Genomic DNA, 53989 nt, shown 5'->3' with positions numbered 1-53989 from the left:
AGTTCGCCTGCCGGACCGCGTGGCGGGACCTGGACGGTTTTCTGGACGGGGACCTGACCGACTCGGAAACCGAGGACCTCAAGCGGCACCTGGCCGCCTGCCCCGATTGCCGGAAGGAACTGTCGCACCGCCGCCGCGCCCGGGCCCGGGGCCCGGCCCCGGCGCCGGTTCCGGGAAGCGACTGGATGGCCCGGGTTGAACAGCGACTGGCCCGGAAAGGGCCCATGGAGGAGGTGTTACGAGCCATGTTCTTGCCTTGGGAGAAAAAAATACCGCTCTGGTCGGCCGCCGTGGTTCTGGCGGCGGTGGTCGTTCTGGTTATGACCCAGGTCGGGTGCGACGGCGGCAGCTGCCCCGTGGCCCCGTCCGGATCCGGGGAAGCCGCCGCCGCCCCGACCGCGCCGCCGGCGACCCCGCCCGCCGCCGCCCATCCCCGCCTCCGTTCCGCTCCTTCCGGGGGCGTGCTCATCATCGAGGAGCCGGAAGGCGGCCCTTCTTCGGGTGGGCCTCCTCCGGAGATGGTTTTTCAGGATCATTTCGTCACCCTCACGTCCTCGGACCCGGGAACGGCCCTGGTCGCCGTGGAAAACACCGTGGGAGAATTGGGGGGACAGCTGATCGGTTATCCCATCACCGGTTTCGAGAACGTGGAGGAGAACGAACGGGTGGTGGTCTTCGACCTCGGGGGGTACAAGGACTTTCTCGATCGGCTGAAAACGCTGGGGGAATTGACGTACGAACCGGTTAAAAACTCGGAGTTCGTGACCGCGAAGGTCACGGTCGTGCCCGAACAGCGATAAATCGGGACCAAGGAGGCGGTTATGGTCGGGATCAGAATTCTTGCTTTCGCCCTCGCCCTGCTGTTTCTAGCGACGGCGGCGGCGGCGTTTTTCTACCAGGAACCGACGGTGGGGAAGATGACTTCCTGGCTCTGGCAGAAGCAGGAACTCAAGGATTTCATCAATTCCCGCTCTCCCCGGGACGCGATTTTGAAGGATTACCTTCATTACCTCGGCAACATGGCGGCGGTGGTTCTGGTGGGATGTGCCGTTCTCTTCGCCATCTCCGGGTTCAGCCCCATGAAGATGAGGCCCTTTCTGGTGACGATGATCGTCGTCCTGGCCGGCGGTGTCGCCATGGATATTTATTGCGGGATCACCATCAAGAGCCTTTCCCCGTACTGGTGGGCGATCGACGCCGGCGCCGGATTCGTCGTTCTGGTTCTGCTGATCGTCCTTTTCCCCCGCCGCCGCTACGGCGCCGAACCGGCGCCGCTGGTGTACCCCGAGGACGAAGAAGGCTACCTGGAAGAGTAAGCTCAGGCGGGCCAGTAGCCGCTGGAGCCTTTCCCCGGCCGGCGGTCCGGGAGGGGCGGAGCGCCGGGGTCCGGGTAGCCGGCCGAGATCATGGCCACGGGTCGTTCCCGGGCGCCGACGTTCAGGAGTTTTCCCACCCGCTTCTGGTCGAACCACCCCAGCCAGCAGGTTCCCAGCCCCAGTTCCGCCGCCTGGAGAATGAAGTGCTCCCCGGCGATCCCTACGTCGATCAGGGGGTAGTGCTTGCCCTGAAGCCTCCCCGCTATCCGGGGGAGAAGGGCGGGGGGCTCGGCCAGGATCACGACCAGAACCGGGGCCCGTCGCGCGAAGGAGTTGCTGCGGTAGATTCCGCCGAAGGCCGCCTCCGCCAGCCGGTCCCTGGCCCCGGGTTCGACGACGACGACGAACCTCCAGGGCTGGCGGTCGCAGGCCGAGGGGGCCGCCCCCGCCGCCTCCAGGCACCGCTCGATCTTTTCCCGGCCTACCGGCCGCGGGGAATAGGAGCGGACCGAACGCCGGCCGCGGGCCAGGTCGAGGAACGCCGGGGAAGCGGGGGCGTTCACAGCACCGCCAGCCGCGCTTTCATGGAGGCGGTGTCCAGGAGAGCCACCGTGGATTTCCCGGTGATCCATCCCCCGGCTTCCCCGGGGTTGATCACGAGGGTCGATCCGCGGAGGGAGATCTCGGCCTGGTGGGTGTGGCCGTAGACGATGATGTCGTAAGCCCCTGAAGCGGCCAGGGCGTCGAGCATGTCCGGTTCGTGGATGAGAAGCAGCCGCTTGCCCCCCAGTTTCCCCTCGAATTTGCCGACGTGAATGGTTCCGATGTTCCGGAAACGTTTCCGGAGAAAAAGGCGGTCCCCGTCGTTGTTGCCGAAGACGCCCACGAACCGGCATGCGAGCGCGGAGAACTCCTTGGCCGTAATCGGGGAGATGATGTCCCCCGCGTGGAGGACCGTTTCGACCCCCGAACGGTTGAAGAGGTTGACCGCCTTGCGGATCTTGGGCATGTTTTCGTGGCTGTCCGAAATGATGCCGAGCTTCATGGGAACCTCCATTGCCGGTTGCAATTTTTCGCCGGAGCCGGTACCGTTATATCACGAAGGGGGCGCCTATGCACAAGGTACTGGTCGCGATTCTGGCGGTCGCCAACCTGGGGCTCGTGGCTTATTCCGGGGCGCAGTGGAGTTTCGACGTCAGACCCTGGCTGGCCGGGTTCCCCCTGGCGCTTCCCCTGGTCCTGCTGGCCGTGGGGGTGCTCTTCCACCGGATCTTCATCAGCATCTGCGCCATCCCCTCCATCCTTTTCTTTTCCCACCTCCTGCTCATGGGCAGTCTCCCCTGCCCCTTGGAACTGCATGACTTCGGGCTCCTGATGGCGGCGGTCGATTGCGTCTATATCCTGGGAGCGGTGATCCGCTTCCGCTACTACAAGGACCTTTTTTTCGGTACCCTGGCCGGGATTCTGGTCCTGCTCATCTTCCACCAGTTCGCCCTGGGGGGGCTCCCCATACGGGATTACGCCATCAGGCAGACGAACAAGATGCTGGATTATGCCGACTCCAAATTCTGACGCGGGCGGGGCGGTTCCCGCGACCTCCGGGAATAAACGCCTGACCGTGACCGTGGCCCAGATGAACGTGGTCCCCGCCGACCCGGAAGCCAATCTGGAGAAGGCCGAAGGCTGGGTGGAGGAAGCGGCCCGGAGGGGAAGCGATCTGATCTGTTTCCCGGAGATGTGGACCACGGGTTTCGACTGGGATGCCAACGCCCGCCTCGCGCCCGCGCAGGGGGAGACCGTGGCCCGGGTGGCGGCCCTGGCCCGTCGCCACCGGATCTGGATCAACGGGTCTCTCCTCGCCCTCGACGAACGGGGTCGCCCCGCCAACACCTCCATCCTCTTCAACGACCGCGGCGAACCCGCCGGCGTCTACCGCAAGACTCATCTTTTCAGCCTCCTCCACGAAGAACGCCACATGACTCCCGGGAACGCGCTGACCGTGGCCGAAACCCCCTGGGGCCGGATGGGGCTGTCGGTCTGCTACGACATCAGGTTCCCCGAACTTTTCCGGACCTACGCCCTGCAGGGGGTCCTCTGCGTTCTCTCCCCCATGGCGTTTCCCTACCCCCGGCTCGACCACTGGAAAATCCTGGTGCGGGCCCGGGCCGTCGAGAACCAGATGTTCATGATCGGGGTCAATCGGGTGGGCGGCGAGGAGATCGGGGCCGAGGGCCGGGTCGACTACTTCGGGGATTCCACGATCGTCGACCCCTGGGGGAGGACCGTGGTCGAGGCCTCGGAAACCACCGAGGAACTTCTGACCGCGGCCCTCGACCTGGCCGAGGCCGAGGAGATCCGGGCGCGGATGACGGTCCTGCGCGACCGCCGGCCCGAGCTCTACCGGTTGTAAGCGCTCTCGCGCCCCTCTCCGGCCGGGCCCCCTACATCCGGTCGACGGTCTCGATTCCGAGCAACGCCAAGCCGGTCTTGACGGTCCGGGCGGTAAGGAGGCAGAGTGCCAGCCGGCTGGACCGGTCCGGCTCCCCGGCTTTCAGCACGGGGCACGACTCGTAGAAGGACATGAACTCTCCCGCCAGGTCGTAGAGGTACGAGCAGAGGCTGTTGGGAAAGCCGTCTTTCGCCGCCTGCTCGAGCACGCCGCCGAACCGCTCCAGGGCCAGGGCCAGGGATCGCTCTTTCGGCTCCCGAAGCGAGATCCGGCCCTTCTCCGCCTCTTCTTCCCGGATCCGGCCCCGCCGGAAGATGCTTTTGATCCGGGCATAGGCGTACTGCATGTACGGCGCGGTGTTCCCTTCCAGGGAGAGCATCTTCTCCCAACTGAAGACGTAATCGCTGGTCCGGTTCTGGGAAAGGTCGGCGTACTTGAGCGCCCCGATCCCCACCGCCTCCGCGATCCGCCGCCGGCGTTCCTCGGCGAGATCGGGATTTTTCCCGCTCACCAGCCGGTAGGCCCGCTCCCGGGCTTCGTCGATCAGGGCGGTCAATTTCACCGTCCCCCCTTCGCGGGTTTTGAAGGGCCTCCCGTCTTCGCCCATCATGGTTCCGAAGGCATGGTGTTCGAGGGAGCAGGAGGGGGGGGCGAAGCCGGCGGCGCGGGCGACGGCGAAAACCTGGCTGAGATGCAGGGTCTGGCGCGCGTCGACCACGTAGACGATCCGGTCGGCTCCCAGATCCAGGGCCCGGTGGCGGACCGCGGCCAGATCCGTGGTGGCGTAGAGGTAGCCGCCGTCGGATTTGCGGACGATGGCCGGGACCGGTTTCCCGTCTTTCCCCGCGAATTCGTCGAGAAACACGCACAGGGCCCCCTCGGATTCGGTGACCAGCCCCTTCTCCTCCAGGGCCTCTATGACCGCGGGCAGTTCGGGGTTATAAAAGCTCTCGGGCTTCACGTCCCCGGGGGTGAGCGTCACCCCCAGCGCCCGGTAAACCTCCTCGCAGTGGCGCAGGGACTCGTCGATGAACCTTCGCCAGATCCGGAGGCAGTGCGGGTCTCCGCTTTGCAGTCTGACCACGTAGTCCCGCGCGCTGCGGGCGAAATCCTGGTCGGAGTCGAAAAGGCGTTTGGCCGCCCGGTAGAACTCTTCGAGGTCGGACAGGGCGTGTCCGGCATCCCCGCCGCCCCCGCCGCGGTCCAGGTAGGCGATGAGCATGCCGAACTGGGTCCCCCAGTCGCCGACGTGGTTGTGGCGCACGACCCGGTGGCCGAGGTGCTCCAGTATTCTGACCAGGGAATCGCCGATGATGGTGGAGCGCAGGTGGCCGACGTGCATCTCCTTGGCCAGGTTGGGGTGGGAGTAATCGACGACCACGGTCAGCGGGCGTTCCGGGGGGGGAGGGCCGAGGCGGTCGGAGCCGAGGGCGGCTTCCAGCCGGCGCTCGAGCCGGCCGGAAGAGAGGGTGATGTTGATGAAACCCGGGCCGTCCACGCGGACCGACTCCACCATTTCGGCTTCGCGGATGAGAACGGCCGCCCTCTCCGCCAGCTCCCGGGGCTTCACCCCCGCCGCCGCCGCCGCCGCCATGGCCCCGTTGGCCTGGTAATCCCCCAGTTCCGGCCTCCGCGACGGGCCGATGACCGCCGGGGTCCCGGGGGGAGCACCCGCCGACTCGAGCGCGGCGGCGACCGTCGATTCCAGCTCCGCGGCCAGGCTCATGCTTCGCCGCTTCCTCCGGCCAGCCCGCGGCCCAGGCGGTAGCCCTCGCCGAGGCGTTTCCCCAATCCGTAGTATTCCCGGATTCCGGGGGCGTAGCAGATCGGGTCCACGGCCTCGACCCGGGGGAGGTCTTTCCCGTCCAGGAAGGTTTCTTCGCAGGCCACGTCCAGGATTTCGCCGACGAACTGGGTATGAAGGCCGAGGACGACGCTGTGGAGCACCCGGCAGGAAATGACCAGGGGGAACTCCTCGATGTAGGGGGCGTCGACCCGGCCCGACCGGACGGCGGTCAAACCCGCCTCCGCGATCTTATCCCGGTCGCGGCCGCTGACGAGGCCGAAAAAATCGGCCTGGGCGGCGTGGGCGGCCGAGGGGATGGAGACGGTGAACGCCTGGCGGCGGATGATGTTGCCCCAGGTGACGGTAGCCTTGCGCAGCGAAACCGCCAGGCAGGGAGGCCGGGAACAGCAGATGCCCCCCCAGGCGGCGGTCATGGCGTTGGGACGCCCGTCTTCGTTGTAGGTGCCCACCACCAGCACCGGCGCCGGCAGAATAATGGTCTGAGGTCCCAGTGATTTCTTCATCCGCGTCTCCTCTCAGTGCGCCACGACCGCCAGCGCCCTCCGGATTTCGGGGAAGGATAGCCTATCGGCCCCGATATAGTCAAACCACTCCCGGACCGCTTTCCGCTGCCGGTCGGTCCGGGCGGGATCGGCGAAGGTGATCAGGTTGATGAAAGCCTCTTCCCGGGCCAGGGCCCGGTGGTAGGGGTCGCGGAGCATCCATTGAACCAGGGGATCGTTCTCGTCCGGAAAAGCCTGGACGATGAAGCGGTCGTATTCCCCGGTGCGGCGATTGCGGAGATGGAACATTTCATGAAAAACCCATTGCTCCAGGGAAATGTCGGTGGTGAAAAATTCCGGGTCCCGGGGGGGTAGATAAATGCCGCTCGGGAGCCGCCCGGAAGGGTCGGGGCCCGCGAACCCCTCCGGGGGATCGGGTTCCCCGTAGACGGTGGGGCGATCCACCAGGTCCGTTCGCAGCACGGGGATGTCGGGGAGGAAGTGGCCGGGGAAGAGCTCCCGCAGCAGCGATACGGTCCCTTCCAGGGTTTCTACCACCCGGACGGTGCAGGTCGTCTTGATCGAAATCCTCCCCAGCCGCCCCCCGAACCGGAGAGTATGAGTTCCCGGAGAAAGAGGTTCGAGCATGATCCAGTACCCGGTGCCGGTCCCCTCGTCTCCCTCCCGGCAGCGGGGGGAGGGGAAACAGGACGGGCATTCGGCCCGGAACCGCTCCGGGTTCGGCACCGGGCGCCCGTCGATCGAACAGAAAAGCCCCTCGGCGCTTTCCATGGCCGCCGTTACCGACCTCCGGGCCCGTTCGCACTCGCCCGCGCCGCACCGGAAAAAGGCGATCAGGGGGAAGAAGAGGTATCGCCCGGTCGGAACGGAAAATTCGCGCCACACCGGTTCCCCGCCCCGGGTTCCGGCGACGAACCAGACCGGCCCGCGCTGGCCGACCCCCGCCCAACGGCCGGTCCGGTCCGCCGCCGGGTCCGCCCAGGCCGGGGCGGACTGGGCCCAGTTCCACCAGCGGATGCCCCATTCCCGCCGGTCCAGCCCCGCCACCCGGCATTCCGGAGGCAGGGGCGCGCCCGCGGCCGGGGCGCCGAGCAGGACCAGCCCGGCCGCGGCGGCCGCGGCGCGCCGGAAGCCGTGTTTCATCGTTTCCCCGGTTCGGAAGCGAGGTCGATGAGAAGATCGACCAGGTGCCCGCGGATCAGGTCCCGCGTCGCCCGGAAGCCCGCGATCCCCTCGCCGAACGGATCGGGGATGTCCCAGGCGACGCGCCGGCCGCCCGCGGGCATGGCCGCGGGCAGGTCGACGCCCAGGGTCACGAGCAGGTCCGTTTCCCGGGCCGCTTCCGCCGTCAGGAGCCGGGGACGGTGGCCCGAAATATCGATGCCCTCCTCGGCCATGACCGCCACCGCTTCCGGGCTGACCTCGGTCCCGGGGTTCAACCCCGCGCTGGCGGGGCGGAGCCACCCCCGCCCCAGGGCCCGGGCCAGCCCTTCGGCCATGGGGCTGCGGCAGGTGTTTCCCAGGCAGAGAAAGAGGATTTTCCGCGGGTGTCTCAATAGGCGGTGGTGAGGGTCTTATGGTAAGGCTTTTCGTTGCCGGTCTTGGTCTGCCCCACCAGCCAGAGGAACCGGTCCACGTCCTGGCTGGTGATGGAGGGGATGGTCCGGGCTATTTTCTCCCGCATCATCTCCCCGGCCATGATCGTGGCCGCACGGATCTCGATCTCTTCCCTGGAGTTGGCGGGAATACGGCGGTTTTCGTCGATGCGCTGCGCCAGGGAGGGGACATACTCCAAAATCCCGGTGCGGCGCAGCACCTGCGGGAGCTTGTAATCGGCCGAGACGGTGAGGCGGTCGATGTCCCGGAAAGCGCCGATCCCTTTTCCCCGCCAGCGCTCGTTGATCATGGCCGGGGCCAGTTGGGCGCGCTTATGGAAGATCAAACGCCCTTCCCCCCAGGGGACGGAGTCGTTGAAGGAAGGGAACTGTTCGGTCAGAAGACCGACCAGGGCCACCGCGCTCCCCCCGACTTCCGCCACCATCCTGGAAAAACGCCCCCCCCAGCGCCCGGCCAGTCCGCGGCCGATATCGCGGAGAATGCCGAGGCGCGGTTCCAGGAGGGGGATGGGGACGTTTCCCCTGAGGATGTGGGCCAGGTCGGTTTTGGAGAGCTTGGCCAGATAAGCCCCGTCGTAGATCGGGTGGCCTTCCTCGAGCGCCCTGGTCAGGGCCGCGAACATGCCGAAGGCCCCGTCGTACGAGCGCCCCCGGTATTCGACCGTCCATTTGGGGTCCCCCCAGAAACAGAAATTGATGCTGTTCATGACCAGAAAGTAATCGATGCCGGTTTCGTCCAGGCCGCCGTAGATGACGGGGGCGTTCCAGTCCGGATGGGGAATGTGCTTGGGCCTTATCCGGGAGCAGAATTCATCGAGAACCTTGTCGTTGACGGCGACGAATTTAAAGTCGGAGACGACCGGCCGGAGGGAGCGGATGATCTCCTCCTTGCCCGAAAAATTATTCATGCCATCCCTCCCTGGAATAGGTTATTGATTATCGGGTAATTATAGCACGAAAAGATCATGCCATGACAGGAAGAAAGCGTATCGGAGCCCTGGCCGCGAAGGTGGACGAAAGCGCCCGAGCGGCGGGGCTGTGGGAGGGGAGGGCGCCTCTCCTGGTCGCGGTCTCGGGGGGCGCCGATTCGGTCGCCCTCCTGGAACTGCTCGGCGAAATCCGTACCGGCCCCGAACCGGCACTGACCGTCATTCATCTCGACCATTGCCTCCGTCCCTCCTCGTCCGCCGACGCCCGGTGGGTCGAGCGACTGGCCGGGGAGCGCGGCTACCCCTATTTCGGCGGCCGCCGCGACTGCCGCGCCCTGGCCGCCGCCGCCGGACTTTCCCTGGAGGACGCCTGCCGCCGGGCGCGCCACGAATTCTTCCGCCGGGCGGCCCGGAAGTTTTCCGGGGCGCCGGTGGCGCTCGCCCACCACGCCGACGACCAGGCGGAGACGGTGCTGATGCGGTTCCTTCTCGGCGCTTCCCCTTCGGGCCTGGCGGGGATGCTGCCCCTGCGCCGCTTCCCCGGCTTCACCCTGCTGCGGCCCCTCCTGGACGTTACCCGGCGGGACCTGATCGGCTATCTCCGGCGCCGGGGCCTGTCCTGGCGGGAGGACGAAAGCAACCGGGATCCGGCGTTTTTCCGCAACCGCCTGCGCCACGAACTGCTTCCCCTCCTGGAGCGGGAATATGCCCCCGGACTTTCCCTGCGCCTGGTTCATCTGGCCCGGCTGGAGGCGGACCGGGACGCCTGGATCGGCGCCGAAAGCCGCCGGTTGGGGGAACGGCTCGCCTTCCGGCGCGGCCCGGTGATCGGCCTGCGCCTGGCGGGACTGGCACCGCTCCCTCCCGCGGTGCGCCGGTTTTTCCTCCGGGACGCGGCGGCGGCGGCGGGAGCGGGAAGGATGGACCGCCGGGCCTGGGAGCGGCTTTCCCGGCTGGCGGAAGGACGGACCCGCGCCGCCGCGCAACTCCCGGGCGGCGTGGCGGCCCGGGTGGGGAAGGGGGTGCTCTGGCTGATGCCTCCGCTCCCTCCCGGAGCCGGGCCGGTTCTTCCCCTGGAAGTCCCCGGGCGCGTAGTCGTGCACGGGCTTCGGATCAGCAGCCGGGAGCTGGCGTCGGCGCCCGACCCGGCGACCTTGCCCGCGCCCGACCCGGAAGCTTTCTGGGCCGGTCCCGGCCCCGCTTCCTGCCGGGCCTATTTCCCGGTTTCCCGTCTCGATTTCCCCCTGGCCTGCCGCCCCCGGAGGCGGGGGGAGCGGTACCGGCCCCTGGGCGCGGGCGGCCGCCGCCGGCTCAAGGAGGTCATGGTCGACGCCGGGGTGCCGCTTCCCTTCCGCGAGTTGCCCGTGGTGGTGGCGGATCGGAAGGGCGTCGTCTGGATCCCGGGGGGGCGGGTGGCGGACCGTTTCGCCCTCCCCGCCGCCGGGCCGGTCGTCGAGATCGAGGCCCGTTGGGAATAGGGGATTGTATCCGGGTGCCGGTATGTTACACTTTTTCGAATCGACTGACGGTAACCCGTGATCGCGAGCAGGTTGATTGCCGATGACTGAAACGAGACTTCCCAAGAAAGCTCCGCAGAACCGCTTCCTTATCTTCTGGCTGGCGGTGGGCCTGATCATCCTCTATATCTGGTTCCAGAAATCGCTTTCGGACCAGCCCGTCACCGAACTCACCTACTCCGGGTTCATCGGCATGGTCCGGGAAGGGAAGGTCAAGGAACTGGCGGTGGTCTCCGAGGACGGGGAAGGGCAGTACCTGGCCGACGACGGGAACCTCAAACGCTACAGCGTGGTGCTGCCCGCGATCCTCCCCGAAAAGGATCTGGCCCTGCTCGAGGAGAAAGGGGTCGACCTCTCGTTCGGGAAGCCCAGCCGCTGGTTGGAGATCCTCTACTATATCGGCGGGCCCCTGCTCATGGTGGGGTTGCTCTGGTTTTTCTTTTTCCACCAGGCGCGGGGCGCCGGCCGGGGGGCGATGGCCTTCGGGAAAAGCCGCGCCCGCCTGGCCCGGGACAAGACCCGGGTGACCTTCACCGACGTTGCCGGCGTCGACGAGGCCAAGGAGGAACTGGAGGAGATCATCGCCTTTCTCAAGGACCCCAAGCGGTTCCAGCGGCTGGGGGGGAGGATCCCCAAAGGGGTGATCCTGATCGGACCTCCCGGCTGCGGGAAGACCCTGCTCGCCCGGGCGGTGGCGGGGGAGGCCGGGGTTCCGTTCTTTTCCATCAGCGGGTCGGACTTCGTGGAGATGTTCGTCGGCGTCGGGGCCTCCCGGGTCCGGGACATGTTCGAGCAGGGGCGCCGACACGCGCCCTGTATCATTTTTCTCGACGAGATCGACGCGGTCGGCCGCCACCGGGGAGCGGGGCTGGGGGGCGGGCACGACGAGCGCGAGCAGACCCTCAACCAGCTCCTGGTGGAGATGGACGGGTTCGATACCCAGGAAGGGGTGATCATGATCGCCGCCACCAACCGGCCCGACGTCCTCGACCCCGCCCTCCTGCGCCCGGGGCGTTTCGACCGGCAGATCGTCATCGACCTTCCCGATCTGGAGGGACGCAAGCAGATCATCAGGGTGCATGCGCAGAAGGTCGTCCTGGCCCCCGATCTCGACCTCGACCGGATCGCCCGGGGAACCCCGGGATTCTCCGGGGCCGATCTCGCCAACCTCGTCAACGAGGCCGCGCTCCTCGCCGCCCGCCACGGCCGCGAGGCCGTCGATCTCGAGGATCTGGAGGAAGCCCGGGACAAGGTCAGGTGGGGCCGTGAACGCCGGAGCCGGGTCATGGACGAGGAAGACCGGAAAGTGACCGCCTACCACGAGGCCGGCCACGCCCTGGTGCTCCGCCTGATCCCCGAAACCGAGCCCCTGCACAAGGTCACCATCATCCCTCGGGGGATCGCCTACCTGGGGGCGACGATGCAGCTGCCGGAGAAGGACCGTTACCATGAATTCCGCCGCCGCCTGACCGGCGAACTGGCCGGCCTTTTCGGAGGCAGGGTGGCCGAGGAAGCCATCTTCGGGGACATCACCGCCGGCGCCCGCAGCGACATCAAGTACGCCACCGAGCTCGCCCGGCGGATGGTCTGCGAGTGGGGGATGAGCGAAGCCATGGGCCCGATGACCTTCGGGAGCCGGGAGGAGCATATCTTCCTGGGTCGGGAAGTCTCGCGGTCGGTCGATTACAGCGAGGAGACCGCCGTCAAGATCGACCGCGAGGTTCGCCGGATCATCGACGAGGCCTACCGGCACGCCCGCCGGTTGGTCGAGGAAAACCGGGAGGCGCTGGTGGCGATCGCGGAGGCCCTGCTCAAATACGAAGTGATCGACGGGGATGACGTGGATTCCCTGATCAAGAGCGGCCGGGTGCGCCGCCGTCCCGGCGGTCGCCGCAGCCGCGCCTCCCGGACCGCGCCCGGGCAGCCGCCTCCCCTCCCCGGCGCCGGAGGGGAGAAAGGGAAAAACCGGCAACCCGCCTCCCCCCCCGCTTCCGTTCCCGGCGGAGAGGACGCCGATGGGGTCGTTTCCTGAACCGCCCCGGCGTGACCGGGTCCGCTCGATCTTCTCCGGGCGGCACCCCTGGAAGTTGGAGTTGGGGCGGCGCACCTTGCTGATGGGCGTCTTGAATCTGACCCCGGATTCGTTTTATACTGCCAGCAGGTGCGCGGGAACGGATGAAGCCCTGGAGTCGGCGATCCGCCTCCAGGACGCCGGCGCCGACATCGTGGACGTGGGGGGGGAATCGACCCGGCCGGGTTCGGGGGGCGTCTCCGAGGAAGAGGAAACGGCGCGGGTGATCCCGGTGATCGAACGCCTCTCCCGGGCGCTGTCCGTGCCGATTTCGGTGGATACGTCCAAAGCCGGAGTCGCCCGCCGGGCGCTGGCCGCGGGCGCATGGATGATCAACGACGTTTCGGCGCTGACCGCGGACCCGGAGATGGCGGAGGTCGCGGCCGGGGGAGGAGGGCCGGTGGTGCTCATGCACATGCGGGGAACGCCGGAGACGATGCAGGCCGCCCCCAGCTACGGCGATGTCGTGGCCGAAGTCGGGGAGTTTCTGTCGGCCGCCGCCGCCGGGGCCCGAAAGGCGGGCATAGCCCGGGAGATGATCGTGATCGACCCCGGCATCGGGTTCGGCAAAACGACGGAGCACAATCTGGAGCTGTTGGCCCGGCTCCCCGAGCTGGCGGCTCTGGGCTACCCGGTGCTGGTGGGGCCGTCGCGGAAATCGTTTATCGGAAAAATTCTCGGGGTCGAGCCCCCGGAACGCCTCTGGGGAACGGCCGGCGCCGCCGCCGCCGCGGCCATGCTGGGGGCGGATATCGTTCGGGTCCACGACCCCGCCGAGATCGGCCAGGTTCTGGCGGTAGTGGATAGAATCCGGGAAAAGATGTCGTGATCGAAGTGCTGAAAGTGGTTTTCGAGGTCGCCGTCCTCAGCGTCATCTTCTACTACATCCTGGTGTTCGTGCGTTCGACCGGGGCGGTGCAGGCCCTGCGGGGAATATTCTTTCTGGGGGTGGTGATCCTGCTCTCCCGGATCCTGCGGCTGGACGTGCTCTACGCCCTCTTTTCCCGTTCCGTCCCCTACCTGGCCCTGGCCTTCGTGGTTATCTTTCACGAGGAACTGCGCCGGGCGCTGGCCGAGCTGGGGAAAGGCAAGTTCTTCTCCCACGGCCCGGATGAAACCGCGGTGATCGAGGAAGTGATCAAGGCGGTGAGCAAGCTCTCCTCGGAGCGGATCGGCGCGCTCATCGCCCTGGAGCGGGATATCAGCCTGGAAAACTTCGTCCTGACCGGTATCCGGCTCGATGCGCCGCTTTCCGGGGATCTGCTGGCCTCCATCTTCACTCCTCCCGGCCCGCTCCATGACGGGGCCGTCATCATCGAGGGGAACCGTATCCGCGCCGCCCGCTGCGCCCTTCCCCTGGCCAAGAAATCCCTGGAAGGGCGGGGGGGGATGAGGCACCGGGCGGCCTTGGGCCTGGCCGAAGTATCGGATGCCCTGGTCCTGGTGGTGTCGGAGGAGACCGGCCGGATCTCGGTCGCGTTCCGGGCCAAGCTCTTCCGGGAAGTCGACGAGGAGCGTCTGCGGAAGTTCATGGAAAACCGGCTGCGCACGCCCCGGCGGTCGGGCAGGGCGCCCAAGAGGGAGAAGAAATGATCGCGGCACGGGATTTTTCGGCCTGGGCGCGCCACAACCTCTGGCTCAAGATCTTCGCCCTGGCGGGCGCGCTGGTTCTCTGGTACATGGGCTCCCGGGAAGTCTATGTCCCGGAAACGGTCGAGGTTCCGGTGGAACTGGACCTGCCCGAAGGCTATACGGCGGTTTCCGTTACCCCCCCCGCGGTCCGGGTGGAGGTGGAGTATCCCAAGGACGGAGAGGTCCCCGACGTCAACTCCCTGCGGGTCGTCCATACCATCGGGTCCGGAGTGGAGCCGGGCGTCATCGCCTTCAACCTGACCGCCGCCGACATCCGGACCCCCTCCCGGGTCCGGTTCACTTCCGTCTCTCCTTCCGGGATCCGGGTGCGCGTGGACCGGATGACCGAAAAGGTCCTCCCGGTCAAGATCGTCTATACCGGGAGGCCCCGTTCGGGCTACCGCATCGAGGATACCAGCATCTCTCCATCCGAAATTCTGGTCCCGGGGCCCGAGAGCCTGCTCAACGAAATGAAGGAAATCAAGACCCGTCCCCTTTCGGTTCTGGGTCGGTCGGTTTCTTTCGGCGCTTCGGCGACCCTGGAACCCCTTCCCGGTTATACCGGCAAAGTTCCCCTGGCGGTCAACGTCTACACCACCATCGGCCCGGAGTTGAAGCAGAAGCGGTTTGCCGATATCCCGGTGCGGGTGATGATGGGGGCCGGAAACCCCGAGGGCGTGATTCTCGACCCCGACCGGGTCACCGTCGTTCTCAGCGGCCGGGAGCGCGATATCGACTCGGCGGCTCCCGGCGACATCAGCGCCTACATCGAAGTGATCGGGCTCGCTTCCGGGACCTACGAACTCCCCCTTAAAACCAGGCTGCCGCCGGGTCTCAATCTGGATCGGGCCGAACCCCGGACCATTCGGGTCACCACCGAGCGCTCGGCCCCCGTTCCTCTCTGACGCGCCGCCCGGTTCCGGGGTACGATCGAGGGCGAACGACAGCCCGTCCGCGGGCGAGGGAAAAGGGCCATGAAAGCAGTCACTCCCGGGCAGATGCGAGAGATCGACCGCCGGGCGATCGAGGACTACGGGATTCCCGGGCGGGAACTGATGGAGCGGGCCGGCATCGCCGTCAGCGCCGAAGTCTCCGCCCTCCTGGAATCGACGGGGCTCCACGGCCCGGTGGTGGTCCTGGCCGGTCCCGGCAACAACGGCGGCGACGCCCTGGTCTCCGCCCGGTACCTGCGCGGCGCCGGGATCGAGGTCCGGATCTGGCTCCTGGCTTCCCCGGAGAGGATGGGGGCGGAGACGGCGGCCAACCTCGAGCGGTTGCGCGCGGGCGGGGGCAACTGGAAACTGCTGGACGAGGACGGCTTCCCCGAGTGCATCGAGGACCTCTCCTCCGCCTCCCTGGCCGTGGACGGCATCTTCGGGACCGGTTTCCGGGGCGGGATGGAGGGCATGAGCGCCCGGGCCGTTCTGCTGCTCGATGAACTGGGAACGGCCGCGGTCGCGATCGATATCCCCTCGGGGTTGGACGGGGAGACCGGGTCCGTCTCCGGCCCGGCGGTCCGCGCGCTCAAGACCGTGACCATGGGACTGCCCAAGACCGGCCTTTTCCGGGGAAGCGGGTTGGAATACGCCGGCGCGGTCACGGTGGCCGACATCGGTCTTCCCCCGGAGCTGGTGGAAACCGTCGAAACCCCGGTGGAGATGCTGATCCCCTCCGACGTCGCCCCCTTTCTCCCGCCCCGGTCCCGGATATCCCATAAGGGGGATTACGGAAAGGTTCTGATCGTGGCCGGCTCGCCGGGGATGACCGGGGCCGCGATTCTTGCTTCCCGGGCGGCCCTGCGCTCGGGCGCGGGCCTGGTCACCGTGGCCTGTCCCCGCTCCCTGGTTCCGACCGTCGCCGCCGGCACCGCCGAGGTTATGACCCTTCCCCTGCCCGAAGGGGAAGACGGGGCCGTCTCCCCCGACGCCGGCGGTCCGGTCCTGGAATTTCTCGCCGCCGCGGACGCGGCCGTGGTCGGTCCCGGTCTCTCCCGCGGACCGGGCCCGGCCCGGCTGACGGCGGACCTGATCGCCGCGTCTCCCGTTCCCCTGATCCTGGATGCCGACGCCCTCGCCGTCGTGGCCCGGGACCGCTCGCTGCTCTCCCGCGCCGCCTCCCCTCTGGTGCTTACTCCCCACCCCGGGGAGATGGCCCGGCTCGACGGCACGAGCGCCGCCGAAGTCAACGCCGACCGGGAGGGGATCGCCCGGCGTTTCGCGGCCGAGCACGGGGTCACCCTGGTCCTCAAGGGGGCCGGCACCGTGGTCGCCCCCCCGGCGGGGCCGGTCATGGTCAACCCCACCGGCAATCCGGGGATGGCGACCGCCGGCAGCGGGGACGTCCTGGCCGGGATGGTGGGAGCCTTCATCGGGCAGGGGATGTCGGCGGCGGCCGCGGCGGTGACCGGGGTCTTTCTGCACGGGTTGGCCGGGGATATCGCCGTCTCCGCGGTGGGGGAGCGGGCGATGATCGCCTCCGATATCATCGCCCGCATCCCCGCCGCTTTCGAGTCCCTCGGCGCCGTCTGACCTCCGGGCTCAGGGCGCCGCCGCCATCGCCGGCGGAATTTCGTCGGCGGAGTTGGGCACTTCCCCCGCCAGCCAATTGACGGCGTTGATGCCGAAGAGGGAGTTGCGGTGGTCGGTCCCGTAGGCGCAGTAGGCCATCATGGCGGCGTAGGTGGCGTAGTCGGAGGATCCGCCGTCGTTGAGGACCGCCGAATCGCCCAGGAGCACGATCTTGCCTCCCCCGGCGAGCTCGATCGCGACCGCGAAGGCCTCGATCGGAGCCGATCCCCCGTAGGAATCGAGGCGGTGAGGGTCGCGGGAAATATACGGCCGCTCGCCTTCCAGCAGCTCGGTCACCGCCGCGACCCCGGAAGGGAGGACGGCGTCGATTTCCACGAAGGCCCCCGAGTAGAGGCTCACGCCCGGCTCCCGGTAGAGGAGGGTGTCGTAGAACGTGCAGGACGGGTCGGATGCGGGGTCGCAGGCCGCGGTCTCCAGATCGGTGACGATGTCGTGCCCGACGGCCCCGGCGCAGACGCTCAGGAGCAGGTTTTCGCCGGTGGTGGTGGCTTCGGCCAGGGAGACCCCGGTGAAGTCGTCGAGCTCGAGGCTGTCGTTCCAGACGTTCCAGGAGTCGGTCCCGTCATGGTCGCGGTCGGACCCCAGGTGGTTGGCCAGGAAGAAGAGGGAGCCCCCGTCCTCCAGAAAAGTCTCGATCGTGGTTTTTTCCGAAGCGGAATAGTCGGTCTGGGGTTCCCCCATGACCAGGACGTCGACCCCGCTCAGATCCCCAGCCGTCAGGGTGGAGGCGGTCTGTCCGTCTCCGACCGCGTCCACCGTGTAGCCGAGCTCGAAGAGCTGCCAGGCCCAGTCCGAGTAGTCGCCGTTGTCGTCGATCACCCAGTGCCCGGTGCTGCCCCATTTCTGCTTTTTGGTCTGGTCGAAGAGGACGGTCTTGTTCAGTTCCGGATAGGTGTAGTCGTACGAGGAGGGGGCGACGCCCAGTTCGGTGAAGCTTTCCGGATAGATGGAGGAAAGGGCGCCCTCGCTGGCGGGCTCGATGTTCTCCGCTCCCGGGGAAGGGTCGGAGAAGACGAAGTCGTTGCGGTTGAAGTGGGTGTCGCTCCCCAGGCGGGTGAGGGAGACGGCGGGGCTGGTGTCGCCCAGGGGAGCGAGCCCCTCGCCCTGCCGGTAGACGTTCTCGGTCTCCCCCTCGTCGCTGGGGCCCCAGCGCAGGGAGTCGACGATGATCCGCCGGTCGGAACTGATCCAATACTCCAGGCGCACTCCGAAGTCGTCGTCGTTGTCCATCCAGTTCCAGGTGTATTCGTCGCTCCCCGAGCAGTCCCACGTCGTCGTACTCAGATCGGCGCATTCGATTTCCTGGTCGGGAGCTTCTCCCCCGTAGATCTCGCTCAGGGTTTCGGCGTCGGCCAAGACGAAGTAGGAGTCGGAAGGGATGGCGCCTTCGAGCAGAATATAGTGGGAGCGGTCCCCGTGGCCGCTGCCGTCGTAGAGGGCGTAGATTTCGTAATAGCCGGGGCCGGCATCCCAGTCCAGGCCGGCGGCGCCGTAGATCTCGATGAAGCTGCCTTCGTCGGAGGCCCCGTTGGTGTTGGGCATGACCTCGGAGATGACAGGTTTCCAGTAGGCGTCGATCTCGGTGGCGTCGTCCAGATAGAGCTTTTCGTTCTCGGCTCCGGGGGTGACGGAAGCCACCAGGAAGTCGTCGGAGTTGCAGCCGGTGTCGTGTTCGCCCACTCGGGAGATTCCCCAGACCGCGTCGTATTGCGAATAGTAGGGGAGTCCCGGTGCCGGCTGCAGTTCGCCGACGCCCTCGGCGGTGGGGTCGCCGGTCTCCCACCAGGAGCACAGGCCGTCGTAAGCGCCCTCGGAGTCGTCCGCCTCCAGGAGGGTGCCCGAGGGGTTGTAGCGGACCGAGTCGACCACTTCGGGAACGGCGCTGGCGATGGGGAGGGTGTGGACGATGGTCACCCCCGAGTCGGTCGCGGCGGGGAGCCAGTCCCATCCGTCCGCGCTGCTGAAGGAAGCGTCGACGTAGTCGACGGTAACGGCGACGGTGGGGTCGTTGCCGGAGACGGTGGAGGTGTTGGAGATCAGGTAATACCCGTCGGCCCCGATGGCTTCCCCGGCCGGGAGCGTGAAGGAATGGTACGGGGTCCCCCCTTCGAAGATATTGACGGTCAGGCCCCCGATGTCGTAGCCGGGGTACCCCTTGAGTTCGATGAACGCCCCGCAGTTTTGATCGTCCGAGGTCTCGCCCCGGACGTAGCGGAGTTCGTTGACGATCAAGCCGCCGAACCAGAAACTCCCGTGTTCGCAGTCGCAGCCGTTGAAGCCGAAGAGGACGAGACCGGCCCCGATCAGCCCCCGTTTGATCCAATTGTTCGCTTTCACTGACCCGTTCCTCGCTGACGTTATCGGTTGCGTTGGAAGAAAAGGGCGAGGCGCCCGGCCGCCTCCTTGACCCTGAGGCCGTCGAGGCCGCTCACCACCCGCCGCAGCTTGATCAGTTCTTCCTGCTGCTTCGGGTCTTCGCTCACTTGGAGCAGGGTGCCGATGCAGTCCCGGGCGCGGGCCACCATCCGGTCGGTGATCGTCAGGTTCGGACGGTAGCGGATGTCCTGGATAAGGTTATAGACGCCGACGGCCTGGCGGGCGGCCTGGGGGTCGCTCATCGCCAGTTTCCGGTAGGCATCCAGGGCGGGGTCGCCCGCCCGGGCGCTTCCGGCCGCTGCCGTCCCCGCCAGCAGCACCGCCAGGAAGGCCCCCCGCGCGCGCTTGATCCGATTCGTCTTCATGGACGTTGTCTCCTTTTCCCGATCGGGAACGTATTTTCGCGGCCGCGGCCGTTTCCGTACCCGGTCCGCCGTTGTCGAACGAGCAATTGCCGTGCCAGACGGGAATATCGGTCCTAACTCCCGGCCCCCCAGGGAGCGGCCCCGCCTCGCGCCGCTCTCCTCCGGCGCCGGGTCGCGCCTTAATCTGCGCCTGCGTGTCGCAATCCGCGACTCCCCGGGGAGGGAGCGGGTCCCCTGCGCTTTGGGGAGCGCGTTTCCGGAAGAAGAAATTGACGGCGGCCGCCGCGGCGGATACACTACAAACGCAGGCGCCTGCGCAAGAGCGGATTGGGAGGAAGCCGATGAGTCGGTCAGCGTGGAACCGGAAAGGACCGGTCGTCGTGGTGGCGGCCGTGTTCGTTCTTTGCTTCGCTCCCCGGGGCCGGGCCGCGATCACGGTCGACGGTTACGTTTTCCTGGAAGGGGAAACCGATCACTCCGGGATCGAGGTCGAATTTCAAAGGACGTTTCCCGGTCCGTTGACGTACACCGCCTTCAGCGAATTCAGCGGTTACTACGGCCAGGTGCTGGAGGAAGGGATGTACGACGTCACCTATTCCCGGGAGGGGTACCTGCCGGCCTCGTTTGCCGAGCAGACCCTCTATTTCGGAGACATCACGCTCCCCGAAGTCACCCTGGAGAAGAGAGGATTGAGCGGGCCGCTTTCCGGGACCCTCGCCCCGGGAGCCTACAAGATCGACGCGGACATCTCCGTCGAATTCGGTTCCTCGCTCACGATCGAGCCGGGAACGACCCTGCTGTTCAAGCAGGACTGCGCCTTCATCGTCTACGGGTTCCTCTCGGCGGTGGGGACCGAGGAAGACCGCGTCGTCTTCACCCGGTTTACCGAGGGAGCGAGCTGGGGAGGGATCAAATTCACGCCCTCGGCCGCGGATACGGGCGTGATTTCCCACGCCCTCATCCAGTACAGCGGCGACACCGGCCTGAGGATACAGAACTGCAGCCCGACCGTGTCGTTCACCGAGATCAGCGGCAACAGTTTCTCCACGCCCTTCGTTGAATGCGAAGCCGGAGGGCTCGTCCTCCAGTCCAGCTCCTCGGTCCTGGATCACCTCACCGTCAGCCACAACTCGGCCGGGGGGGGGGAATGGCGGGCGGGCGGGCTCTGCTCGGCCTACGGCTCCCCGACCATCAAAAACTCCCTGATCGCCGACAACACCAGTTCGGGCGAATACGGCGGCGGCGTTCATGTCAACGGGGGCAGCCCCCTCTTCAGCAACTGCGTCATCCGGGACAACACGGCCGTTCGGGGGGGCGGGGTGTTCGTCTACGGCTACTCCGCGGACCCGCGGTTCTACGGCGTGCTGATTTCCGGGAACCGGGCCGGCGGTTCCTCCGGCGGCGGGGTCTATTGTCAGCGCGGCGGCGGTGCATTCGAGAACGTGACCGTCGTCGACAACTTCTCGGCGCAGGCCGGAGGGGGCATCTGCTGCTACCAGAACAACCGGGCCGATTTTCTCAACTGCATCGTCGCGCGCAACGACCGGGACGGCATCTATTGCACGGGGTACGGGGAGGGGGAGGAAGGCCCCACCATCCGTTACTGTGATTTCTACGGCAACGCCGGCTCCAACTTCAACGACGCCGCCGGCGTCCTGGAGGAAGGCGTCGGGGTAACCGTGACCGTCAACGCCAACGGCGATCCCTGCGACGCCTTCTTCAACATTCAGCTGGACCCGTCGTTCGCGGATGTCACGGCCGGCGACTACCGGCTTCGGCCGGGCAGCGTCGGCGTCGAGGCGGGTCGCAACAGCGTCAATTCCAGCCACGACCTGGATCGGAACCGCAGGGTCTGGGACGGCGACGGCGACGGGACCTCCACGATCGACCAGGGGGCGTACGAGTTCGGCGCCCCCTGGCGTTCTCCCCTGGTCCGGCGCCAGAGCGAGGGCTTCGACGGATTCGATCTCGGTGCCCGTCCCGCGGACTGGACGTTTACCGGTTGCGGGGACGACTCGGACGTCTACGGGCCGCCCGGTTATTTCGGGACCGGGTACCCCTCCCTGAAGCTTGACGCCGAGGGGGACGCGGTCATGACCGTGGCCCTGCGGAACCCCGAGGAAGTGTTTTTCTGGAGCCGGGCCGTGGGCTCCGATGCCGCCGGCGCCGTTTTGGTCGAAGAATTCTACGGGTCGGCCTGGCACGGGGTCGCAGCCGTATCTTCCTTCCCCACCGCCGAAGGCGCTGGATTCGGACCGTACCCGCTCTACGGGACGGCCAGCGGAGTCAGGTTCACCTACCAGCGGGACGAAGGCAACCTGGCCTTCGACGACGTGGGGTTCTTCTGCCTGCCCACCATCACCCCCGTCCCCACTCCCTCGGCCGTTCCCACCGCCAGCCCCGTACCCAGCGCCACCCCCGCCCCCACCGGTTCCCCGACTCCGCCGACCCACCTGATCATCGACGAGGGCTTCGACGGGTTCGACCTGGGCCTCCGGCCGGCCGGCTGGACGTTCTGGAATTGCGGCCAGGACAGCGACGCGGCCACGGACGCCCAGGACGCCGGACGCGCCCCCCCCTCGATCCGGCTGACCGGGAGCGGCAAGTACATCGAAACGGGGACGTTCGGCATCGGGCGCAGGGAGTGGCTGACGTTCTGGATCCGCGGGGAGGGGACGGACGTCACCGCCACGCTCCTGGTGGACGAATACTACGAGTCCGGATGGGCCCGGGCCGCCACCGTCAGCGGTTTCGGGGAAATCCCCATGATCATGGGTCCGTACGCGGTGCCCGCGGAAATGATCCGAATCAGATTCACCTTCGTATCGGGGGAGGGGGCCTTGTATTTCGACGACGTCCGGCTGACGGGAGAGGCGACTCCTTCGCCTCGTCCCACCCCTTCGGCCGCGCCATCCCCCCGCCCCACCGCTTCTCCCGTCCCTTCGCCTTCGCCCCCGCCTCCGGCCACGCCGACTCCCGCTCCCGTCCGTCCCGCCGTCGTGGGCGACTATTCCGGCGACGGCACTTCGGACATCGCCGTCTTCGACCCCTCTTCGGGGCTCTGGGTCGTCCGGGGATGTACGCGGGCATACTTCGGCGCCGCCGCCGACCGGATCGTCCCCCGGGACTATACCGGGGACGGAACCTGGGAGTTCGCCGTCTACCGCCCGTTCCTGGGGAAGTGGATGATAAGGGGATACACCTCCCTCTTCTACGGGTGCGCGACCGACCTGGCCGTTCCGTCCGACTATGACGGCGACGGCACCGCCGACATCGCGCTTTTCCGGCCCGGAACGGCGAAATGGCTCGTCAGAGGCAGGGCCCCGATCTATTTCGGAATGTCGAGCGACACGGTCGTGCCCGGCGATTACGACGGTGACGGGACCGCCGACCCCGCGGTCTTCCGGCCCTCGATCGGCAAGTGGATGGCCGGGAGCGGGCTTCAGGTTTACCACGGGACCGCCGCCGATACGGTCGTCCCCGGCGATTACACCGGCGACGGAACCTGGAATTGCGCGGTCTTCCGGCCCTCCTCCGGCCGCTGGTTGGTCAGGGACGGACCCTCGGCGTACTGGGGAGGCGAGGCCGACACGGTTCAGCCGGCGGATTACGACGGTGACGGAACGTGGGATTTGGCGGTCTTCCGATCCTCGGTGGGCAGATGGCTGGTCCGGGGACGGACCGGCGTCTACTTCGGAACCTCCGCCGACCTCCCCGCGACCAATCCCTGAGCGGCGCCGGGGGGAAGAGTTCCGCCCCGGCGCCCCGGTTCCGGTGGAGACGATGAGCGTAACCGGTAAAGACATCGTCCGGCGCCCGGGTCGGTGGGCGGCCCTGTCGGCGGCGGCGCTGGCGCTCTGGTCCTGCGGGAACGGGGAGCCCCCCCCGGAACCGGACTGGGCCGCGGCGCGCTCCGCCATGGCGGACCTGGTCCAGGCCCGGGGAGTCGAGGACCCCCGGGTCCTGGCGGCGATGCGCACGGTCCCCCGCCATCTGTTCGTTCCCCCGGAATACCGCCGGTTTCCCGGAGCGTACGGGGATTTCCCCTCTCCCATCGGCTACGGGCAGACCATATCCCAACCCTATATCGTCGCCTACATGACCGGGCGGATGAACATCCGGCCCCGGGAAAAAGTCCTCGAAATCGGGACCGGCTCCGGCTACCAGGCCGCGATCCTGGCCGAATTGGGAGCCGAGGTCTATTCCGTGGAGATCGTCCCCGAACTGGCCGAGCACGCGCGCCGCGCCCTGGGCTCGGCCGGGTACGGCGACGTCCGGGTCCTGACCGGTGACGGCTACCGCGGTTGGCCCGAGCAGGCCCCTTTCGACGTCGTTATCGTCACCTGCGCCCCCGCCGAAATTCCTCCCGCCCTGGTCGAACAACTGGCGGAAGGCGGCCGGATGATCCTGCCGGTGGGGGAGGGGGTCCAGCGCCTGGTCGTTCTCCGTAAGCGGGGAGGGGAGGTCACGGGGGAGGCCGATATCGGGGTGCGGTTCGTCCCCATGGTCGGCGGGGAAACGCGCTGAGGGAATGCGTCTCTTCGGCGGTGTCCGGGCCGCTCGGAGGCGAAGGGAGTTGACAGGGGGAGGGCTTGCCGTATCATGGTTTCCGATCCGGCCGGCGTAGCTCAACGGTAGAGCAACTGATTTGTAATCAGTGGGTTGTAGGTTCGATTCCTATCGCCGGCTCGCCGCCCATTTTTTCCTTGCGCCCGTCCGGCCGCTTTCGTATAGTTCCCCGCCGTTGTCCCTGCGGGGGCGGCGGGGAGATAGCGAAGCGGTCAAACGCAGCAGACTGTAAATCTGCCGGCTTTAGCCTTCGGAGGTTCGAATCCTCCTCTCCCCACGGGAACGAGCGCGTACGCGGGCGTAGTTCAATGGTAGAACACGAGCCTTCCAAGCTCGTTATGTGGGTTCGATTCCCATCGCCCGCTTCGCCGTGCCGCGACGCCGCGTTCGAGCCGAGACCGAGTACCACACCTTGCCTCGGGCAAGGCGATGTGGGAGGTAAAAATGCCGATATTTAGTGTTGACAGCCGGGAAGGTTCTGATACCATGCCCCGGCTTGTTTTGTATCGGTGGCGTGTTCGTTCCCATCCCGCCCTTGTAGCTCAGTAGGTTAGAGCGCGTCCTTGGTAAGGACGAGGTCAGCGGTTCGAATCCGCTCAAGGGCTTTGAGAACGAACGCCCCGCGAAGCGCGGGAAGGCCGCCGGCAGCATAACGGAGGAAGATCATGGCCAAGGAAAAATTCGAGAGGACAAAGCCGCACGTGAACATCGGGACGATCGGGCACGTCGACCACGGGAAGACGACGCTGACGGCCGCGATCACGAAGGTGCTGGCGACGAAGGGCGGAGCCGAGTTCCGTTCGTTCGATTCGATCGACAACGCGCCGGAGGAGAAGGCGAGGGGGATCACGATCGCGACGGCGCACGTCGAGTACCAGACGCCGGCGCGGCACTACGCGCACGTGGACTGTCCCGGGCACGCGGACTACATCAAGAACATGATCACGGGCGCGGCGCAGATGGACGGGGCGATTCTGGTGGTGTCGGCGGCGGACGGCCCGATGCCGCAGACGCGGGAGCACATTCTGCTGGCGAGGCAGGTTGGGGTTCCGGCGATCGTGGTGTTTCTGAACAAGGTGGACATGCTCGACGACCCGGAGCTGCTGGAGCTGGTGGAGATGGAGGTACGGGAGCTGCTGTCGAAGTACGAGTTTCCGGGGGACGACATTCCGGTGGTGAAGGGATCGGCGCTGAAGGCGCTGGAGACGGACGACCCCGAGTCGGCGGAGGCCAAGTGCATCTGGGAGCTGATGGACGCGGTGGACGGGTACGTGCCGACGCCGGAGCGGGACGTGGACCAGCCGTTTTTGATGCCGGTGGAGGACGTGTTTTCGATCGAAGGGCGGGGCACGGTGGTGACGGGCCGGGTGGAGCGTGGAGTGGTGAAGGTGGGGGAGGAAGTGGAGATCGTGGGGATCCGGGACACGCGCAAGACGACGGTGACGGGGGTGGAGATGTTCCGGAAGCTCCTGGACCAGGGGCAGGCGGGGGACAACATCGGGTGTCTGCTGCGGGGGATCAAGAAGGACGAGGTGGAGCGGGGCCAGGTGTTGGCGAAGCCGGGGACGATCACGCCGCACAAGCATTTCATGGCGGAGGTGTACGTGCTCAGCCGCGAGGAAGGCGGGCGGCACACCGGGTTCATCAGCGGGTACCGGCCGCAGTTTTATTTTCGGACGACGGACGTGACCGGGTCGATCAAGCTCCCCGAGGGGGTGCAGATGGTGATGCCCGGGGACAACGTGCAGATGGAAGTCGATCTGATCATGCCGATCGCGATGGAGAAGGGACTGCGGTTCGCCATCCGCGAGGGCGGCCGCACGGTCGGCGCCGGCACCGTCACCGAGATCTTGGAATAAGGCAACCGAACAACGCGAAGAGGCAACCGTGCAAGGGCAGAAAATCAGAATCAGGCTCAAGGGTTATGACTACCGCCTGCTCGACCAGTCGACGGGAGAGATAGTCGAGACCGCGAGGAGAACCGGGGCGAAGGTGGTGGGGCCGGTCCCTCTGCCGACGCGGAAAGAAAAATATACGGTGCTCAAGTCGCCGCACGTCGACAAGAAATCCCGGGAACAGTTCGAGATCCGGACCTTTAAGCGGCTTCTCGACATCATCGATCCCACCGCCAAGACGGTCGACGAGCTCAAGAAGCTCGAACTGCCGGCCGGGATAGAAATCAAACTCGAGGCCTGAGTCGGCCGGTTCGGGAGCAAAGCGCAGGAAGGTACAACATGGCCGGTTTGTTGGGCAGAAAAATAGGCATGACGCAGGTCTTCGGCGAAAACGGCGAGATGGTCCCGGTAACGGTGATCGAAGCCGGTCCCTGCACGGTCCTGGAAGTCGACGGGGAGAGGAACGAACTCCTGATGGGTTTCGGGGAAGTCAAACCCGGCAAGTTGAAGAAGCCGCGCCGGGGTTATTTCGAGAAGAAAGACCTTCCTCCCCGCCGCCATCTGAAGAAGTTCTCCTTCGCCGGCGCCGGCGAATACCGGCCCGGACAGGAGATCCTGGTCGATATTTTCAAGCCCGGGGACTTTCTCGACGTCACCGGGACCACCAAGGGGCGCGGCTATTCCGGCACCGTCCGGCGCTGGAACGCCAGCCGCTGGCCCATGACTCACGGCCACCCCGAGCACCGGCGCACCGGTTCCATCGGCTCCTCGGCCACTCCGGGACGGGTGGTCAAAGGCAAGAAGATGCCGGGTCATTACGGGTGCGCGCGGCAGACCGTGCAGAACCTGAAGGTGGTCGAGGTGAGGCCGGAAGAGAACCTTCTCCTGGTCAAGGGAGCGGTTCCCGGGTCGGCCGCGGGCCTGCTTGTCATCCGTCGGGCGCTTAAGAAAACGGCGCCGGCGCAATAAAGTTCTTGATTTTAAAAGGAAAGTCGCATAGCCTTCACGGCTTTGCAATGTGAGGAGCCCTGTCAACGGACAGCGAGTCGAAGATGCCGACACTCGAGGTAAAAAACACGAGCGGGGAGACCGTCGATCGGATCGAAATCCCCGAGACTCTGGTGCAGCCGGCGGCCAGCAACGATATGGTCGCCGAGGTGGTGAGAATGCACCAGGCCCGCGCCCGGCGCGGCACCGCTTCCACGCGCACCCGCGGCGACGTCGCCGGCTCGGGACGCAAGCCCTGGCGGCAGAAGGGCACCGGCCGCGCCCGCTCCGGAGATCGGAACAGCCCGATCTGGAGGGGCGGGGGCACGGTCTTCGGCCCGCATCCTCGGGACTACTCCTACTCCGTCCCCAAAAAGGTGAAGCGCAAGGCACTCAAGTCGGTGCTGGCCATGCGCTTCTTTCAGGGCCGGGTCACGGTTCTGGACGGACTGGCCCTGGAGGAGCCGAAGACCTCGGTTCTAGCCGGGATACTGGAAAAGGTCGGGGCGGGGTCCGACGTCCTGGTCGTTACCCCCGTCCGGGACCGCAACGTCCACCTTGCCGCCCGCAATCTCCCCGCGGTCTCGGTTTCGGGGATCAGGGAACTCAACACCCTGGCGGTTCTTTCCCACCGTAATCTGGTGGTGACGCGGGAGGCGCTCGAGCACCTGCAGGAATGGATGGGAAAGATAGCGTGAGAGAAACCGAAGCCAGGAAGATCGTCATCGGCCCGGTCATCACCGAGAAGGGGACCAGGGTGCAGGATAAGCACAACCAGTTCCTGTTCCGGGTGGCGGCCGACGCCAACAAGATCCAGATCCGCCGCGCCGTGGAACTGCTCTTCAAGGTGGGAGTGGTCGACGTCCGCACCATCACCGTGCACGGAAAGCTTCGACGGATCGGCCGGGTGGAAGGCCGCAAACCCAGTTGGAAGAAAGCGATCGTGTCCCTCAAGGAAGGCGACACGATTTCGTTCGTATAAGCAAGAAGTAGGTTGAGAGCGTAAAGAACGAACCAGGCCCGCCCGTTCCCGGTCGATCCGGGGGCGGCGGGTTTCTCGAGGTAAAGGGAATGGGCATCAGAAAGTATAAACCGACGACGCCGAGCCGCAGGTTCATGACGGTCTCGACCTTCGAAGAGGTCACCAAGAAACGGCCCGAGAAGTCGCTGGTGAGCCCCCTGAAGAAGACGGGCGGACGCAACAACCGCGGCCGCCTGACCTCGCGCCACCGCGGGGGGGGGCATAAACGGCTCTACCGCCACGTCGATTTCAAGCGCGAAAAGCTGGGGGTGCCGGCCCGGGTCGAGGCCATCGAGTACGATCCCAACCGTTCTTCCCGAATCGCGCTCGTGGTATACGCCGACGGGGAGAAACGCTACATCATCGCTCCCCAGGGCCTCAACGTGGGAGACAGTCTCATGTCCGGACCCGACGCCGAAATCCGCGTCGGCAACCGCCTCCCCCTCTCCGCCATCCCCATGGGGACCCCGGTCTACAATATCGAAGTCAGGCCGGGGGCGGGAGGAGCCATGGTGCGCAGCGCCGGTACCACCGCCCAGTTCATGGCCAAGGAAGGCCGCTACGCGCATATCAAACTGCCCTCCGGAGAAGTCCGCCGGGTGCTCCAGGGGTGCGCCGCGACCATAGGCCAGGTGGGCAACCCCGAACACAGCTCGCTTTCCGACGGGAAAGCCGGACGGTCCCGTTGGCGGGGACGCCGGCCGAAAGTCCGGGGCGTGGCCATGAATCCGGTCGATCATCCCATGGGCGGCGGCGAAGGGCGCACCTCGGGCGGTCGCCATCCGGTTTCTCCCTGGGGGAAGCCGGCCAAGGGAGGGAAGACCCGGAGCCGGAGCAAATCGACCAAGCACGTGGTCAAGAGCAGGAAGAAGAAATAGCATAGGTGAAAGATGTCTCGTTCGATTAAAAAGGGTCCCTACATCGACCCCAAACTCCTGAAGAAAGTCCAGAAAATCAGGGCCGGGGAAGGCAAACCGATCAAAACCTGGTCCCGACGGTCCACGATCGTCCCCGAGTTCATCGGCCACACCTTCACCGTGCATAACGGGCGCAAGTTCGTTCCCGTGTTCGTCACCGAGAACATGGTCGGCCATAAACTGGGAGAATTTTCCCCCACCCGCAAATTCAGCGGCCATTCCGGGCCCAAGGCCAAAGCCGCCGCCGCGGCGAAGTAATCCGGTGGATTGAGATGCAGGCACAGGCGATAGCGAAATATCTGAAGGTTTCCCCGAGCAAGGTCCGCCCGGTCGTGGACCAGGTCCGGGGTCTGCCCGTGAACCAGGCCCTCGCTCTCCTGGCCGCCTCTCCCCGCCGCGGCGCCCGGCTCATCGAGAAAGTGATCCTCTCCGCCGCCGCCAACCTCAAGAACCAGGGCAAGGTTTCCGACGATGCCATCGTTATTAGGGAGATCATGGCCGACCAGGGGCCGCTCATCCCCCCCTACAAGTACAAAGCCCGGGCGCGGGGAATGGCTTCCCGGATCAGAAACCGCACCTGCCACATCAAGGTGGTCGTCGGCGAGAACGAGACGGCCGCGCCGGTTCAATAGCGGAGAAACAAGCACATGGGACAAAAAGTCAATCCTATCGGTTTCAGAATCGGGTACAACCGCACCTGGGATTCCCAATGGTACGCGGACAAAAAGACATTTCCCGAATTCCTGCTCGAGGACGCCAAGATCCGCCGCTATATCAAGGACAAATATTCCAATACCGGCATTCCCCGGATCGAGATTTCGCGGCGGACTCCGGAAAAAGTGCGCGTTACCGTGCACACCGCCCGTCCGGGTCTGGTGGTGGGACGCCGCGGTTCCGAGATCGACCGGATTCGCGGGGAACTTCGGGACCTGATCAACCGCGAGGTCGTGATCGACGTCAAGGAGGTCAAGGTTCCCGAACTTTCGGCCCAGCTCGTCGCCGAGAACATCGCCCGTCAGCTCGAACGCCGGATCTCCTTCCGCCGGGCCATGAAGCGCACGATCCAGGATTCGCTGGCCCGGGGGGCGGGGGGGATCAAGATTCAGGTTTCGGGGCGCTTGGGCGGCGCCGAGATGAGCCGCACCCAGGTTTACAAGGTGGGAAAAATCCCCCTGCAGACCATGCGGGCCGTCATCGATTACGGTTTCGCCGAAGCTCGGACCACCTACGGCGCCATCGGGGTCAAGGTCTGGATCTACAAGGGAGAGCAACTTTCCGTCGGGGAGGACGTGACCAATGGCCTTGATGCCTAGAAAGATCAAGCACCGTAAAACCCAGCGGAGAAAGATTCCGCGGCGGTCGACGCGGGGCAACACGCTGGAGTTCGGAGAATACGGGCTCCAGGCCCTCGCCGGAGCTTGGCTGACGGCCAATCAGATCGAGTCGGTCCGGGTGTCGGTGACCCGGCATATCAAGAGAAAGGGCAAGGTCTGGATCCGGGTATTCCCCCATAAGCCCGTGACCAAGAAACCCCCCGAGACCCGGCAGGGAAAAGGGAAGGGGAACCCCGAGTTCTGGGTGGCCGTGGTCAGGCCGGGGCATATGCTCTTCGAGATGTCGGGCGTGACCGAATCCCTGGCCCGGGAAGCCATGCGCCTGGGCGCCTTCAAGCTGCCCTTCCCCTGCCGTTTCGTCATCAGAACCTCTCAGAAGTAACGCCGATGAAAGCCAAACAGATCAGACAATTGACCTCCGAAGAACGCGGGCAGAAGCTGCACGAACTGCGCGAGGAACTGTTCAAGTTGCGTTTTCAGGCTGGGAGCGGGCAGCTGGAGAAAACGGCCCGGATCGGAGAGGTCAAACGGGATATCGCCCGTTTCCTGACCATCGAGAAAGAGGAAAAGAAATGAGCAACCAGCCGATCGAGCGCGGGCACAGAAAAGTTCGCCGGGGCGAGGTGGTCAGCGACGCCATGGAGAAGACCGTGGTGGTCAAGGTGACCAGGACCTACCGGCACCCCCTTTATAAGAAGGTCGTCAAACGGGCGAGCCTGCACAAGGTTCACGACGAGAACAACGAGGCGCGCCGCGGGGATTTCGTCCAGATCGTGGAGACGCGCCCGATCTCGAAGACCAAGCGCTGGCGGTTGGAGCGGGTGATCACGTCGTCCGTCGAGCAGGAGTAAGGAGCCCGGGAGCAGGGAGTCAGGCGATGATCCAGATGCGGACAATGTTGAAGGTGGCCGACAACACCGGCGCGCGCCGGGCCAGTTGTATCAAAGTGATATCCGCGGGGGGCAAGCGGTACGCCCAGATCGGGGATCTGCTGGTGGCCTCCATCAAGGAGACGATTCCGGAGAGCCCGGTCAAAAAAGGCGAGGTCGTGCGCGCGGTGGTGGTGAGGACCAAGGACGATATCCGTCGTCCCGACGGTTCGGTTCTGCGCTTCGACGAGAACGCGGTGGTGATCGTGGACAACCAGATGAACCCGCGCGGCACCCGCGTCTTCGGTCCGGTCGCCCGGGAGCTGCGCGACCGCAATTACCTCAAGATCGTTTCCCTGGCCCCGGAGGTTCTCTGACCCGGAGCCGGAAAAGAGAGAGCACTACGCCGATGAAGACCAGGATCAAGAAAGACGACACGGTTATCGTAATCGCGGGGAAGGAACGGTTCTCCGGTAAGACCGGGAAAGTCCTCCGGATCGTTCCGGGGGGGGAACGCATCCTGGTGCAGGGCGTGAACATGATCAAGCGCCACGTGCGTCCTTCGCAGAAGAACCCCCAGGGCGGCTCGGTGGAAAAAGAGGCCCCCCTGGCCGTTTCCAACGTCCAGATCTACTGTTCCCGCTGCAAGCGGGGAACCAGGATCGGAATCAAGGCGCTCAATGACGGAAAGAAAATCAGGATCTGCCGCCGGTGCGGCGAGACCCTGGATTGAGGAATGAAGGGTCATGGCTCGGCTTAAGCAATATTACCAGGAAGAGATCGTTCCCCGGATCAAGGAGAAGTTCGCCTTCACCAACACCATGCGGGTCCCCCGCGTGGAGAAGGTGGTCGTGAACATGGGCATCGGCGCCGGCATCTCCGACGCCAAGGCGGTCCAGGCGGCCGCCGACGACCTGGCCCTGATCGTGGGGCAGAAGCCGGTGGTCACCCGCGCCCGCAAGAGCATCGCCGGGTTCAAGCTCCGGGAGGGGATGCCGGTCGGTTGCCGGGTGACCCTCCGAGGGGAGAGAATGTACGAATTTCTCGACCGCCTGATCAGCGTGGCCCTTCCGCGGATCCGCGACTTCCGGGGGCTGCCGGTCAACTTGGACGGGCACGGCAATTACACCCTGGGGCTGGAGGAGCAGATCGTTTTCCCCGAGGTGGACATCGACAAGGTCTACCGGGTCCAGGGCATGAACATCACGGTGGTGACGTCCACTGAATCGGACGAAGAGGCCAAGGAACTGCTTTCCCTGCTGGGAATGCCCTTCGCCGACCGCCGGACAAACGTATAACCGACAAGGTAAGCGCGCGAGATGGCCAAAAAAGCATTGATCGAGAAAAGCCGGCGGGAGCCGAAATTCGGAGTGCGGCGCTACCACCGCTGCCTCCATTGCGGGCGCCCGCGCGGATATCTGAGAAAATTCGGACTCTGCCGGATCTGTTTCCGCAAGCTGGCCGGAGAAGGGAAAATCCCCGGCGTGACCAAGTCGAGCTGGTAAAGGAGTACGCCACCATGACCATGACCGACCCCATCGCGGACCTGCTGACCCGGCTCCGGAACGCCAACGCCCGGGGGCTGGAGACCGTGGATGTCCCGGCCTCCCGCCTGAAGCGGGAAGTCGTCAGGATTCTCAAGGAAGAGTCCTATGTCAAGGACTATCAGTTGATCGAGGACAACCGCCAGGGGACGATCAGGATCTATATGCAGTACGGCCCCAAGAAAAGCCGGGTTTTCCGCAACCTCAAGCGCATCAGTCGGCCCGGATGCCGGGTGTACGTGAACAAGGACGAGATCCCCATGGTTCTGGGAGGGATGGGCACGGCCGTTCTCACCACCGCCAAGGGAGTCGTCACCGACGCCCAGGCCCGCCACGCCGGGGTCGGGGGCGAGGTTCTCTGTTATATCTGGTAATCGCTAAGCAAGGATACTACGGGTCATGTCACGAGTAGGGAACGCGCCAATCGAAGTGCCGGAGAAGGTCTCCGTGGAGATCGCCGGCAACCGGGTGACGGTCAAGGGCCCCAAGGGGGAAATGAGCGTCTCCCTGCCCCCGGTCATCACCGTCGAACAGGAAGGCCGCAAGCTTGTGGTGAAACGCCATGCCGAGCATAAACAGGCCCGCTCCTACCACGGTCTTTACGCGCGCCTGCTCGCCAATTTCATCATCGGGGTCAGCGCCGGGTTCCAGAAGAAGCTGGAGGTGATCGGGGTCGGGTACCGGGTTCAGCTCGAGGGCCCGAAGCTGGTGATGCAGATCGGGTTCTCCCACCCGGTGGTGATCGATCCGCCGCAGGGGATCAAGTTCGAAGTCGACGGGAATCAGAAGATTATCGTTTCCGGCTGCGACAAGCAGGTGGTGGGGGAGACCGCCGCCCGGATCCGCCGCTGCCGTCCGCCCGAACCCTATAAGGGGAAGGGCATCCGTTACGAGGGCGAGTGGGTCAGAAGGAAGGCCGGGAAAGCCCTGGCGTAGACGAAAGATTAAGGTTTGACAGATGAAATCCATGGAAAAAACCGCGGCTAGGAAAAGACGGGCGGAACGGGTGAGAAAAAAGGCCCGGGGAACCGCCGGCCGTCCCCGGATGAACGTCTACCGCAGTCTCAAGCACACCTATGTTCAATTCGTGGACGACGACCGCGGAGTCACCCTGGGATCCGTGTGCACCCGGTCCAAGGCCTTCGCGGAGAAGCATTCCGGCTCCTCCGGGACGGTGGCGGCGGCTCAGGCGCTGGGGGTCCTGGCCGGGGATCTGGCCTCCTCCCTGGGAATCACCGAGGTGGTGTTCGACCGCGCCGGTTTCCGCTACCACGGCCGGATCAAGGCCGTGGCCGAGGGTGCGCGTTCCCGGAACCTGAAGCTTTAGGGAGTCGACATTCAGTAAGGAGAGGCAATGGGAGCTCTGAAAATAGACGCGAGGACCAACCCCGAGGTCGAGTCCGAGTTTATCGATCGGGTGGTGGACATCCGCCGGTGCGCCAAGGTGGTCAAGGGCGGCCGGCGGTTCAGTTTCAGCGTGTTGGTGGTGGTCGGAGACGAGAACGGCCGGGTCGGGTTCGGCCTGGGAAAGGCCAACGAAGTTTCGGAATCGATCCGCAAGGGGGTGGAGAACGCCCGCAAGGCCATGGTCAGGGTTCCTCGACAGGGGACGAGCATCCCCCACGAGATCACGGGGCGCTACGGTTCTTCCCGCGTGATCATGAAGCCGGCCCCTCCGGGGACGGGCGTGATCGCGGGCGGGGGGGTCCGGTTCCTCCTGGAACTGGCCGGCATCAAGGACGTCTATGCCAAGTCCCTGGGGTCGCGCAATCCCTTGAACGTGGTCCGGGCCGGTCTGGACGGTCTCGATCGGTTGGGCCGGAGGTCGTCCACGGTGCGGTTGCGGAAGAAGATGAAGGAAGGGCAGACCAGTGGAATTGCATGAACTGAAATTCACTCCGGGAGCGAAGAAATCCCGCAAGCGCAAGGGGCGCGGGCCCGGGTCCGGGTGGGGGAAAACCGCCGGCCGCGGAGAGAAAGGCCAGAAGTCCCGTTCCGGAGCCTCGATCCGGCCCGGTTTCGAAGGCGGTCAGATGCCCCTGGCCCGCCGTCTGCCCAAGGTGGGGTTCACTTCCCCGTCCCCCGTTCGTTACGGCATCGTCAACCTCTCCACGCTGAACGGGTTCGAGGACGGGACCGAGGTAACCCCGGAACTGCTTTTGGAAAAGCGCATCGTCAGGAAGCTTTACGACGGAATCAAAGTCCTGGGCCGCGGCAGCCTGGAACGGAAACTCGAGGTTTGGGCTCATTGTTTCAGCGCCCGGGCCCGCGAGGCCATCGAAGCCGCGGGAGGGACGTGTCAGGTTATCGGGAGCCGGAGGAAGTAACGCGGCGGGTCCGCCCCGCCCGATGCTTCTGCCGCCGGAACCGCCCGTTCGGCGGGTCTTTTTTTGGAGGGACCCCGGAGGATTGAACAGACAATGCTGGAAGCGTTCGGAAACATAGTCAAGATACCGGAGCTGCGCAAGCGGATACTCTTCACCGTCGGTCTGCTCGTGGTGTACCGGGTGGGCTGCTATATCCCCACCCCCGGAATCGATCCCGCCGCCCTCAGCCAGATCTTCAAGGAACTGACCGATTCCGCCGGGGGCACCATCTTCGGGCTCATGGACATCTTCTCCGGGGGGGCCATGTCCAAGTGCACGGTCTTCGCCCTGGGGATCATGCCCTACATCAGCGCTTCCATCATCATGCAGCTTCTGACCGCGGTCGTTCCTTTCCTGGAAAAAATGGCCAAGGAAGGAGAAGCGGGCCGCAAGAAGATCAACCAGTACACCCGCTACGGGACCGTGGTCCTCGCCCTCTTTCAGGGCTACATGATCAGTTTGGGGCTCCAGCACCCGGGGCAGATATTCGGGTCCGCCGCCGCCGACGTCCAGATCGCCGACCCCGGCCTCGGCTTCCGTCTGCTGGCCATGCTGACCCTGACCACCGGGACCATCTTCATCATGTGGCTGGGGGAACAGATCACCGAGCGCGGGATCGGCAACGGCATCTCGCTGATCATCACCACCAGCATCATCTCCCGCGCGCCGGCCGCCGTGCGCGAGGCGTGGCTGCTCTTTTCCCCCTTCAACCCCGAAACCAGGACCCGTCCCCTGGGCTTTCTGATCATCATGCTGATTCTCCTGGTGGTGGTGGTCGCCGCCATCATTCTCATCACCCAGGGCCAGCGCAAGATTCCCGTTCAGTACGCCAAGCGCGTGGTCGGGCGCCGGGTCTACGGGGGGCAGGCCACCTACCTACCCCTCCGGGTGAACCAGGCCGGCGTCATCCCCATCATCTTCGCCCAGGCCATTCTCATGTTCCCCGCCACCATCGTGCAGTTCGTTCCCGCCCTGGAGGGGCTGAGCGCGTGGCTTCAGCCCGGCAGCGTAATCTACATGGCTCTGTACATACTCTGCATAGTTTTCTTCGCCTACTTCTACACCGCCATCACCTTCAACCCGGTGGACATGGCCGACAACCTCCGCAAGTACGGAGGTTTCATCCCCGGCATCCGCCCGGGCAAAAACACGGCTCAGTACCTGGATCGGGTCATGAGCCGCATCACCCTTTCCGGCGCCATCTTTCTGGCGATTATCGCCATCCTGCCCACGTTCATCAGCGGGCGCCTGCGGATCAGCTTCACCATCGCCCAGTTCTTCGGCGGGACCAGCCTGCTCATTCTGGTCGGGGTCATGCTCGATACCATGCGCCAGGTGGAATCCCATCTGCTCATGCGCCATTACGACGGCTTCATGAAAAAAGGGAAGCTGCGGGGGCGTTTCTAGGACCGGGCCATGGGTATCCGCTACATATTTTTAGGTCCTCCCGGAGCCGGGAAAGGCACCGCCGCGGTCAGGCTGGCCGGTTTTCTCGAGGTTCCCCATATCTCCACCGGGGATATGTTCCGGGAAGAGATGAAGGAGGGGACCGATCTGGGGAAATTGGCCGAGGAATGTATCGGGAAGGGGAACCTGGTCCCGGACCGGGTCACCATCGAGATCGTCCGCCGCCGCCTCGGCCGGACCGACGCCCGCCGGGGCTTCATTCTCGACGGGTTTCCCCGGACCGTGCCCCAGGCCGAGGCTCTGGGGGGGATACTGGCGGACGAGGGGGAAGAGTTGGACGGGGTCGTGTACTTCGCCGCCGGTCGGGAGATCCTGGTCCGGCGCCTGGCGGCCCGCCGGATCTGCCGCGACTGCGGAACCATCTATAACCTGGAAACCATGCCCCCGAAACGCGCCGGGATCTGCGACCGGTGCGGCGGCGAACTCTATCGCCGCCGCGACGACATGCCCCGGGCGGTGGAGGAGAGGCTGCGGGAATACGAAGAGAAGACGGCCGACCTCGCCGAATACTACCGGCGGCTCGGCCTCTTGATCGAAATCGACGCCGAGGTCGATAAGGACGAGACGTTTGACGAACTGAAGGAGATGATGAGCGCCACTCGATGATCAGCCTCAAGAGCGAAAGAGAACTCGAGCTGATGCGGGCAGCCGGACGGATAACCGCCGAAGTGATGACGGCGGTGAGCCGGCGGATCCGGCCCGGGACGACCACCGAGGATCTGGACCGCGCCGCCGGGGAGCTGATCGAGGAGTTGGGCGTGGTATCGGCTTTTAAGGGATATAACGGTTACCCCGGCATCATCTGCATCTCGGTCAACGAAGAAGTCGTTCACGGCATCGGCGGGAAACGCCGCTTGCGGGAAGGCGACCTGGTAAGTCTGGATATAGGAGTAAAATATCGGGGATATTACGGAGACATGGCCGCGACCTTTCCGGTAGGAGAGGCGCCCCGGGAACAAAAACGCCTGATCGAAGTGACCCGGAGAGCCCTGGCGGCGGGGATTGAAAAAGCTTGCCCCGGCAACCGGCTCTTTGATATATCGGCTGCGGTTCAGGCCGTCGCCGAAGGGGCCGGGTTCACGGTGGTCCGCGATTTTGTCGGCCACGGGATCGGCCTGCGGCTTCATGAAGATCCCCAGATCCCGAATTTCGGGACCGCGGGAACGGGACCGCTGCTCCGGGAAGGCATGGTCCTGGCGATAGAACCGATGGTAAACATGGGAGTAGGCGAAGTCAGAATCCTCGACGACAACTGGACGGTCGTGACCGCGGACGGGAAACCGTCGGCGCATTTCGAGCAGACGGTGGCCGTTACCGCCGCCGGGCCGGAAATCATGACCGTGGCGGGGCGGCGAGGGAAGTAACGATATGTCGAATGAAGCTCCGATAAAACTGGAGGGCGTGGTCAAGGAGTTGCTGCCCAACACCATGTTCCGGGTGGAAGTGGGAAACGGGCATGTTATCCTGGCCCATATTTCCGGGAGGATGCGTTTGCACTTCATCAAGCTCCTTCCCGGGGACAAGGTCCTGATGGAGATGTCGCCCTACGATTTGACCAAAGGCAGAATCATTCGCAGGCTGTGAGACCGCCCGCAATCGAGGTTGAAGATGAAGGTAAAGCCGTCGGTAAAAAGAATTTGTGAGCGTTGCAAGATCGTCAAGCGCAAGGGAGTAGTCCGCGTTCTCTGCTCCAATCCCCGCCATAAACAGAGGCAGGGCTGAAGCTTGACCGCCCCCAGACAGGAGAGATCGTAACATGCCCAGAATAATCGGCGTCGACGTCCCCAAAAACAAACGTATCGATGTGGCCCTGACGTATATCTACGGGATCGGCCCCAAGCTTTCGCGGGATATCCTGGCCCGTTCCGAGGTGCCCCCGGAAACCCGGGCCCATCAGCTGACCCAGGACGAGATCAGCAAGATCACCTCGGAGATCCAGAAGGGGATCAGGGTGGAGGGCGATCTCCGCCGCGAGGTCTCGGGGAACATCAAGAGGTTGATGACCATCGGCGCCTACCGGGGCTTGCGGCATCGCCGCGGTCTTCCCTGTCGCGGTCAGCGCACCCACACCAACGCCCGTACCCGCAAAGGGCCGGGAAAATCGGTGGGGGCCAAGAGGAAGAAAACCTGATTCGGCGCCCGCCGAGGTCCCTGAGGAGATAAGAGATGGCTAAGGTAAAGAAGACGCAGAAGAAAAAGAAGGTCGCCCGCTCGGTGCCGGTCGGGATCGCGCACATCCAATCCACTTTCAACAACACCATCGTCACCATCACCGACCGGAGCGGCGAAGTCATAGCCTGGTGCTCTTCCGGCCGCGCCGGGTTCAAGGGGTCGCGCAAGAGCACGGCCTTCGCCGCCAGCATCGTGGCCGAGAAAGCCGCGGCCGACGCCAAAAACGCCGGCCTGCGCGAAGTCGAAGTCTGGGTCAAGGGGCCCGGTTCGGGCCGGGAGTCGGCCATCCGCTCCCTCCAGGCTCAGGGGTTCAAGATCACCGCGATTAAGGACGTGACCCCGTTGCCCCACAACGGCTGCCGGCCGCCCAAGCGGCGGCGCGTGTAAGCCGCCGCGGGGCCGGGCTTGCAGCAATGAAGCACAGGAGTTGAGATGGGACGTTACATAGGACCAGTATGCCGGATCTGCCGGAGGGAGAAGGAAAAACTGTTTCTCAAGGGGGCTAAGTGCCTGATGAGCAAATGCCCCGTCGAGAAGGGCCGGACCCCTCCCGGCGAGCACGGCCAGCGGCGGAAGAAAAGCTCGGAGTACGGCGAACAGCTCCGCGAAAAACAGAAGCTGCGCAAGAGCTACGGGATGCTGGAAAAGCAGTTCCGCAATTATTTCAAGAAGGCCGAACAGATGCAGGGGCGGCCCGGGGAGAATCTTCTGCGTCTGCTCGAGACCAGACTCGACTCCGTGATCGTGCGCCTGGGGTTCGTCACTTCGCCCCGCGCCGCCCGGCAGTTCGTCCGTCACGGGCATATCCTCATCAACGGCCGCCGGGTCGATTACCCCGGCCGCCAGGTCCGGGTCGGAGACATCATCGAGGTCCGCGACCGGGGCACGAGCCGCCAGCGCGCGGCCGAGGCCGTGGAGGCCCGCCTCCGGGACGTTCCTTCCTGGCTGCAGCTCAATAAAAACGAATTCAAGGCCGAAGTATTGAGGCTTCCCGGGCGCGAGGACATCCCCATCCCCATCGATATCTCCCTGGTTGTCGGGTTGTACTCCAAGGTCTGAGTCCGCGATCGTATACTTCGCACACTTCAGGAGGGTGCATCATGGCAGTTATTATGGGCAAATTGGCTCTTCCCAATAAATTGGTGTGGGACGAAGCCTCCGCCACTCCCACCTTCACCAAGTTTATCGCCGAACCGTTCGAACGCGGGTACGGTTTCACCCTGGGCAACGCCTTGAGACGGGTCCTCCTCTCCTCGCTGGAAGGCGCCGCCATCACCAAGATCAAGATCGAGGGGGTCCAGCACGAATTTTCGACCGTTCCCGGCGTTTACGAGGACGTCACCGACATCGTCCTCAACCTCAAGCAGGTGGTGTTGAAGATGGACGGCCGCGAGCCCCGGAAGATCACGCTCGACGTCTCCGGGGAGAAAGAAGTCACCGCCGGCGATATCGAGACCGGCGGCACGGTCGAGGTCATCAACCCCGAACAGTATCTGGCCCGGATCGAGGCGGGCGGCCGTCTGCGCATGGAGATCTGGGTCGGTCTCGGCCGCGGTTACCGTCCGGCCGAGCAGAACAAGAGTTCGGCGGACGTGCTCGGAGTGATCCCCATCGACGCCATCTTCACCCCGGTGCGCAAAGTCAAATACTACGTCGAGGACACCCGGGTGGGGCAGCGGACCGACTTCAATCGTCTCATCATCGAGATCTGGACCGACGGGAGGGTCTCCCCCCGCGAGGCCCTGATCCAGTCCTCGGCCATTCTCAAGAAACACCTCGATCTTTTCACCGAGGACGACCGCTACACGGTCGAGTTCGAGGACGAGGTCGGATCCGATCTGGACGAAGAGAACAAGTTCCAGAAGCTCTTGAAGATGCCCATCACCGAGATCGAACTCTCGGTTCGCTCCAAGAACTGCATCGAGGCGGCCAACATTCAGACGATCGGGGATCTGGTCTCCCGGAGCGAGGCGGAGATGCTCAAATACCGCAATTTCGGCAAGAAGTCCCTGGAAGAGATCAAGAACATCCTTGGCCGTCTGGGATTGCATCTGGGCATGGATCTCTCGGCCCCCGTCGGGGAACTTCCGGCGGAATTCGAGTCCGAGGAGGCGGTTTTCAACACCATCCCGGAGGAATAGCCACGTGCGACACCGTAAAGATACTTTTAAACTCAACCGGACTTCCGCGCACCGGCGGGCCCTGTTGGCCAATCTGGTCGCCGCGCTGATCGTGGAGGAGAAGATCGAGACCACCCTTCCCAAGGCCCGGGCGGCGGCCCGGTGGGCCGACCGCATGGTCACCCTGGCCAAGAAGAACGATCTCGCCTCGCGCCGGCGCGCCGTGGCTTTTCTCGGGCGCAAGGACGCGGTCAAGAAACTCTTCGACGAGATCGGGCCGCGCTTCGGCGAACGCCGGGGTGGGTACACTCGGGTTCTGAAGATGTCGGCGGCCCGCCGCGGCGACGGCGGTCCCACCGCCGTGATTCTTTTCAGCGAGAAGTTGGAGGCGTCGGCTCCCGCCCCGGAAGGTTCCAAGGCCAAGAAGGAGCCGGCCAAGAAAACGCCGAGGAAGGCTCCGGCCCGAAAAACCGCGGCCAAGTCCGGAAAGAAGCCCGCGGCCGGGAAGAAGAAGAGCGCAGAAGCTCCGGCCGAAACTGAGACCCCCGAGGCCGAGCAGTAGGGCCGACCGCGGTTTCCCGTTCCCTCTCCCCGGGGCCCCCCGTCCGCGCGTAACGCCGGGCGTCCCTTAGCCGGTGACTTGCCCGGAAGGTTCCGCCGGGGCCGTTTCCTCTCCTCCCGCCGGGATGGAGACCGCCGTGGGCTGAGCCGAGGCGGTAGGGGCCGGAGTGGCCGAGGGAGCGGGGGTGGCGGTCGGTCGCGGCGTGGCGGTCGCGACCGGCGTCGGGGAAGCCGGGACCGGCAGCTCGATCACGACCTCGCCGCAGCTCCCGGAGACGAGATAGACGCAGACGCGGCTGACCGGTCCGGTATCTCCCACCCAACAGGAGATGAAAGTCATGGCGTCGGGGGAATCGAACTCGAAAACCGTCGTGCCGGCCGGGCCCGTGGTTCGGACCAGTTCCTCCAGGTTCCCGTTGACGAGACTGACCGCGGCCCCCTCGATCGGCTGCGGCGATCCTTGCGCCCGGTCGCGCCAGGCGACGGGAGGAGGATCGATTCTCACGACTTTGACGGTGGTCCGGGTGGGGGCGCACGCCGCCAGCGCGCACAGGATAAGACCGGCGGAGAGTGTCCTTTTCATCCTTCCTCCCTGACTCGCTGAGACCGGCCCGGGCGGGCGGGCGCCATTTCTTTCCCATGCCCGGCCGGCCGATACGATATACTACCCGAACGGCCGGACACCGAGGCTTACTGTATAATATAACTCGAACCGGTCTCCGGGGCAAACCCCAGCTGCAGTGAAGACGTTCGAGGAAAGATTCGGAATTCCCGCCCGGGACCTGGGGCGCCGTTGCGTTCTGCTTCCCTTCGTCCGCCGTTCCCTGCTTTCGGGTCTGGGGGTGAAGAAGCTCTTCCGGGGGGGGCCTTATTCCGCCGCCGCCGTCCCGGGCTTCGCCGTCGTCTCCTCCGGCATGGGAAGCGCCTACGCCGGCGACGCCGCCCTGGAGCTGGCCCGGGAGGGTTGCCGGGAACTGATCCTGCTGGGAACCTGCCGCTTTCTCGGCCTTCCCCGGGCGAAGGTGGGCGATATCGTCGTCCCCCGCGCCAGCCTGGCGGCGGAAGGGTTCGGCCCCTGGCTGGGCGAAGAACTCCCGGCCTGGGCCGAGGTCCCGGCCGACCCCGCGCTGGTCCGGCTGCTGGCGCCCCTCTCGGGGGTGCCCCCGGTCCTGAACGCCACCGTCGGTTCGCCGTTCCTGGCTTCCCGGAAGAGCCCGCTTCTGCGCGCCCGGGGCGTGGAGTCGATGGAGATGGAGTGTTCGGCGGTGTTCTCCGCCGCCGCCTCGGTTTCGGCGGCGGCCGCCGCCGTCCTGGTCGTCTCCGACGTCGCCGGCGGAGAAAACGGCCCTTCCCCCGAAAACTCGGTTTTTGCCGCCCTGGAGCGCGCGGGGGCGGCCGTCCGCGCCCTGTGGGGAGAGGAAGGGTAAGCCGATGTCCCGGGGGATGAAGAAAACGTTGGCGGTGCTGGGGGTTCTGGCCGCGGCGGTGTTCGTCTCCCTGCTCCTCCTGGCGCCGGGTCCCGCTCCCGCTCCGGGGCGTGGGAACCTCGATGAACTGGTCTCGCTCCCTTACCTGGCCTGGTCGGAACAGACCGTATCCGCCCGCGTCGCCGGTGTGGTCGCCTGGGACCGGGACCGGGCCTGCCCCGGCTACACGCTCTACGCCGACGGGTCCGATTATGCCTGGCTCCTGGACCTGGAGGGGCGCCCCGTTCATCGCTGGCGGTTCCCCGACCCGGGGAAAGGCTGGGATTTCGCCCGGCTTCTCGACGGCGGCGGGATCGTGGCCTTTCATGAAGGCGAAAGCCTGGTCCGCCTCGACCGCGAGTCCCGGGTGGTCTGGGAACTGCCGATCGGCATCCACCACGAGATCTCTCCTCTCGACGGCGGAGATTTCCTGGTGGCCGTCTCCAACCCGCACCGTCTCTACCGCTCCCGCCTGGTCGAGTTCGACTCCGTCCGCCGGATTTCGTCGCAGGGCGAGCCGGGAGAAGAATGGGCGACGTTTACCCATTTCAGCGAATTGAGAAACATCCACGGCCCCACCGCCCTCGACGCCGAAACCGGGGCCGGCGGCTTTGCCCGCGCTCTGCAGCGCTTTTACGCCTCCCATCTGCGTTGGGGGATTTACGAGCTCGACAACCTCTTCCGCCGGTGCCTGGGCCTGGAGAAGTACAGCTACTACCACCTCAACTCCGCCCAGGCCCTCCCTCGAACCGAACTGGGGCGCCGCGACGAACGTTTCCGGGCCGGCAACTGGCTCATCTGCCTGCGCAACGTCAATCTGGTCCTGGCCGTCGACCCCCGGACCGGGAAAATCGTCTGGGAGTGGGGAGCGGACGTCCTCGACTGGCCCCACATGCCCCGGATGCTCGAGAACGGCCGGATCCTGGTCTTCGACAACGGGTACCACCGCGGATTTTCCCGCATTCTGGAGATCGACCCCGTTTCCGGCCGGACGGTCTGGTCCTACCTGGCCGATCCGCCCCAGGCCTTTTCTTCTCCCACCCGGGGGTCCTGCCAGCGGCTTCCCAACGGCAACACCCTTATCTGCGAATCGGACCGGGGTCGGATCTTCGAAGTCGATCCGGCCGGCGCTACGGTCTGGGAGTTCTACAACCCTAAGATCGAAGACGGCCGCCGCGGTCTCATCTACCGGGCGCTGCGCCTGCCTCCGGAACGGGTCGAAGGGTGGCTTTCCCCGCCGCCGCCCGCTCCATGAAGGGTTCTCCGGAACTTTCCGGCCGGGAGCGGGAAGCCGCGGCCGTGATCGAGAGCCGTTTCCCCCGGTTCGGAGTGAACAAGCGCCGCGAACTGCTGCGGCTCCTCTCCGAAATATCCCGCCGGGAAGGAATCTCCCCGGAACGGGTGCTGGAGGGGACGCACCCCCGGCGTTTTCCCGAACTCAGGGCCGCGCTGGTTCGGCGGCGCTACCCGGGCGCCGCCGCCGCCGGCCCCGTCCCCGACCCCCTGCTCCTGCCCCTGGAGCGGTTCCCCGGCGCCGCCGTCTTCGCTCCGGGCGTTTCCCCCTCTCCGCGGCTGATCGTCTGGGAAGGGGAAGTTTCCGGGGCCCCGCTCCTCTCCCGCTTCCGCCGCGCCTTCCCCGGCGCCAGGGGCATGGAAGTGCCCTCCCTGCGCGAATGGCGCCGCTCGCTCCCCCGCCGCCGCCCCGGTCCCGCCGATTACAACCGGCGCCGGGAGACGGTCCTGATCGGCTCCGTCGGCCCCGGCGCCCTGCAGCCGTGCCCCTGCGCCGCCGGCGCCCTGGGCTGCGGCTACCGCGTCTACGAGCTGGCGGCGGGATGCCCCTACGACTGCAGCTATTGTTTTCTCCAGGAGTACATGACCGTTCCCGGTCTTTTCTTCCCCGTTTCCGCGCTTCCGCCCCCGGGAGCGCTGGGATCCTTCCGGCGCCGGGAAGAAGAAATCCGGATCGGCACCGGGGAATTTTCCGACTCCCTGGCCTGGGACTCCCTGACCGGGTATGCCCGCGACCTGGTCGGTTACTTCCGGGGCCGGAAGGGAATCGAATTCGAATTCAAAACCAAAAGCGACGAGGTGGAGGGGCTGCTGGGGACGGACCCGGGAGGGAATATCGTCGTCGGATTTTCCCTTTCCCCCCCGTCCGCCGCCCGGCGTTTCGACCATGGGGCGGCCCCGGTCTCCGGGCGCCTGGCCGCCGCCGCTCGTTGCGCGGAAGCGGGGTACCGTCTCGCTTTCCACTTCGACCCGGTGGTTCTGCTCCCCGGCTGGGAGGACGGATATCGGGAACTGATCGGAGAAATCCTGGAGCGGTTTCACCCCGACCTGATCGCCTGGATCAGCCTCGGAACCGTCCGGTTCCGGCCGCGGCTGCTCCAGATCCTGGAACGGCGGTTCCCCGGCGATCCCATCGCCGACCAGGAGCTGTTCCCCGGTTTCGACGGCAAGCTCCGCTACCTCCCTGCCGTCCGCGCCGCGGCTTACCGCCGTCTCCTCGAGTTCTTCGGCCCTTCCGGCCGGCGCCTCCCCATCTATCTCTGCATGGAGGACCCCGATACCTGGAAAGCCGTCGGCCTCGACGATCCTTTCGCCGCCCGCCGCCGCCGGTCAGGCTGAAGGGGAAAGGGAAATAACCACACAGGGCACAGAGGGGGAAAGAGAGGGTTCAGGGGGGGCAGGCATGGAGCATGGGGCATAGAGCATAGAGAGGGTTCAGGAAGGAGGCCCCCCCCCCTCGGCCCTTGGGGGGAGCAGAGGGCATAAAGTAAAACATTCCCTCCTTCATATATCCCCATACCTTCCCGATCTGTGTCATCTGTGGACGTATTGAGGGGGCGCGGTTGAGGGCTACTGAATTCTGTATACTGTATTCTGAATTCTGTCTTTATGCCCTATGCCCTATGCCTCCTCCCGTGCCTGCATATCCACCCGAGCCTGCAGCGCCTGGAGTGAGGCGGCGCACGGTAAGGTTGTATTCAGCCGCCGGTCCGTGTAGAAAAAAGGGCAGGGAGGATCTAGGTCATGATCGGTATCGGCGCGATCCCGGAGGAAAATGACCGGTGAGGCGCCCCCGCTCGAGCGCGGCTCCCTCGGCGCCCCGGGGAATAGTCTGCATGGTCGCGGCCTTCTTGTTCGTGGCCGTGACCGGATCCCTGGTCAAACAGGCGGTCGCCTCCGGACTGCCCACCGCCGTGGTGGTCTTCTTCGAAAGCCTGATTCCTCTCCTGGCCGTCACCGCCTGGCATCTGCGCCGGGGTTTGAAGAAGTTTTCCCTGCCCAGCGGCCGCTACGGCCTGCAGTTTCTCCAGGGGAGCCTGGCTTTCTTCACCTCGTATCTGATGTACCTGGCGATCAGGACCGTCCCGGTCTCCAGCGGAGTGCTTCTCAACAGCTCGGCCCCCCTCTTCATCCCGGTCATCTCGTATTTCTGGTTCCGCCGCCGCCTCTCCCCCGGCTTGATCGCCGCTGTTGCGGTCGGTTTCGTCGGCATCGTTCTCATTCTCGACCCCGCCGCCGGGACGTTCGCCCGCCCCGGCATCCTTCTCGCGCTGGCTTCCGGGGTCGCCGTGGCCTTCGATGACATCGTCGTCGGCCTCCTCGATGACGCCGGGACCGAGCGCGAAGATGTGACCCTCTTCTTCGTTTTTCTGATGACGGCCCTTCTTTCCGGACTGTTCGCCGCGCCCGTCTGGAAGACCCCCCGGGGCGCGCAGTGGATCTACCTGTTCGCCGCCGCCGCCGGGTTCCTGTTCATCGAGCTCTTCCTGGTCCGTTCCTTCTCTTTCGCCCCCGTCGCCGTCGTCTCCCCCTTCATGTATTTCGGGGTCGTTTTCGCCGGGGTGATCGACTGGCTGGCCTGGGGGGAGGTTCCGGGGTTGAGGATGCTCGCCGGGGTGGCTCTGGTGGTGGGAGGAGCGGTGTTCTCGATCCTGGGGGGTGCCGGGCCGCCGTCGCGGCCGGGGCTTGACGGGAATACCCCGCCGGGTATCATCGGCCCAGAGAGATGAGAAAGATGACGGACATCGGGGAACGGCTCTTGGATTTTCAGCGCGGTGAAATCACCGAGCACCGGATCTACCTGAGCTTGGCCGAGCGGCTGAAATCGGAAGAGAACCGGCGGGTTCTGCGCCGGATCGCCGACGAGGAGCTGCGCCACTACGGCGTCTGGAAGCGGCACACGGGACGCGATGTCGCTCCCGACCGCTGGAAGATCCGCTGGTACGGGTTCCTCGCCCGCGTGGCCGGTTTCACCTTCGCGGTCAAGCTGATGGAGCGGGGCGAGGAGGGCGCGGAAGAAAACTACGAGCGCCTCCGGGATGAGGTCCCCGAAGCCGAGAAGATCGCCGAAGACGAAAACCGCCACGAACGCGAACTCCTCGCCCTGCTCGACGAGGAGCGCCTCCGCTATACCGGTTCGGTCGTCCTCGGCCTCAACGACGCCCTGGTCGAGTTGACCGGCGCCCTGGCCGGCTTCACCCTGGCTCTGCGCGATACCCGGCTGATCGCCCTGACCGGCTTGATCACCGGGGTGGCGGCGGCCCTCTCCATGGCTTCTTCGGAATATCTGTCCCGGAAAGCCGAAGGTTCCGAGGTCAGCCCCGGGAAAGCCGCCCTCTATACGGGGGCCGCTTACATCGTCACGGTCGGCCTTCTTATCCTCCCGTACCTGGTGCTCGCCGATTACTTCGCCTGCCTGGGGCTGACGCTGGGCGCCGCCGTTTTCATCATCTTCTGCTTCAACTACTACCTCTCGGTGGCCCGGGACCTGCCCTTCCTCCGCCGTTTTCTGGAGATGGCCGGGATCAGCCTGGGGGTGGCCGCGGCCAGTTTCGGAGTCGGTTACCTGGTCCGGGCCCTGCTGGGCGTGGACGCTTAGGCCCGTTGCCCGCCGGGTGAGGCGGTCTCCGCTTTCCCGAAGAAGTATCGGTGGGTCCAGAGGGCGCTGAAGACGCCGATGAAGGCCCCCAGGACGATATCCGCCGGGTAGTGGGCGGTGACCGCCACCCGGCTGACCGCGACGAGAACGGCCAGCGCGACGAACCCGGCCCGGTACCTGCGGAAGAGGAGGGCGAGCGAGGTCAGGATCGAGAAGGCGCGGAGGGTATGCCCGGAAGGCGTGGAGTTCAGTTCCCATTTCGAGGCGAAGAAAGTGAAACCGTAGCGGCCTTCGTCGAAGAGCAGCACCGGGCGGCAGCGGCCCAACAGGTACTTCAAGCCTTCTCCGACGACGGTGGCGACCGCGAAGGCGAGACAGACGCAGAGGAGGTTCCGGGCCCAGGAGCGTTTCAGGCCGGGGTCGAAAACCGCCACCGCTATGAAGCCGGCCGCCGCCCCCAGCCGGAGATATTCCCCGGTGGCCAGTTCGGAGACCAGGGTTCCCGCCGAAAAAACCCAGGTACCGGCCCAATGGGCGCGGACCCAGAGGTCGACGGGGCGGTCGCAGAACCAAAACAGGAGAAGATATAAGACCGCGGCGCCGGCCGCCGCCAGGACGGTGGCCCCGGTTAACGCTTTTGCGCCGACGGCGCCCGGGCCCCGGTCCGTTTGCCTCCTTGCGATCATACTCGGTACCTTAGGGCAGCCGTCCGTCTTCGGCAACGGCTTTGTTGCCGTTCCCGCCTCGTATCCGCGCCGCCGCCGCCGCCAGGGAGTCGATGACGATTTGCGGAAAGTAGAGTATTACGGCGGCGGCCGTGGCGGCGTCGAAGATCGGTTTTCCGGAGTCTTCCGCCGCTCCCAGCATGAGCAGGATCGAAACCGTGACCGGGAGGCTCTTCTGGGAGCCGGCGAACCAGAGGGCTCGGGCTTCACGGGGGTCCAGCCGCAGGGCTCGGGCCGCCGCCGCGGCCAGCGCCAGGAGGCAGAAGTGGAAACCGGCGGCCAGGGCGGCGGCTCCGGCCGCCGCCCCCGGCGTGAAGGCGCCCAGGCGGGCCCGGGCGCCGGAAACCGAGAGCCAGACGATGAAGACGACCAGCGCCGGCGGCATGTGCGCCCAGGCTTTTCCCCTCGGGCGCCGCAGCGTTTTCTGAAGAGCGAACCCGAACCCGGTCGGGAGCATGACCAGGAAGAAGACGTTGCGGAGAATCGCCCAGCGGTCGACGGAGATTCCTCCCCGGGCAAGCGTCTGGGCCAGGGAGAAGGGCAGGACCACGATCCCGACCAGGCTGAGGAGGATGATGAAGGACAAAGCCCAGGTGACGTTCCCCCCCGCGGTTCGGGTGATGACGGCTGACGAACTCAGGGTGGTGGGGGCGCAGGAAAAAACCAGGAACGCGGCCAGCACCGCCTCCTCTGGCCTGAAAGCGCGCCCCAGCAAGCCGCCCAGCAGAGGGCCGCAGAAAAGATTCACCGCCACCGCCGCCACGGCCGCCGCCGCGAACCTTTTCCCTTTGGTCAGCCCGGCGGGTTCGAGCAGAAGCCCGGTAACCAGGAAGATGCCGATGACGGCCAGAAGGCGGGGCGGAGCCCCCAGGAAGCGCAGGCCGCTCGTTCCGAGGCCGGCCTCGGGGAAGAGAAGACCCGCGGCGATGGCCCCCGCCAGACCCAGGGGAAAGGCCAGCGAACCGAGAAAGTGTTTCATCGGGTCAGAAGGGGAGACCGGAAACGCCGTCCCCGGCCTGCCGGCTCGCGCGTCGTCGCCGGCGCGTTCCGCTCATGGCCGCCCCTCGTCGCCGGCCGCCGTGCGCAGAATGGCCTGCCAGCGCCGGATCGCGGCCGCGGGGTTCGAGGTCCCGCAGACGGGGCGTACGCAGGCGACGGTGCGGACCCCCAGGGAAAGAAGGAGAGGGAGGTTCTCTTCCGTGATCCCCCCGATGGCGACCGCGGGTACGGGCGATTCCCGGGCGATCTTCGCGGCCAGATCCGCCCCCAGCGCCGGGTCGGGCCCGGGTTTGGTCGGAGTGGGGAAAACCGGTCCTACCCCGATATAATCCGCTCCCGCGGCCGCGGCGGCTTCGGCTTCGCCGATACTGTGAGTGGAAAGTCCGAAAATCTTGCCCGGACTCCGCCAGAGTTCCCGGGCCCGGGAGAGAGCCATGTCTTCCCGACCCAGGTGCACCCCGTCGGCATCGGCATCCCGGGCCGTCTCCAGGGAGTCGTTGACGATGAATCGGGTCTTCGATCCGCGGGTGATCTTCCGGAGTTTTAGGGCCATGTCCAGAACTTCACGTTCCGGCCGATCCTTCATCCGCAATTGCAGGAAAGCCGCTTCCTCCTCCGTAGCCGCCGCCGCCGCCCGTTCGTATCCCGCCTCCGGTTCGGTGAGGATGACGTAGAGTCCGAAACCGCCGGTCATAGGCGCTTACACCGCTCCTCCGCCCGGCCGTCGCTCGGGGACGTGGCTATGGGGGATCTCCCCCCGGTTCCAGGCTTCCGAGACGTAGAGGCCGCAGTAGCAGGAGCCGTATTCCCGCACGTCCGGTTCGCGGTAGACGCAGGGGCAGAATATATCCCGGTCCCGTTCGCGGTCCCCGCTGGCCAATCGGCAGGGGCAGGCCATGTAGCCGTAGCGCTCCCGGTTTTTCAGGAGGCCCTCCAGCAGTTCCAGGGTCATCTCCCGGTCGCGGTTGAAAAAATAACCGAGCTTTTCCTGGAGGGGACGGAGCTGTTCCCGAAGTTCTTCGGGAGTCATCGGGACGCGTCCCGGTTCACGGCTTCGCGGATCCGCTCCGGGATATTGCCGACGATGACTTCTTCGCCGATCAACAGGGTGGGGAAGGAACGTTCGGGGTTGTGGCGGGACATTTCCTCCAGCGCCCGTGCGCGTTCCTCCCCCGAAAGGAGGTCGACTTCGACTTTCCGGTAGGGAACTTCCAGCTGGTCGAGCAGCCGTGCCGCCCGGCGGCAATGGATGCAGGTGCTTAAAGCCCATATCGTTATGCGGGGATTTTCCATGATGTTCTCCGGGCTGGGGGGCGGAGGGCCTCGCGCCCCGGTTTGCGCAATAGTTAATTCTATCATGGGGTCGATGGAGAAGGTATATTCTTTATAAGGAACGGGAAATCCTCCGGCCGGGTTCGATGGTTCGCGGCGGGGGTTTTGCCCTCGCCGGAAAGATGACGGACCAGGTTATGATCGTTGCCAAGGACAGAGAAAACCAGCCGGTCGTTCTCATCGAATCGGATTCGGGGGTGGCGGATGCCTGCGCGGCGTTACGCGACTCTCCCCGCCTGGGGGTGGATACCGAGAGCAATTCCATGCACGCTTTCCGGGAACGGGTCTGTACCATCCAGGTGACCGGGAGCGACGGCCACTATATCTTCGACACCATCGCCGTCTCCGAGCCCGCTCTCGGGGAGATGTTCGCCGACCCCTCCGTGGAAAAAATTTTTCACGGGGGGGTGTACGACCTGGGTCTGCTGAAACGCGATTTCGGATATTCCTTCGCCGGACTTTTCGACACCGCCATCGCCGCGGAGCTTCTCGGTTTCGATAAGATCGGCCTGGCCGCCCTGGTGGAGAAGTACTGCGGAGTGGTCCTGGCCAAGAAATACACCACCTGCGACTGGGCCCGGCGCCCGTTCTCCGAGGGGCAGATCGAGTATCTTTATCAGGACACCCGTTTTCTCTTCGAGCTGGCCGACGCCCTGAGCCGGGAATTGGCGGAGCGGGATTTGACCGATGAGGCCCGGTTCGAGTTCGAGCGTTTAGCGGATATTCCGCCCCTGGCTCCCTCTTTCGCCCGGGCGGTCGTCTGGAATGTGAAGGGGATCGATGCCGTCGAAACCGAGGCCGGGTTGAGAGTGCTCAACCGGCTTTTCCTCTGGCGCCAGGATAAGGCCCGGGAACTGGACCGTCCCCCCTTCAAGGTCCTGGGGAACCAGGCTATGCTGGAGATAGCTTCCCGTCTCCCGCGTGCGCGCGACGAGTTCCTCGCCGTCAAGGGGGTGACCCGGCGGGTCTGGGACCGGTTCGGACGGGATCTTGTCGCCGCCGTCTCCCTGGGTTTGGCCGGGGAAGGGGAGGGCCCGCCTCCCCGTCCCGCTCCCAAGCCGTTTCCCCCCGGCTGGGAGCGGCGGTTGACGGGGAGGCTCAAGGATTGGAGAAACCGGACTGCGGAACGGCTCGGGGTCGGCCGTTCGGCCGTTCTCCCCACCCGTTCCCTGAAAGAGATCGTGCGCCTGCGCCCGCGCACCCCGGAAGCCTTGGCTGCGGTCGAGGGTCTCGGTGCCGCCCGGTTCCGCAAATACGGCGGGGAAATTCTACGGATCCTGGGGACGTGACGATGGCGGGGCGGCACCTAACGGGACAACGGGGCAGGGCGGTGGCCGCGGCGGCGGCTTTAATCGTCCTGGTCCGGCTCTTTCTGCCGCCGTCGGCTCCGGCCTTCGACCCCAACACCGGAGACCTCTCCAAGGAAGAATCCACCGATATCCGGGTCATGACCTACAACACCATGCGCAATTTTATCTGGGACTCGGGGACCGACGGGGAATACGAGCGGCTGCTGCAGGCTCTCGATCCGGACATCATCGTTTTCGAGGAGATTTATTGGCAGGTGACCATCGACCAGATCGAGGGGCGCCTCGATTCCCTGTTGGGAGGGACCTGGACGGCCTGGACCGGAAAATATTCCAGCTTCTACGTCGGTGGGGATTGGGTTCTCGACGTCTGCAACGCCGTGGCTTCCCGCTGGCCGTTGTCCATGGAGCGCTGGGACACCAGCCCCAACGCTTCCACGCGGGGAGTGACCATGGCCCTGATCGATCTCCCCGACGCGACCTACCGCCGCGATTTCTACATTATGGGCAACCATTTCAAGTCCGGGTCCGACTCCGGCGACGAGGATCAGAGGCAGGAGAGCGCCGATGCCAATGCCGCTTGGCTCGGGGACGCCCGGGACGCGCCCGAAGCCGAACACGACTATATCAGCCTGGAAACGGATACGCCGGTGGTGATTCTGGGCGATTTCAATCTTATCGACGATATCCAGCCCGACATCACCATCCGGACGGGGGACATCCAGGATACGGGGACGTTCGGCCCCGCGGTCAAGGGCGATTGGGACGGGAGCGATCTCGCCGACGCCTATCCCGACGATCCCTGGAGCGACGACCACGACACCTGGCCTTCCGACGTTTCCAACCCTTATCGGCGCTTCGACCGCCAATACTATACCGATTCCGTGGTCATGGTGGCCAACTCCTTCATCCTCAATACCCGTAACATGACCGCTTCCCAGCGTTCGGCGGCCGGGGTCAATCAGTACGACACCGAAGACGCCTCCGACCACCTCCCGGTGATCGTCGATTACCGGATGGCGGTCAGGGTCACGCCCACTCCCGTCCCCCTCCCGGTTACGCCCACGCCCGTCAATCTTCTGAGCAACGGCGGTTTCGAGGACTGGACCGGCGGCTCGCCCGACGATTGGGACCTGGAGAGCCCCGCTTCGGCATCGGTTGCGGAGGCTTCGTCTCCGGTTCATTCAGGCGCTTCCAGCGCCGCGCTGACAACCATCGGGGCGCCCGGGTATTACGGGAAAGGGATATACCAGTCGGTTTATACCGTCGCCCCCGGCGACCGCTTTCTTTTCTCCGTCTGGGTTTACTCGATCGAGGATTCGGGAATGGGCATAAGCGGCAACTGGTGGGACGGGTCTTCGGCCGATTATTGGAGTACGGTGCGCGCGGCCGGGTCCGGGGAATGGGAGAAATTGGAGCTTATCACCGGTCCCGCTCCTTCGGGGGTCGTCAACCTCAGGGTCATGGTTCGGGGCTTCCGGGAGTCGGTGCTCTGCGGGTACGCGGACGACGCTTCGCTGGAGCTTCTGGCCCCGGTCACTCCGACCCCGCCGCCCCCGTCGCCCACGCCTTCGCCGGCCCCGAACCTTCTCGAAAACGGAGGGTTCGAGACCTGGGGAAACGTCCGTACCCTGGACGGTTGGTCCTCGGAGAGTTCGTGCGCCGCGGCGCAGGAATTCCAGGAAGTTTTCGAGGGGAATTACGCCATGGAGCTGTCCACCACTACCTCCCCCGGGCCCTACGGCAAAGGCTACTACCAGGATATAGCGGTGGCGGAGGGGGAGAGCTACACGTTTTCCGCACGCACCCTCTCCGGGACGGCCTCGGCCGTGGGAATCGTTCTGTCGTGGTGGGACGGCGCGACCTCGGATTTCCAAACGACGGTCTACAACAGCGGGATCGCCGGGTGGGAAAAACTGTCCTGGTCGGGGACCGCTCCCGCCGGAACCGTTTCCGCCCGCCTCTATGTCCGGGGGTTCCTGGATTCGGACGTTTGCGGATACGCCGATTCCGCCCGCTTCTGGACCTATGAGATTACTCCCGTGCCCACCCCCAGCGTTTCCCCGACGCCTTCACCCACGACTACTCCCAGTCCCAGTCCTTCTCCCACCCCCATACCCCCCACGCCCCCGTCCGGCCCCGCCGCCGTCGCCGGCGACTACGACGGCGACGGGACCTCGGACGTCGCGCTCTTCCGCCCCTCTTCGGGGCTCTGGTTGGTGAGGGGCCTGACCAAGGCCTGGTTCGGGGCTTCCAGCGACGAGGTCGTCCCCTCCGA

At 65.6% G+C, this 53989-nt stretch carries 64 protein-coding genes, 4 tRNA genes and 1 pseudogene (1 of these 69 cut by a window edge); 54 read left to right on the top strand and 15 right to left on the bottom strand.

Annotation, left to right across the window (positions count from 1 at the left end; genetic code table 11):
• Both PLZ73_03020 and PLZ73_03015 read left to right on the top strand, forming a co-directional pair.
• A protein-coding gene (locus tag PLZ73_03020) for a zf-HC2 domain-containing protein (GenBank protein ID HOO76837.1) crosses the window boundary here: on the top strand, positions 1 to 800 show its 3' portion. Its footprint begins 19 nt before the window's first position; 800 of the gene's 819 nt are visible here — the last part of the coding sequence; its start codon lies beyond the left edge, outside the window; it ends in the stop codon at positions 798 to 800.
• Positions 801 to 821: 21 nt separating this feature from the next.
• Positions 822 to 1316 carry a hypothetical protein gene (locus PLZ73_03015; protein ID HOO76836.1) on the top strand — a complete coding sequence of 165 codons (495 nt, stop codon included), beginning with the start codon at positions 822 to 824 and terminating at the stop codon, positions 1314 to 1316.
• 2 nt (positions 1317 to 1318) lie between these two features.
• On the opposite strand, the gene PLZ73_03010 is transcribed toward PLZ73_03015, so the two are convergent.
• The gene (locus PLZ73_03010) at positions 1319 to 1879 is read right to left on the bottom strand and encodes a nitroreductase family protein (protein ID HOO76835.1); all 561 of its coding nucleotides are present in this window, start codon (positions 1877 to 1879) and stop codon (positions 1319 to 1321) included.
• Positions 1876 to 2361, bottom strand: coding sequence for a metallophosphoesterase (locus tag PLZ73_03005; protein ID HOO76834.1), 486 nt, complete (start codon positions 2359 to 2361; stop codon positions 1876 to 1878). The genes PLZ73_03010 and PLZ73_03005 overlap by 4 nt, the downstream gene beginning before the upstream one ends.
• Positions 2362 to 2429: 68 nt before the next feature.
• On the opposite strand from PLZ73_03005, the gene PLZ73_03000 reads away from it, so the two are divergent.
• Together PLZ73_03000 and PLZ73_02995 are read left to right on the top strand one after the other, a co-directional pair.
• Positions 2430 to 2888, top strand: coding sequence for a hypothetical protein (locus tag PLZ73_03000; GenBank protein HOO76833.1), 459 nt, complete (start codon positions 2430 to 2432; stop codon positions 2886 to 2888).
• Positions 2889 to 2934: 46 nt separating this feature from the next.
• Positions 2935 to 3726 (top strand): carbon-nitrogen family hydrolase, encoded by a 792-nt coding sequence (locus tag PLZ73_02995; GenBank protein HOO76832.1) that lies wholly within the window; start codon positions 2935 to 2937, stop codon positions 3724 to 3726.
• 31 nt (positions 3727 to 3757) lie between these two features.
• Here PLZ73_02995 and argS read toward each other — a convergent pair whose 3' ends face one another.
• The 5 genes from argS to PLZ73_02970 are packed head-to-tail and all read right to left on the bottom strand — an operon-like array spanning position 3758 to position 8599.
• Complete coding sequence (gene argS / locus PLZ73_02990) at positions 3758 to 5491, bottom strand: arginine--tRNA ligase (protein ID HOO76831.1); 1734 nt, start codon at positions 5489 to 5491, stop codon at positions 3758 to 3760.
• On the bottom strand, positions 5488 to 6075 hold the full coding sequence (locus PLZ73_02985) for a flavin reductase family protein (GenBank protein ID HOO76830.1): 588 nt from the start codon (positions 6073 to 6075) through the stop codon (positions 5488 to 5490). The genes argS and PLZ73_02985 overlap by 4 nt, the downstream gene beginning before the upstream one ends.
• A gap of 12 nt (positions 6076 to 6087) precedes the next feature.
• Positions 6088 to 7218 (bottom strand): hypothetical protein, encoded by a 1131-nt coding sequence (locus PLZ73_02980; protein HOO76829.1) that lies wholly within the window; start codon positions 7216 to 7218, stop codon positions 6088 to 6090.
• A complete protein-coding gene (locus PLZ73_02975) occupies positions 7215 to 7631 on the bottom strand; it encodes a low molecular weight phosphatase family protein (protein HOO76828.1) in 417 nt (138 codons plus the stop codon). Before PLZ73_02975 ends, PLZ73_02980 begins: the two co-directional genes overlap by 4 nt.
• Complete coding sequence (locus tag PLZ73_02970) at positions 7628 to 8599, bottom strand: queuosine salvage family protein (protein ID HOO76827.1); 972 nt, start codon at positions 8597 to 8599, stop codon at positions 7628 to 7630. Before PLZ73_02970 ends, PLZ73_02975 begins: the two co-directional genes overlap by 4 nt.
• Before the next feature lie 62 nt (positions 8600 to 8661).
• Between PLZ73_02970 and tilS the strand changes: the two genes are divergently transcribed.
• The 6 genes from tilS (at position 8662) to PLZ73_02940 (ending at position 16368) form a co-directional block, all read left to right on the top strand.
• Entirely contained in the window at positions 8662 to 10098 is a 1437-nt protein-coding gene (gene tilS / locus PLZ73_02965) for a tRNA lysidine(34) synthetase TilS (protein HOO76826.1), read from the top strand.
• A gap of 82 nt (positions 10099 to 10180) precedes the next feature.
• Complete coding sequence (gene ftsH / locus PLZ73_02960; protein HOO76825.1) at positions 10181 to 12169, top strand: ATP-dependent zinc metalloprotease FtsH; 1989 nt, start codon at positions 10181 to 10183, stop codon at positions 12167 to 12169.
• A complete protein-coding gene (gene folP, locus PLZ73_02955) occupies positions 12153 to 13037 on the top strand; it encodes a dihydropteroate synthase (protein ID HOO76824.1) in 885 nt (294 codons plus the stop codon). Before ftsH ends, folP begins: the two co-directional genes overlap by 17 nt.
• The gene (gene cdaA, locus PLZ73_02950; GenBank protein HOO76823.1) at positions 13034 to 13801 is read left to right on the top strand and encodes a diadenylate cyclase CdaA; all 768 of its coding nucleotides are present in this window, start codon (positions 13034 to 13036) and stop codon (positions 13799 to 13801) included. The genes folP and cdaA overlap by 4 nt, the downstream gene beginning before the upstream one ends.
• The gene (locus tag PLZ73_02945; protein HOO76822.1) at positions 13798 to 14745 is read left to right on the top strand and encodes a CdaR family protein; all 948 of its coding nucleotides are present in this window, start codon (positions 13798 to 13800) and stop codon (positions 14743 to 14745) included. The genes cdaA and PLZ73_02945 overlap by 4 nt, the downstream gene beginning before the upstream one ends.
• A gap of 69 nt (positions 14746 to 14814) precedes the next feature.
• Positions 14815 to 16368, top strand: a complete 1554-nt coding sequence (locus PLZ73_02940) for an NAD(P)H-hydrate dehydratase (protein HOO76821.1) — start codon at positions 14815 to 14817, stop codon at positions 16366 to 16368.
• Between the two features lie 9 nt (positions 16369 to 16377).
• Here PLZ73_02940 and PLZ73_02935 read toward each other — a convergent pair whose 3' ends face one another.
• Complete coding sequence (locus tag PLZ73_02935) at positions 16378 to 18765, bottom strand: hypothetical protein (GenBank protein ID HOO76820.1); 2388 nt, start codon at positions 18763 to 18765, stop codon at positions 16378 to 16380.
• A 20-nt stretch (positions 18766 to 18785) separates the two neighbouring features.
• On the bottom strand, positions 18786 to 19169 hold the full coding sequence (locus PLZ73_02930; GenBank protein HOO76819.1) for a hypothetical protein: 384 nt from the start codon (positions 19167 to 19169) through the stop codon (positions 18786 to 18788).
• 341 nt (positions 19170 to 19510) lie between these two features.
• Between PLZ73_02930 and PLZ73_02925 the strand changes: the two genes are divergently transcribed.
• The 37 genes and pseudogenes from PLZ73_02925 (at position 19511) to rplQ (ending at position 40992) form a co-directional block, all read left to right on the top strand.
• On the top strand, positions 19511 to 22900 hold the full coding sequence (locus PLZ73_02925) for a right-handed parallel beta-helix repeat-containing protein (protein HOO76818.1): 3390 nt from the start codon (positions 19511 to 19513) through the stop codon (positions 22898 to 22900).
• 52 nt (positions 22901 to 22952) lie between these two features.
• Entirely contained in the window at positions 22953 to 23696 is a 744-nt protein-coding gene (locus PLZ73_02920; protein HOO76817.1) for a protein-L-isoaspartate(D-aspartate) O-methyltransferase, read from the top strand.
• 90 nt (positions 23697 to 23786) lie between these two features.
• Positions 23787 to 23858: transfer RNA gene (locus PLZ73_02915), tRNA-Thr, on the top strand.
• A gap of 74 nt (positions 23859 to 23932) precedes the next feature.
• Positions 23933 to 24015, top strand: a tRNA-Tyr gene (locus PLZ73_02910).
• A 17-nt stretch (positions 24016 to 24032) separates the two neighbouring features.
• A tRNA-Gly gene (locus tag PLZ73_02905) sits at positions 24033 to 24103 on the top strand.
• Positions 24104 to 24269: 166 nt separating this feature from the next.
• Positions 24270 to 24343, top strand: a tRNA-Thr gene (locus tag PLZ73_02900).
• A 60-nt stretch (positions 24344 to 24403) separates the two neighbouring features.
• Entirely contained in the window at positions 24404 to 25597 is a 1194-nt protein-coding gene (tuf, locus tag PLZ73_02895) for an elongation factor Tu (protein HOO76816.1), read from the top strand.
• 28 nt (positions 25598 to 25625) lie between these two features.
• Positions 25626 to 25934: a 30S ribosomal protein S10 gene (rpsJ, locus tag PLZ73_02890; protein HOO76815.1), complete on the top strand. Its 309-nt coding sequence runs from the start codon at positions 25626 to 25628 to the stop codon at positions 25932 to 25934.
• Between the two features lie 38 nt (positions 25935 to 25972).
• Positions 25973 to 26602: a 50S ribosomal protein L3 gene (gene rplC, locus PLZ73_02885; protein ID HOO76814.1), complete on the top strand. Its 630-nt coding sequence runs from the start codon at positions 25973 to 25975 to the stop codon at positions 26600 to 26602.
• A gap of 83 nt (positions 26603 to 26685) precedes the next feature.
• Positions 26686 to 27318, top strand: coding sequence for a 50S ribosomal protein L4 (gene rplD, locus PLZ73_02880; GenBank protein HOO76813.1), 633 nt, complete (start codon positions 26686 to 26688; stop codon positions 27316 to 27318).
• Positions 27315 to 27602: a 50S ribosomal protein L23 gene (rplW, locus tag PLZ73_02875; protein HOO76812.1), complete on the top strand. Its 288-nt coding sequence runs from the start codon at positions 27315 to 27317 to the stop codon at positions 27600 to 27602. The genes rplD and rplW overlap by 4 nt, the downstream gene beginning before the upstream one ends.
• Before the next feature lie 89 nt (positions 27603 to 27691).
• Positions 27692 to 28519 (top strand): 50S ribosomal protein L2, encoded by an 828-nt coding sequence (gene rplB / locus PLZ73_02870; GenBank protein HOO76811.1) that lies wholly within the window; start codon positions 27692 to 27694, stop codon positions 28517 to 28519.
• Between the two features lie 12 nt (positions 28520 to 28531).
• Positions 28532 to 28816, top strand: coding sequence for a 30S ribosomal protein S19 (gene rpsS / locus PLZ73_02865; protein HOO76810.1), 285 nt, complete (start codon positions 28532 to 28534; stop codon positions 28814 to 28816).
• Between the two features lie 14 nt (positions 28817 to 28830).
• Complete coding sequence (gene rplV / locus PLZ73_02860; GenBank protein HOO76809.1) at positions 28831 to 29190, top strand: 50S ribosomal protein L22; 360 nt, start codon at positions 28831 to 28833, stop codon at positions 29188 to 29190.
• 15 nt (positions 29191 to 29205) lie between these two features.
• Positions 29206 to 29871 (top strand): 30S ribosomal protein S3, encoded by a 666-nt coding sequence (gene rpsC / locus PLZ73_02855; GenBank protein HOO76808.1) that lies wholly within the window; start codon positions 29206 to 29208, stop codon positions 29869 to 29871.
• Positions 29855 to 30274, top strand: coding sequence for a 50S ribosomal protein L16 (rplP, locus tag PLZ73_02850; protein HOO76807.1), 420 nt, complete (start codon positions 29855 to 29857; stop codon positions 30272 to 30274). Before rpsC ends, rplP begins: the two co-directional genes overlap by 17 nt.
• A gap of 5 nt (positions 30275 to 30279) precedes the next feature.
• The gene (rpmC, locus tag PLZ73_02845) at positions 30280 to 30468 is read left to right on the top strand and encodes a 50S ribosomal protein L29 (GenBank protein HOO76806.1); all 189 of its coding nucleotides are present in this window, start codon (positions 30280 to 30282) and stop codon (positions 30466 to 30468) included.
• An 11-nt stretch (positions 30469 to 30479) separates the two neighbouring features.
• Positions 30480 to 30743, top strand: a complete 264-nt coding sequence (gene rpsQ, locus PLZ73_02840; GenBank protein ID HOO76805.1) for a 30S ribosomal protein S17 — start codon at positions 30480 to 30482, stop codon at positions 30741 to 30743.
• A gap of 26 nt (positions 30744 to 30769) precedes the next feature.
• Positions 30770 to 31138 carry a 50S ribosomal protein L14 gene (gene rplN, locus PLZ73_02835; GenBank protein HOO76804.1) on the top strand — a complete coding sequence of 123 codons (369 nt, stop codon included), beginning with the start codon at positions 30770 to 30772 and terminating at the stop codon, positions 31136 to 31138.
• A 32-nt stretch (positions 31139 to 31170) separates the two neighbouring features.
• A complete protein-coding gene (gene rplX, locus PLZ73_02830) occupies positions 31171 to 31494 on the top strand; it encodes a 50S ribosomal protein L24 (GenBank protein ID HOO76803.1) in 324 nt (107 codons plus the stop codon).
• A gap of 13 nt (positions 31495 to 31507) precedes the next feature.
• On the top strand, positions 31508 to 32059 hold the full coding sequence (gene rplE, locus PLZ73_02825; protein HOO76802.1) for a 50S ribosomal protein L5: 552 nt from the start codon (positions 31508 to 31510) through the stop codon (positions 32057 to 32059).
• Positions 32060 to 32080: 21 nt separating this feature from the next.
• Positions 32081 to 32266, top strand: a complete 186-nt coding sequence (locus PLZ73_02820; GenBank protein HOO76801.1) for a type Z 30S ribosomal protein S14 — start codon at positions 32081 to 32083, stop codon at positions 32264 to 32266.
• Positions 32267 to 32280: 14 nt separating this feature from the next.
• Positions 32281 to 32679 (top strand): 30S ribosomal protein S8, encoded by a 399-nt coding sequence (gene rpsH / locus PLZ73_02815; protein HOO76800.1) that lies wholly within the window; start codon positions 32281 to 32283, stop codon positions 32677 to 32679.
• Positions 32680 to 32704: 25 nt separating this feature from the next.
• Entirely contained in the window at positions 32705 to 33241 is a 537-nt protein-coding gene (rplF, locus tag PLZ73_02810; GenBank protein HOO76799.1) for a 50S ribosomal protein L6, read from the top strand.
• Between the two features lie 22 nt (positions 33242 to 33263).
• Positions 33264 to 33632: a 50S ribosomal protein L18 gene (gene rplR / locus PLZ73_02805; protein ID HOO76798.1), complete on the top strand. Its 369-nt coding sequence runs from the start codon at positions 33264 to 33266 to the stop codon at positions 33630 to 33632.
• A gap of 27 nt (positions 33633 to 33659) precedes the next feature.
• A pseudogene (gene rpsE / locus PLZ73_02800) lies at positions 33660 to 34145 on the top strand (30S ribosomal protein S5).
• A 31-nt stretch (positions 34146 to 34176) separates the two neighbouring features.
• Entirely contained in the window at positions 34177 to 34632 is a 456-nt protein-coding gene (rplO, locus tag PLZ73_02795) for a 50S ribosomal protein L15 (GenBank protein HOO76797.1), read from the top strand.
• Positions 34633 to 34725: 93 nt separating this feature from the next.
• Complete coding sequence (secY, locus tag PLZ73_02790; GenBank protein ID HOO76796.1) at positions 34726 to 36078, top strand: preprotein translocase subunit SecY; 1353 nt, start codon at positions 34726 to 34728, stop codon at positions 36076 to 36078.
• 9 nt (positions 36079 to 36087) lie between these two features.
• On the top strand, positions 36088 to 36744 hold the full coding sequence (locus tag PLZ73_02785; protein HOO76795.1) for an adenylate kinase: 657 nt from the start codon (positions 36088 to 36090) through the stop codon (positions 36742 to 36744).
• Positions 36741 to 37502: a type I methionyl aminopeptidase gene (gene map, locus PLZ73_02780; protein ID HOO76794.1), complete on the top strand. Its 762-nt coding sequence runs from the start codon at positions 36741 to 36743 to the stop codon at positions 37500 to 37502. Before PLZ73_02785 ends, map begins: the two co-directional genes overlap by 4 nt.
• 4 nt (positions 37503 to 37506) lie before the next feature.
• Positions 37507 to 37722 (top strand): translation initiation factor IF-1, encoded by a 216-nt coding sequence (gene infA, locus PLZ73_02775; GenBank protein ID HOO76793.1) that lies wholly within the window; start codon positions 37507 to 37509, stop codon positions 37720 to 37722.
• Between the two features lie 24 nt (positions 37723 to 37746).
• Positions 37747 to 37860 carry a 50S ribosomal protein L36 gene (gene rpmJ / locus PLZ73_02770; GenBank protein HOO76792.1) on the top strand — a complete coding sequence of 38 codons (114 nt, stop codon included), beginning with the start codon at positions 37747 to 37749 and terminating at the stop codon, positions 37858 to 37860.
• A gap of 34 nt (positions 37861 to 37894) precedes the next feature.
• Positions 37895 to 38269: a 30S ribosomal protein S13 gene (gene rpsM / locus PLZ73_02765; protein HOO76791.1), complete on the top strand. Its 375-nt coding sequence runs from the start codon at positions 37895 to 37897 to the stop codon at positions 38267 to 38269.
• Positions 38270 to 38304: 35 nt separating this feature from the next.
• Positions 38305 to 38697 carry a 30S ribosomal protein S11 gene (gene rpsK, locus PLZ73_02760; protein ID HOO76790.1) on the top strand — a complete coding sequence of 131 codons (393 nt, stop codon included), beginning with the start codon at positions 38305 to 38307 and terminating at the stop codon, positions 38695 to 38697.
• Between the two features lie 45 nt (positions 38698 to 38742).
• Positions 38743 to 39369, top strand: coding sequence for a 30S ribosomal protein S4 (rpsD, locus tag PLZ73_02755; protein ID HOO76789.1), 627 nt, complete (start codon positions 38743 to 38745; stop codon positions 39367 to 39369).
• A 41-nt stretch (positions 39370 to 39410) separates the two neighbouring features.
• Positions 39411 to 40451, top strand: coding sequence for a DNA-directed RNA polymerase subunit alpha (locus tag PLZ73_02750; GenBank protein ID HOO76788.1), 1041 nt, complete (start codon positions 39411 to 39413; stop codon positions 40449 to 40451).
• 4 nt (positions 40452 to 40455) lie between these two features.
• The gene (gene rplQ, locus PLZ73_02745; protein ID HOO76787.1) at positions 40456 to 40992 is read left to right on the top strand and encodes a 50S ribosomal protein L17; all 537 of its coding nucleotides are present in this window, start codon (positions 40456 to 40458) and stop codon (positions 40990 to 40992) included.
• 66 nt (positions 40993 to 41058) lie between these two features.
• Here the strand turns inward: rplQ and PLZ73_02740 are convergent, their stop codons facing one another.
• Positions 41059 to 41574: a hypothetical protein gene (locus PLZ73_02740; GenBank protein HOO76786.1), complete on the bottom strand. Its 516-nt coding sequence runs from the start codon at positions 41572 to 41574 to the stop codon at positions 41059 to 41061.
• A 157-nt stretch (positions 41575 to 41731) separates the two neighbouring features.
• Here PLZ73_02740 and PLZ73_02735 point away from each other — a divergent pair, with 157 nt between their 5' ends.
• From PLZ73_02735 to PLZ73_02715, 5 genes are all read left to right on the top strand, one after another.
• A complete protein-coding gene (locus PLZ73_02735; protein HOO76785.1) occupies positions 41732 to 42418 on the top strand; it encodes a hypothetical protein in 687 nt (228 codons plus the stop codon).
• A gap of 16 nt (positions 42419 to 42434) precedes the next feature.
• Positions 42435 to 43712 carry an arylsulfotransferase family protein gene (locus tag PLZ73_02730; protein HOO76784.1) on the top strand — a complete coding sequence of 426 codons (1278 nt, stop codon included), beginning with the start codon at positions 42435 to 42437 and terminating at the stop codon, positions 43710 to 43712.
• Entirely contained in the window at positions 43682 to 45088 is a 1407-nt protein-coding gene (locus PLZ73_02725; GenBank protein ID HOO76783.1) for a hypothetical protein, read from the top strand. Before PLZ73_02730 ends, PLZ73_02725 begins: the two co-directional genes overlap by 31 nt.
• Before the next feature lie 443 nt (positions 45089 to 45531).
• Entirely contained in the window at positions 45532 to 46479 is a 948-nt protein-coding gene (locus tag PLZ73_02720) for a DMT family transporter (protein ID HOO76782.1), read from the top strand.
• Positions 46476 to 47348, top strand: a complete 873-nt coding sequence (locus PLZ73_02715; GenBank protein ID HOO76781.1) for a VIT1/CCC1 transporter family protein — start codon at positions 46476 to 46478, stop codon at positions 47346 to 47348. Before PLZ73_02720 ends, PLZ73_02715 begins: the two co-directional genes overlap by 4 nt.
• Here PLZ73_02715 and PLZ73_02710 read toward each other — a convergent pair.
• From PLZ73_02710 to PLZ73_02690, 5 genes are all read right to left on the bottom strand, one after another.
• On the bottom strand, positions 47345 to 48034 hold the full coding sequence (locus PLZ73_02710) for a phosphatase PAP2 family protein (GenBank protein ID HOO76780.1): 690 nt from the start codon (positions 48032 to 48034) through the stop codon (positions 47345 to 47347). The genes PLZ73_02715 and PLZ73_02710 overlap by 4 nt on opposite strands.
• A gap of 10 nt (positions 48035 to 48044) precedes the next feature.
• Positions 48045 to 49052, bottom strand: a complete 1008-nt coding sequence (locus PLZ73_02705; protein HOO76779.1) for a bile acid:sodium symporter — start codon at positions 49050 to 49052, stop codon at positions 48045 to 48047.
• 72 nt (positions 49053 to 49124) lie between these two features.
• A complete protein-coding gene (gene thiE / locus PLZ73_02700) occupies positions 49125 to 49766 on the bottom strand; it encodes a thiamine phosphate synthase (GenBank protein ID HOO76778.1) in 642 nt (213 codons plus the stop codon).
• Between the two features lie 6 nt (positions 49767 to 49772).
• Positions 49773 to 50102, bottom strand: a complete 330-nt coding sequence (locus tag PLZ73_02695) for a ferredoxin-thioredoxin reductase catalytic domain-containing protein (GenBank protein ID HOO76777.1) — start codon at positions 50100 to 50102, stop codon at positions 49773 to 49775.
• Positions 50099 to 50365, bottom strand: coding sequence for a glutaredoxin family protein (locus tag PLZ73_02690; GenBank protein HOO76776.1), 267 nt, complete (start codon positions 50363 to 50365; stop codon positions 50099 to 50101). Before PLZ73_02690 ends, PLZ73_02695 begins: the two co-directional genes overlap by 4 nt.
• Before the next feature lie 161 nt (positions 50366 to 50526).
• Between PLZ73_02690 and PLZ73_02685 the strand changes: the two genes are divergently transcribed.
• Entirely contained in the window at positions 50527 to 51693 is a 1167-nt protein-coding gene (locus PLZ73_02685) for a ribonuclease D (GenBank protein HOO76775.1), read from the top strand.
• 2 nt (positions 51694 to 51695) lie between these two features.
• A partial coding sequence (locus PLZ73_02680; protein ID HOO76774.1) for a hypothetical protein occupies positions 51696 to 53989 on the top strand: 2294 nt, incomplete at its 3' end.

Source organism: bacterium (genome assembly GCA_035380285.1).
Lineage (GTDB): Bacteria > Auribacterota > Erginobacteria > Erginobacterales > DAOSXE01 > DAOSXE01.
This window is presented reverse-complemented; position numbering and strand designations above follow the sequence as displayed.

Coding starts and splice junctions, on each gene's coding strand:
- PLZ73_03015 (HOO76836.1), top strand. CDS start 822: ATGGTCGGGATCAGAATTCTTGCTTTCGCCCTCGCCCTGCTGTTTCTA.
- PLZ73_03005 (HOO76834.1), bottom strand. CDS start 2,361: ATGAAGCTCGGCATCATTTCGGACAGCCACGAAAACATGCCCAAGATC.
- PLZ73_03000 (HOO76833.1), top strand. CDS start 2,430: ATGCACAAGGTACTGGTCGCGATTCTGGCGGTCGCCAACCTGGGGCTC.
- argS (HOO76831.1), bottom strand. CDS start 5,491: ATGAGCCTGGCCGCGGAGCTGGAATCGACGGTCGCCGCCGCGCTCGAG.
- PLZ73_02985 (HOO76830.1), bottom strand. CDS start 6,075: ATGAAGAAATCACTGGGACCTCAGACCATTATTCTGCCGGCGCCGGTG.
- PLZ73_02980 (HOO76829.1), bottom strand. CDS start 7,218: ATGAAACACGGCTTCCGGCGCGCCGCGGCCGCCGCGGCCGGGCTGGTC.
- PLZ73_02970 (HOO76827.1), bottom strand. CDS start 8,599: ATGAATAATTTTTCGGGCAAGGAGGAGATCATCCGCTCCCTCCGGCCG.
- tilS (HOO76826.1), top strand. CDS start 8,662: ATGACAGGAAGAAAGCGTATCGGAGCCCTGGCCGCGAAGGTGGACGAA.
- ftsH (HOO76825.1), top strand. CDS start 10,181: ATGACTGAAACGAGACTTCCCAAGAAAGCTCCGCAGAACCGCTTCCTT.
- folP (HOO76824.1), top strand. CDS start 12,153: ATGGGGTCGTTTCCTGAACCGCCCCGGCGTGACCGGGTCCGCTCGATC.
- PLZ73_02945 (HOO76822.1), top strand. CDS start 13,798: ATGATCGCGGCACGGGATTTTTCGGCCTGGGCGCGCCACAACCTCTGG.
- PLZ73_02940 (HOO76821.1), top strand. CDS start 14,815: ATGAAAGCAGTCACTCCCGGGCAGATGCGAGAGATCGACCGCCGGGCG.
- PLZ73_02930 (HOO76819.1), bottom strand. CDS start 19,169: ATGAAGACGAATCGGATCAAGCGCGCGCGGGGGGCCTTCCTGGCGGTG.
- PLZ73_02925 (HOO76818.1), top strand. CDS start 19,511: ATGAGTCGGTCAGCGTGGAACCGGAAAGGACCGGTCGTCGTGGTGGCG.
- PLZ73_02920 (HOO76817.1), top strand. CDS start 22,953: ATGAGCGTAACCGGTAAAGACATCGTCCGGCGCCCGGGTCGGTGGGCG.
- tuf (HOO76816.1), top strand. CDS start 24,404: ATGGCCAAGGAAAAATTCGAGAGGACAAAGCCGCACGTGAACATCGGG.
- rplC (HOO76814.1), top strand. CDS start 25,973: ATGGCCGGTTTGTTGGGCAGAAAAATAGGCATGACGCAGGTCTTCGGC.
- rplD (HOO76813.1), top strand. CDS start 26,686: ATGCCGACACTCGAGGTAAAAAACACGAGCGGGGAGACCGTCGATCGG.
- rplB (HOO76811.1), top strand. CDS start 27,692: ATGGGCATCAGAAAGTATAAACCGACGACGCCGAGCCGCAGGTTCATG.
- rpsS (HOO76810.1), top strand. CDS start 28,532: ATGTCTCGTTCGATTAAAAAGGGTCCCTACATCGACCCCAAACTCCTG.
- rplV (HOO76809.1), top strand. CDS start 28,831: ATGCAGGCACAGGCGATAGCGAAATATCTGAAGGTTTCCCCGAGCAAG.
- rpsC (HOO76808.1), top strand. CDS start 29,206: ATGGGACAAAAAGTCAATCCTATCGGTTTCAGAATCGGGTACAACCGC.
- rplP (HOO76807.1), top strand. CDS start 29,855: ATGGCCTTGATGCCTAGAAAGATCAAGCACCGTAAAACCCAGCGGAGA.
- rpmC (HOO76806.1), top strand. CDS start 30,280: ATGAAAGCCAAACAGATCAGACAATTGACCTCCGAAGAACGCGGGCAG.
- rplN (HOO76804.1), top strand. CDS start 30,770: ATGATCCAGATGCGGACAATGTTGAAGGTGGCCGACAACACCGGCGCG.
- rplX (HOO76803.1), top strand. CDS start 31,171: ATGAAGACCAGGATCAAGAAAGACGACACGGTTATCGTAATCGCGGGG.
- rplE (HOO76802.1), top strand. CDS start 31,508: ATGGCTCGGCTTAAGCAATATTACCAGGAAGAGATCGTTCCCCGGATC.
- PLZ73_02820 (HOO76801.1), top strand. CDS start 32,081: ATGGCCAAAAAAGCATTGATCGAGAAAAGCCGGCGGGAGCCGAAATTC.
- rpsH (HOO76800.1), top strand. CDS start 32,281: ATGACCATGACCGACCCCATCGCGGACCTGCTGACCCGGCTCCGGAAC.
- rplF (HOO76799.1), top strand. CDS start 32,705: ATGTCACGAGTAGGGAACGCGCCAATCGAAGTGCCGGAGAAGGTCTCC.
- rplR (HOO76798.1), top strand. CDS start 33,264: ATGAAATCCATGGAAAAAACCGCGGCTAGGAAAAGACGGGCGGAACGG.
- secY (HOO76796.1), top strand. CDS start 34,726: ATGCTGGAAGCGTTCGGAAACATAGTCAAGATACCGGAGCTGCGCAAG.
- PLZ73_02785 (HOO76795.1), top strand. CDS start 36,088: ATGGGTATCCGCTACATATTTTTAGGTCCTCCCGGAGCCGGGAAAGGC.
- map (HOO76794.1), top strand. CDS start 36,741: ATGATCAGCCTCAAGAGCGAAAGAGAACTCGAGCTGATGCGGGCAGCC.
- infA (HOO76793.1), top strand. CDS start 37,507: ATGTCGAATGAAGCTCCGATAAAACTGGAGGGCGTGGTCAAGGAGTTG.
- rpmJ (HOO76792.1), top strand. CDS start 37,747: ATGAAGGTAAAGCCGTCGGTAAAAAGAATTTGTGAGCGTTGCAAGATC.
- rpsM (HOO76791.1), top strand. CDS start 37,895: ATGCCCAGAATAATCGGCGTCGACGTCCCCAAAAACAAACGTATCGAT.
- rpsK (HOO76790.1), top strand. CDS start 38,305: ATGGCTAAGGTAAAGAAGACGCAGAAGAAAAAGAAGGTCGCCCGCTCG.
- rpsD (HOO76789.1), top strand. CDS start 38,743: ATGGGACGTTACATAGGACCAGTATGCCGGATCTGCCGGAGGGAGAAG.
- PLZ73_02750 (HOO76788.1), top strand. CDS start 39,411: ATGGCAGTTATTATGGGCAAATTGGCTCTTCCCAATAAATTGGTGTGG.
- PLZ73_02740 (HOO76786.1), bottom strand. CDS start 41,574: ATGAAAAGGACACTCTCCGCCGGTCTTATCCTGTGCGCGCTGGCGGCG.
- PLZ73_02730 (HOO76784.1), top strand. CDS start 42,435: ATGAAGAAAACGTTGGCGGTGCTGGGGGTTCTGGCCGCGGCGGTGTTC.
- PLZ73_02715 (HOO76781.1), top strand. CDS start 46,476: ATGAGAAAGATGACGGACATCGGGGAACGGCTCTTGGATTTTCAGCGC.
- PLZ73_02710 (HOO76780.1), bottom strand. CDS start 48,034: ATGATCGCAAGGAGGCAAACGGACCGGGGCCCGGGCGCCGTCGGCGCA.
- PLZ73_02705 (HOO76779.1), bottom strand. CDS start 49,052: ATGAAACACTTTCTCGGTTCGCTGGCCTTTCCCCTGGGTCTGGCGGGG.
- thiE (HOO76778.1), bottom strand. CDS start 49,766: ATGACCGGCGGTTTCGGACTCTACGTCATCCTCACCGAACCGGAGGCG.
- PLZ73_02695 (HOO76777.1), bottom strand. CDS start 50,102: ATGACTCCCGAAGAACTTCGGGAACAGCTCCGTCCCCTCCAGGAAAAG.
- PLZ73_02690 (HOO76776.1), bottom strand. CDS start 50,365: ATGGAAAATCCCCGCATAACGATATGGGCTTTAAGCACCTGCATCCAT.
- PLZ73_02685 (HOO76775.1), top strand. CDS start 50,527: ATGACGGACCAGGTTATGATCGTTGCCAAGGACAGAGAAAACCAGCCG.